This window comes from Pseudoalteromonas sp. AOP31-A2-14 (assembly GCF_052378035.1).
GTDB lineage: Bacteria > Pseudomonadota > Gammaproteobacteria > Enterobacterales > Alteromonadaceae > Pseudoalteromonas.
In genome coordinates, this window is record NZ_JBQSXI010000001.1 from 2,061,604 (window position 1) to 2,119,274 (window position 57,671).

The window sequence follows — 57,671 nt, forward strand, 5'->3', positions numbered from 1 at the left end:
ATTAACTATAGTTAAAAGCTGACAAAATATGCAAATTCAGCGAAGGTTAAACTACACTGCCCCACCATGCAGTTTAGCTCGTTAGCTCGCTTTAAACTTCTTTAAGGAGTATGATATGGATACCACGAAGCACGATATTTCAACTTTATTTTCACAACTAGGATTACCTAGCTCAGAAGGTGAAATTGACGCATTTATAGCCTCTCATCAGTTAGCAGACACCACCTTGCTACAAGATGCGCCTTTTTGGGATGAAGGGCAGCAACATTTTATTGCAGAGTCACTCGCGCAAGACGGCGCATGGAGCGAAGTTATTGACGAGTTAGATGTTCGTCTACGCCAATAACCCCCACATTTTAAACAAATAATTTTTATTATAACCACGCACCATAAATCACTATAAACACTATTTTTACGGTGCGTTTTATCTATTTAAAAGAGCTTATAACCTAATGAATGCAGTTGTATTTGATGCAATAAAAAACCTTCTTCACGAAGGTAAAGTCCCTACCGTAGCCTTAACTAAAAGTAAACTGAGTCAAGCTGTACCTATGCCTGTGATTATCGCAGCAGTTAGCCAATACAAAAACAACCCTGACTCAATAAATAGTTTAGTTAAAAGTGACACACCGCCAACTCAACAACCACAACATAATCAATTAGATCGCATTGAAGAAAAACTAGATAAATTACTAGTTTTACTTGAACAGAAGTAGCATCTCAAAGACAATAGCTAGCTGAATAATAAATAACTTGAGACTCCCCATGTTTGTTGTTGATTTAACGTTTGACTGTTACCAAGACACTACTTTAGATAATGCTGAGCAAGCGATTAACCGCTTAGTGAACGCTCTTAGGTTTAATGGTCAAATCATGGGGGAGGAATTTCCAACTGTGCTCAAGGACGGTTACTTTATCACACGGGTAATGTGCCCAACCGATAATGCAATGCATCCGCTCAATAACAGCCCCTTTGTTAAGCACAGCATTGAAAAACTCCACGACGCAGGCTTATTAGCACCTAAAGTAAAAGTCATCGGCCAAGATATTCATTCCAATGGGGCAGATACCTGTACAGCACCGTCTAGCTATATTTTATATACAACCTACGTGCATACCTGTAGCCCGCTTTATTGTGGTGATGACTTTTTACCAGTACCTCTTTATACCATTCCAGCCATTGCTAATGGGGATTATAAAACACTTATAAAATGGCAAGAGGATTGGCAAGCTTGTGACCAAATTCAAATCAATGGGGCTACTCGCTGTGAATTTCCTGCACTGGATGAAATTGCCAGCCTCGATAGCGACCTATCAAGACGTGGTAAAGATATTGCAAAACGCATCCGTTATCTAACACAAAAGCCGGTTTACTACTACTTATACCGCGTTGGCGGTAAAGACAAAGCCTCTGAACTTGAACGTAAATGTCCAAGTTGTAAAGGTGACTGGAAGCTTGATGAACCTTGGTTTGGTTTATTTGATTTTAAGTGCGAACCGTGTGGACTAGTGTCTAATGTTTCGTGGGATTTTCAATAACATTTAATACTTTTCACTTGGCTTCTTTGCGCCCCTCTGTGTGGTTAGGCCTACATTAAGCATGAAAAGTCTATTCGAGTTATTAAGCACCCAGAAAGCTTAAAGTTACTAATTAAACTTTAAGCTTCTGTAAAAATCCATCTATATCTTCAGCGAGTACATGATGCGGCTTTTTACCTACATACTCTAAGCAAACCTGGCCGGTTTCAAGCAATATAGTGATCAATAAATCATCTTGTTCTGTCAAACCAATAAATACCGTCTCGGCTTGCTTCAGCTTTCGCTTCATTAATATATGGCCGGTTATATTTTGCTGTAATAAATCATAGTCAGCTTCATTCCACACTTGCAGTAATTCTATATGATGGTCATCTAACTGCACTTTAATTGGCCCTGAAAAAAAGCTGCCATAAAACTGACTTAACGCATCAGGAAACACAACCTCAAGGGCATTTGCTAAATCATTTAGATTTGCACTTGGTTGCCTTACTATCGCCTGATACTGAATAAGACCCTGCTCGTTCACAGCGCCATGCTCACACGGGCTCGGCCATTCTGGGTCGTGCTCAATCAGCGGTAGTTTATTTGTGCGTGCTTGTACTTGCTCAGCATAATGTTGATGAAGTTGTTTTAATTGACTGACAATTGACATACTGCGAAACTCATTATCTTTAGGTATAATCCCTCCATTGTAACCAGAAAAGATTCAACATGACAGACTACAGCAACTCTCCTGATTTAAAAGGCAGTGTATTAGGTCAATCAACTGAATATGTTGATACCTATACTCCGAGCCTACTATTCCCTATTGCACGTAAGTTAAACCGTGATAACTTAAATATCGACGAAAGTACATTGCCCTTTAAAGGCCAAGATCTGTGGACCGGCTATGAACTTTCTTGGCTTAACGCCAAAGGGAAGCCGGTGGTCGCCGTTGCGTGTTTTATTTTTACTTGTCAAAGTAGCCACATAATTGAGTCTAAGTCATTTAAATTATATTTAAATAGCTTTAATCAAACACGCTTTGATTCTCTTGAACAAGTACAAACAGCACTCATTACTGATTTATCAAATGCAGTGGGCAAACCCGTAGTAGTAACTTTATACAATAGCGATGATTATAATTGCCTGCCTTATACACCTTTACCTGGTGAATGCATCGATGAGTTAGATATAGAAATTGATAGCTACGATATTGATGCCAATATCTTAACAAGTAGTAATAATGAGATAGTGACTGAAACACTACACAGCCATTTGTTAAAGTCTAATTGCTTAATTACCTCACAACCTGATTGGGCGAGTATTATTATTCGTTATAGTGGCGCACAAATCTGCCGTGAGTCCCTGCTTAAGTATTTGATTTCGTTTCGTACCCACAATGAATTTCATGAACAATGCGTTGAGCGTATTTATTGTGATTTAATGGCCTCGCTTAATATTACTGAGCTTGAAGTCTATGCCCGCTATACGCGCCGCGGCGGATTAGACATCAACCCATACCGTTCAAGCAAATCTGACGAAATACCATTTCAAGTGAAAATAAACCGCCAGTAATTGCTCGCCACAGCTAATTTCGGGGTTAAACTAAAGCTGACTTTTAGCATCGTTGAATCAGCGGCTTTTCAGATAGCTAATATTTTGAGTTATTGATAAGCACGCTGACGATACCTGTGGCTTAACTCGATCAATACAGCCTTTCCTTGGACAAATAACCGCATTACTTTTGATTGACGCTATCAAATTCGATAAAGATTTTTATAGGCAAATGATAGCCAGCTGTGTGCGTCTACTGCTCATAAATAGGCTAACGCAGCATTAAATTCAAACACGTCTTAACTAATCTAACGCTAGTCCCAATCAAATTTATAAAGCACATCAACATTTTGATATAACCCGCTAGTAATTTCTATGTATAACTGAGAAAGCAACTGATACCGCACAGCAACTTCACTAAGCGAATCAAACACACCTACACTATATTTTACTTGTAAGCTTGGTGCTATATAGCCTGATATTTCTACTTTGGTGTTATCACCACTGCCTGAAGAGCTTAAACTTACATCTGATAAACCAAAGGTTTCACCTACTTTTGAAACCACGCCTTCACTTTGGCTAACTCCCTGAGAAAGCAGTAATTGTGTAAGCATTGCATCGCCAGATGAGGTCTCGCCATCTCCTAATGGTTGCCCATTAAGTAAGTAAGCTAGTGCTTGCGCTTGGTCCATCACAGGCTCAGAGAACACTTTTAGTGCTGGCTGTTCAACAGTACCGGTAAGTGTCACTCCTGCGACTACGTCGTTTGCTGTGTTATCAGGGTTACGGATTGCTTTAATATTTAAATACGGCTGCTCAATAGAACCGCTAAAACCTACTTGCCCAGTGCTAATTATTAAGTCTTGCCCAAATGCTAAATAAGTACCATCAATCAAGTTAAGCTCACCAGTGGCTATAATCGGCGCACCTTGGTTCATTTTTATGGCTAAGTCGCCAGCTACTTTTGACTCCAAACCGAACGACTCTACTTTTACATCGTTTTTAACAATCACTTTTAAATCTATATCGTAATCAAACGGGACTTTTTCTGTGGTCTCTGTTTTTTGATCGACGATAATTTCGTCATCACTAACTTGTACCGCGCCTTCTGGGAGCTCTTCAATCATTATACGACCGTAAGGTACGACTACTTCACCAGCTAGTTTGAGCGCATTATTGGCTAAGCCTATTTTTAGATCAGGAGATATCTTAAATGTCACACCTTGCTGCGCGCGTACAAAAAATTGCTCACCTATCACGGTAACATTTACAGCCGGTTGTGCGCCTTGCCAATCAACATCACCCGTTAGGTTTATTTTACCACCCTGATTATCGTTTAAATCACCTTTTATAGTGGCTGTGGTTTTATCAAACACTACATTTATATTTGACTTTTGCAGCGCAACAGGAAGTTGTTCTCCCTCTAAATTTATATCGCTAACGTTAAGTTCACCGTTTAATAAAGGATCTTTTAAGGTTCCTGAAAGCGCTACTTTACCACTAATATCACCCTTTAATTGCTCTAGAGTCTCTAGAAATGGCTGTAAATCTGAAAGCAGTATTTTATCGATATTAACCGTGCCATTAAGCGCCTGTGTATTTTGTATGTCATCAATATTAATTTGTGTATTTATTTTACCCAACACACTTGATTCCAAATTAGCCTCGAGTTGACCTTTTTGGGAGTCTGAATAAGCACTAATACTGAGTGTTTCTATAGGTAGGTTAAATCGGTCTTCTTCTGAGGTTAATATTGCCGTTAGATCTTGAGAGTTTATATTCGTACGCAGTGTTTTAAGCGCACCGCTTTGCCAGTTAAGTGCCATATCACCGGTTATATCACCCCGTGTGTGAATGTTTTTTGGCAAAAAGTGTTTAAGTTCTTCCAGGGCTAAATTATTTAGCTTTGCATTTAACTGACCAAGCTCTTTTGCTTGAGTTAGCGTGTCTATACATAGCTTGCTTTGCTGTGATGCCCAACAATGCGCGCTCACATCAAAATCCCCGCTTTGGGTATTAAACATAATGGCAATATTTTTAGTGTTGTTAAAGCTTAGCTTTTTGTCGCTAAGTGTTACATTGCTAAGCTCGCCGTTCCAAGTCGCGTTATTAATTTTTCCATTAACCTCGAGAGCGACACGGCCTTGCTCTGCATCTACTGATGCTGTTAGTTGATGATCTGTTTTATCGCCAGTGGCATCAATTTTAACGCTATTAATTTGTTGTTCTGCGACTAAGGCCGAGCCAACACTTACCGATAAATTTGTTTGCCAGTCAGCGGCGGTATCTAAATGTCCTTTAACGGTAAGTTTATTTATGTTTATTTCATTAAAAATAAAGCGATCTAGTATAAGTCCTAAGTCTATAGAGGGCGTTAACCTGTCGCCTCTAATTTTTAAATCTGCATTACCGTTGGCAATAAATGGCATATTCGCTTCTTCATCACTTTTAAGTGTTACCTTGCCATCAACCTTCCATGTATCGTCAACCTGTCCACTTAGCACTAACTTATTGGTGCCACTGCTTAAATAAAAGCTATCGATACTTGCTTTTAATTCTTTGTCGAGCTTAAAATTTGACGCAAATTCAAGCGGTACATCGTTTAGTAACCCACTTAACTTTGTGTCGTCCATTTGTAATTGCCACGCATCGGCAGCGGCATTAAATGAGCCTTTAAACTGCCCTGAAATATCACTCGTTGCAGCATCCGTTAAGTACTGCGCCTTTAAGTTAGCAAGCGTGCCATTGAAATTCGCTTTTATACCCTGTTGCCAATCAACATTTGCTTTTATCACAGCGCTGCTGTCGTTAGCTTTTATACTAAGCGCTTCAAGCGTTGCCTTTGTAAGGCTTCCCTTTAGCTGGGTATTTAAATCTACAGCTGGATACGCGCCTAATTGGCTATTTGCTAGTAAGCTAAGCTGGTAGTCATCGGCATTTCCTTTTGCATTAAGGCTTACATCTTTTACCTTCAGCTCATTACTTTGTGCATCAATAAGCCATTGATTGATTTTACCGTTTAACTCAAATGGGTAGTTTTTTTGTTTTAAATTAGCAGTAGCAGTTAACGTTAGCGGGTATTGTCCACTCGTTTCTATGTTTAAATTTAAGTTAGCTAAATCACCATTTAGCTGCAAATTAGCTTGATGCTCATCACTTTGTAAAATCACACTGCCTTTTACAGGTAAATTACCCGCAAGCTCTGCGTCAAGCTGAGTATTGAGCTGCCACTGCTCATAGCTCGCAGAAAGAGACTGCAAATTAATTACTTCATCTTCAACGCTTAATTGCAGCGAGATGTTTTCAATATTATTTTTAGCCTCACCTTGCTCAATCGTTACTTTAGCTATATCAAACGCTTCAATGACTAAATCAAGTGGTGATGTAAATTCAATATTTGGTAATGCGGGTAACTCAGTGAGCGGTGCTTTAGTTACTTTGGTCGTTTGTGTCTTAGCGTCTTGTTCTTTTAAAGCAACGAGTACGCTAGGTATGTTCAAGTTTTTAACCGTCAGTTTAGAGCCTTCTGCCTTTGCTGAAAGCTGAAAACTATTAACGCTTACGTTGGCACTTGAGTGGTTTAAATTAAATTCATTTACCGCTATATTTTTTACAGAAATATTAAAAGGTAAGCTGATTTTTTCAAGTGGCTCCGAGGAAGGCTCTTCCTGTGCTTCTGCGGTTTTTGGCAAAGTTAAATTTATAGATTTAGCACTTAAATTATCGATACAAATACCATCGCAGTGCCACCAAAATAAATCAACTCTTAATTGTTGGGCATTAAAATCCAATCCGTTGCGAGTAAAGCGAACGTTAAAAGCATCGTTATAAACAAAGCGGCCATTTTTAATTTCAATATGTAACCCATCAACTATTTTATTGGCACTGTAGGCAATAAATTGATTACCGGGTGCGGTAAATAACAAACAAAATATTGCAATAACGAGCGTGGCTAAAATAGCACTAACGGAGGCTGTTATTCTTTTAAATACTGACATTAAATTTCTGGCCCTATGGTAATACTCAAACGTGTACTTTTGCTTTCTTTTGTTAACCCCCATGCGTGGTCTATACGTACTGGGCCAACCGGTGTTAAATAACGAAAACCAAAACCTGCACCAACTTCAAAGTCATCCGAAAAATCATTAGTGGCGGTACCACCATCAACAAACAGCGCTGCTCGCCAGTTTTGAGCAAACTGATAGTTGTATTCAATTGTGCTGGTTAGTAAATATTTACCACCAATAAGGTCACCATCATCGTTTTCAGGCGAAATTGATTGATAAGCAAAACCGCGTACACTTTGATCACCACCCGCGTAAAAGCGTAGTGAGTAAGGTACGTTTTCAATATCATCAACGACCATTGCACCTACATTTGCCTTTAAAAAAACTAAATGGCGATCTAGATAGGTGCGTAGCCATGCATGCTGCATTTGTACTCTTACTAAGTTAGTACTTGAGAGCACGTCATCTAAGCCAAATTCAGCTGAAATTAACCACTGCTCCCCCCAAAAGGGAGTAGTACCTCCTTTTGATTTTTTTCGCGCATAACTAATACCAGGCATTAACATTTCTGTACTTTGTTCTGGCTCATCACCAATTCGATAAGTTTCTTGGTCGCGGCGTAAAAACGCGGTGCGCACCCATTTATCTTCAGTTAACCATTGGCGCTGTAATTGACCAGTTAGTATTTCACTGTAAGTATCATTTGTTAGCTCATCTTCTAACTTATAGCCTGCAGATAATCGCCATAAATCATCGTTAGGATCGTCAACAGGTATTGTATAAGCCATTGAAATATCCTGCTGCTTTTGTGCCACGTTTAAATTGGTTTCGAGGTAGTGGCCATCTTCAGTTATCCACGGTTTACTCCATTTAAAGCGTACTTTAGGGCCTAAGTCAGTGCTGTAACCGCCACCAATCTCATAGCTATTAGCGGGCTTAGGCTGCACATCGACTTTAATTGGAACTTGGTTGTTTTTACGCGCTGCAATATCAGCGTAAACCCGCGCGCTTGCAAAATAAGGTGTGCTTGATAAATCAAGATTATAATCAGCAATGTGTGTGGATTTATAAGGTTGCCCTTGAGTAAAAGGCGCTAGAGAGCGTATGTACTTTTCTGCCGGGGTATTACTCGCAATTTCTATATCACCAAACTGATAACGCACACCAGTGTTAATAACAAAAGTAATAACCGCACTATTTTTTTGAACCGATACTTCTAATTTACGCGCTGGCCATTTAGCATCAAAATAACCATGTTCTAACAACATTGACTCTATTTTTTTATGCGTAGAATCATACTTGCCATGACTTAAAATATCACCTTGCTTTAAGTTAATATTTTTAATTAACGCCAGCAATTGCTTATCACTTTTACCTTCACCGTTTAAGGTGATATTAATTGCTTCTATTCGAGTTGCAGGACCTCGCTCAACTTTTACGATTAACTCGTTGTCGTCTTTATCATATTCAATTTCAACTGTAGGATTATAATAGCCAAGCGCTTTTGTACTATTTTGTACTTGCTTTTGTGCATAACGAAGAAGTGTACGAGTTGATTTTTCTCCAATTAATTGCTTAAGATACAGAGCAACATTATTTTCTAAATCTCCGCTTAAGCCTTTAATTTCGTAATCTTCTATGATTTCTTCAGCCGCATAGCTGTTTGCTGAAAGTAAGGCACTTACAACACATATGCAACGTAAAAACTTAATAAACAAGTAAATATCCTTACTTTTAATATCTTATACACAATTAGTTAATTAAGTGCATATTAGCACAGCCATAATGAGCAACACATTAACTTAATTTCGTTCCAACACGGTAAATTATATATTACATAAGAACCAATATAGTTAAAATTAGTACGCGTTAAGACAATAATTTGGTTACAATAGTGCCTACGAATATAAAATTAATTTTAAATGAGTTTTTAATGCAATTTCCTGATGATGATAGCGGCCAACTTTTAGCCGAAATAGCCTCTGCTGGCATTGATTTAAGTAAAATGCACCAAATCGATTTTTTTCTTTTATTTGAACAACAAACTGACGCTGAAAAGTTTGCTAAAGAAGTAGTAACTGATGCATTAGTTCAAAATGCTGAACTAGAAAAATGTAAAGACACTGGCATTTGGGAAGTGATCACTCAAGTAAAAATGGTGCCAGAGCACACTCTATTAAGTCAAGCGGAACAATACATTGAAAGCATTGCTAATAACTTTAATGGCTACGGTGACGGCTGGGGATTGAATGCTGAAGAAGCATAACTTTAATATTATATTATCAGTTAGCCTGATTAGGTTAACTGATTAGCCTTTCTAAAGCTTCCCTTATAGTCAAATAGCTTATCAGCAACTTTCCAGCCATATTGCTTACTTTTGCGAGCAATCACAAAATCGGGTGGCACTAAATCAAACTGTGCTTTAATTACCTGCTCTGCGGTTTTCAAATCAATAGGTGTTTGGCCTTGCCCTACTCGTTTACCAAATTGTTTATTAAATACAAATTGTCCGCCTTTATTTGCCAGATTATAAACTTCATCACAGCTGGCTCCATCTTCATCAAAATAAGTTATTTTAATCAATTCACCTTTTAGTTGAGTAACCGATAAACCACTACAACGAAGTACTAGCGCATCTTTTAAGTTTAGTGCATTGCGTAACTTATCATCAGGGTCGGCCATTACCGCACCGCAATCGTGGCATTTACGTGCGGCTATATCGTTTTGCGCACCACATTCATCACACTCTTTAAAGCGAAAACGATAATCGCACTGCTCTTTATTACCTTCATCATCTTCTAACAAGCCCTTACAGCGCCTACCAAAGTGTTCAATAACCTTTCCTGTAGAGTCAGTTTTACCCCAATAAATATTAGCAAAGCCACAACCCGGACAAAGCACTTGTACCGGCTCGTTATCGCTATCACCTTTTTTATCGCCAACCTCAGGGTGAAACAAATCAAAACCATTTCCGGCATAATCGATCACCAAACAATCTGTTTTTGACTCGGCTAATCTAAGTCCTCTGCCGACAATTTGCTGGTATAAACTCACCGACTCAGTAGGGCGTAAAATAGCAATAAAATCAACATGAGGTGCATCAAAGCCGGTGGTGAGTACCGATATATTAACCAGGTATTTTAATTGCTTGGCTTTAAATTGCTTAATTATTTTATCGCGTTCGCTATTAGGTGTGTCACCTGTAATTAAGGCGCTTTGCTGATGAGGTAAATAGCTTAAAATTTCTTCTGCGTGCATAACCGTAGCGGCAAAAATCATAATACCTTGGCGGTTTTCACTATATTGTATTACTTGTTGTAAAATGGCCTGCGTTGCGCGTGCGCTGTTTTTTAATAACGCATTCATATCCTCATTAGTATAACGGCCAAATGCGTCACTGGTTAACGCCGAAAAGTCGTAATGACTAATCGCCGCATCCACTTCATTGGGTGGCGTTAAATAGTTATGTTTGATCATATAGCGCAGCGGTAATTCAAAAATACAGCTTTTAAATGGGCTGTCTTTATTGCCCCGCACAAAACCATGGTAGTGATGATGATAAATCCACCCCATACCTAACCGATAAGGCGTTGCCGTTAACCCTAATACTTTTAATTGAGGGTTATGCGCTTGCAAGGCATTAATAACTTTACCGTATTGGCTTTTTTTATCGCCATTAACTCTATGGCACTCATCAATAATTAACAATGAATAATGCTCATTAAGCTGATCTAAATTACGCGATAGCGACTGCACACTAGCAAAAGTAACCTGATGATTTAACGATTTTTCTTTTAATCCTGCCGAAAATATACTCGCCTCAAGCCCAAAGCTTTTATATTTTTGTGAGTTTTGCTCTACTAATTCTTTAACATGCGCCAACACCAATATTTTTTGTTTAGCAATACGCGCAAGCTCAGCTATGACTAAACTTTTACCCGCACCTGTAGGCAGCACAATGACAGCAGGATCATTGGTTTTTCTAAAGTGTAAAACGGTGCGTTCAACCGCCTCTTGCTGATAGGGTCTAAGGGTGTAGGTCATAAGGGAGTTATTAGGTTTTGAAATTAAGCAGACTTTAACAAATTATGATAAGTAATACTTAGATTTAATTTAAAAGTAAATACTCATCCTAAAATAAGTAACCGATCATAATATTGACTAATATTTCTTTTGTATAACTTGGTCTAAGGTCAATAGTTTACCCATTTTATACTTACTGAAGCAGGAGGTTTAAATAGCCGAAAAAAAACCCACTGCTAAATCAGTGGGTTTAATTATTTTTAGTTTATAAATTTAAATTAAAAACTTTGTGAATAACGGAAGTACCACTGGCGACCAATATCAAAACCACCATAGTAAGAGTAGGTTGAGCTAGGACCAGAATACATAATTGGACCTTGCTTATCAAAGACGTTGTTCGCGCCTATTGATAATTTTGATTCCCAAGGCGTATTGTAGGTTAACTGTAAATCATTGAACGTTGTAGAACCTACTTTATTTTTCGGTGTTATAGCGCCATTAGTCCAATCACGTTCGAAATCTGGATTACTACATTTATCCTCGAAGTAACAATCTTCGCGCATTGATGAGAAATAGCGGATCCCCCAGTTTGCACTAAAGTCACCATATGACCAATTAAGACCCAAGCTCGAACGAGTTCTGAAAATGTCTCCATGACCAACATCAGATTCTACTTTAGTTTCTGGCTCATTTGTTGATTTTGAATCATATTTAAGTAAATAAGTACTATCCATAGTAGCTCGGAAATCACCAAACTCAGTTTCGAACGCATAAGCTAACGCAAGATCAATACCTGATGTTTCAGTAAAGCCTGCATTACGAGTACCATAAGTTAGGTCATTTACGATAGAGTTACTTGGATCACGCGAGAACATAGCACAACGTGATTCATCACCACCAATATAACAATCTTTTAAGATCTCATTTGGTGAATCAGACACAACCGTATCAGTGATTTTAATGCTCCACCAGTCCAGAATAATATCTAAATTTTCAACATAGCTTGGGTTGTATACAAAACCAATTGTTTTGCTGGTTGACTCTTCTGGCTGTAAAAACTCATTTGAGCCACTATTAAATGGTACTGGTGTTTGTGCAGCAGGACCTGTTGTTGGAACGAAACCCTGTTGTAGCTGACGATAATTTGCTGGAACATCTTGCAAACAACGTGCAGAACCCGCGGCCGTACCATATACAGAATCACAAGGATCTATAAATCCTGTAGTAAAGGTTTGAGAGCTACCACCATATAAGCTACTTATTGTCGGAGCGCGGAAACCTTCAGACCAAGTACCACGAACCAATAAATCATCAACTGGTCGCCATTCAATACCCACTTTGCTATTAGTTGTATCACCAAAAGTACTGTAATCAGAATAACGTGTTGCCAAGTTAACACTTAACGACTTTGCACCAGCTACATCAGATAAAATAGGGATATTTAATTCACCATACGCTTCTGTTACATCGTATTTACCGCCAGTTGCACCAGATGCAAGTGTTGTACTTTCACCTAATTGAGCAAGTGCATCAGGGTTATACTGCCCTGTTTCTTTACGGTATTCACCGCCAAGAGCGAAGGTTAAACCACCTGCAGGTAACTCTGCTATCAAACCACTAATATTAGCAAAATACATGGTTGTTTGTGTTTCACCACGATAATGAAGAGTTGGGTATAGAAAATCTTGTACATTTGGATCAGCTAGAGAATTTTCCACAGGGCCTGCACCAAAGCCAGCTAATGGATTCCAAGCAATACACTCTGCTGAAGAAATAGGGTCAGCTTCTGTACCGCATTGTACTTGCCCAGCTGAATTTAAGAATGAAGGCCCTGTTGCTGCTTTAATAGCTGGCTTATATAAATTGCCATTATCAACTTGAATTGTAGAACTTTTACTATAAACGCCACCTACATCCCAATCAAAATAACGATCAGCTAGTTCAAATGAACCTTCAAGGGCTGCTGTAAAGCGTAATGTATCTTGATTACTTTCAGTTGTACGAGGCACTTCCCAACCACGACGAGTAAATGATACATCTTCACCAACAGGGTTAAAGTGGCTATCTGCACTTAGCACAATCCCATCTGAAGCTGATTGATATGGGTAACCAGCAACTTGGCGTTTTGCCTGACGCTCACTATAGCCAATATCACTGGTAAAGTTAATGTCGTCAGTTAGTGCATAATTTGAACTAATATAGAGTGAACGCGCGCTAAGAGGTGTTTCTAAGTGCATTTGTTCACTAGCATTACTTGAACCATTTTCATAAGTTTGTGGTTCAAAATCGTCAAATGATGATGCATTGCCTGGACGCTTTGCAACGTACCATTGGTCATTGTAGTTAAAACGACCATATTGACCAACTAAAGTGCGGTTATTTGGAATATCGTATCCAGGGTATGAGACTTCAGAAAATGAACGGTCTTTAGCCCAAACATCACCTTCATCACGCCATTCAGCGCCTAAGGTTATAGAGCCTCGGTCACCTGAGATGCCAGTAACCATACTAACATTCTTTTTCTCGCCATCGCCTTCGTCGTACTCTGCACCATAAACAGTGAACTCAAGACCTTCAAAGTTCTTGCGAGTTATAATATTTACCACACCAGCCATAGCATCAGAGCCATACATTGCTGATGCACCATCTTTTAATACATCGATACGTTCAACCATTCCCATAGGAACAGCCGATAAATCTTGATATCCAGAAGTCGTAATCCCCAAACGCTTACCATTTATAAGTACTAAAGTTCTGCCAGTACCTAAATTACGAAGGTTCACATAACTCCCACCAACATTCTCACCAGAAACAAGAGGTTCTGAGCGACTGATTGGTGGCGAACCTGCCGCAGACATATTTTCAAGAAGGTCAATAACTGAAGTAAAACCCTGATTTGCAATATCCTCACGGCTAATTGTTTGGATTGGCTGTGCAGTTTCAAGATCTGTAGAACGAATACGTGAACCCGTAACTTCAATTCGCTCAACACTTTCAGCGCTTTCTTCTGCTGCAGTTGAGCTTGCAGAAAATGCAGCTGTTGATGCTGCACCAAAAGCAATAGCTAAACGAACTGCTTTTGAGACTTTATTATTTAACATTTGATTCTCCCTGGGCCGTCATTTAGACGGTTATTATTTACAACTTATTTTATTGTTAACCACACTTAAAGTGCGATAAGCAAAATAATAAACAAATAACACAAAATATCCACCTTTTTATTTACATTTTTTTAATTTAGATACGTAAATATTTCAAAGTTAATAAAAAAACATAAAAAACGCCTTTAAAAATGTGAATAAAAGTAAATAACCACTCAAATTATGTAACTAAACAAAAACATTGTTAAAAAAGATTTAACTGCGAATCATCTCCTGAGGCAATATCTATGGCTAAATTATAAACAATCATTTCAATAAGGGGTTGGAGTTGCTTTTTGAGGTAGGTGGGATAATCAAAGGAATAGTTTTTAGTAGTATCGAAAATTTCACAGCCTTGTTTGGTGTAAATAAATTCAATGAACTGTCCGCGTTCGGGCTGGTACTCCGGATTTTCTCGCTGGTATTTTTTAGCAGCTTGTACATGGGGAGGAATATTTTTTTGGTATTCAGTTAAGTGCTGGCCCAGTCTTTTTCGGTATATTAATAGCTCATCAAGTTCGCCGGCCAGTAGCTCCCGGGTATAGTTTTTTATTATATTTTCAATATCTTGCTGTTCGAATTCATCATTAAATAGCGCTTCAAACAGTGCAACCTGAAACTGCTGAGCAAGTTTAGTCCAGTCACTACGCACTGTTTCCATGCCTTTAAATATGAGCTTTTTTTGTCCGTTAATATTTGTTTGACCTACATAACGTTTTTTTGATCCCGTACTTTTACCACGGATAGTAGGCATAAAAAAAGTTGTATAATGAGTCTCAAACTCAATCTCTAAATGGCTCGGTAGTGCGTGCTCAATGCTAATGCTTTGTTGCCATTTTAAATTAATCATTTCGGCTAATTCATGACCAACCTTTTGACATTCCGAGTCAGTCATTTTTTCATCTAAACACACAAAGGTTGAGTCGGTGTCGCCATAAATAACTTGATAACCAAGCTCTTCTATCCACTTTTTAGTGGTTTGCATAATATCGTGGCCACGCAAGGTAATAGAACTTGCCAGGCGAGGATCGTAAAACCGACAACCCTTTGAGCCTAAAACTCCATAAAGGCTATTCATAATAATTTTAATAGCTTGTGAAAGCATTGGCTGGTGGGTGTCTTTAGCAGTTTGGCGAGCGCTGGTTAGCTCTTTTATTAAGTTAGGTAAGTGATGTTCTTTACGAGAAAAGCGCCCCCCTTTAAAACCGCTAATAGCATTTTCTTTTCCTGATTCTGCTAAACCACGAATTAGCCCTAATGGGTCGATGCAAAATGTACGCATTATCGATGGGTAGAGGCTTTTAAAATCAAGTACTAACACATTCTTATAAAGCCCCGGGACGGACTCCATAACATAGCCACCAGGGCTTTCAAAGCTTAAACCGTGCTCACCTAAGTTGGGCGCAACATAACCACTTCGGTGTAATAGCGGTAAATACAAGTTAGTAAATGCCGCCACCGAGCCGCCCATACGCTCTAGCTCAAGCCCAGTGAGTTGGCTGCGTACAATAGCAAACTCCGTGAGCTTTAACTTTTCAAATATATTATTAACCAGCACACAATCTTGCCGGTTATAAGCACTGAGTGCTAATTTATCTTCATTAAACTGTCTGACAATTTCATCTAGGCGATTGTCACTTTGTATTAGTTTTTCTTCTCCAAGAACTTTATGAGAAACATTGGCAAGAGAGAAACTATCAAAGTGGTAAGTTGCATTTTTTAACGTATCAATGCCATCAATAACGGTGCGCCCAGGTATTGATAAACGAGTAAAGTGCCCTTCCTTTACTTTTAATGGCTCACCGGCACGACCAATATTTATGTCAATACCCAGTGCTTCGGCGCGGCCGTGAAGTACTGTGAAATCAAATTCAATAACGTTCCAACCAATAATTATATCTGGATCGCTTTGCATGATTTTAACTTGCAGCTTGCTTAATAAATCTATTTCGTCCTCACACCAATAAATCTCTAGCTCTGAAGGCTCTGGCTCGCCAATCATTAATATACAATCAAGGCCTGCGCCGACTAGTGCAACTGAAAACAAAACTCCGTCACCACTACATTCAATATCTAATGAGAGAGATTTAAGATTTGGTGTATAATTGGGGTTTGCTTTTAATTGCGCATTGTCAATTTGTAGGTAATCTTGTTGATGGCTTACATCACCTTTGACCCATACACCACCACGAATAAACCGCTCCATTAAAAAGCGATCACAATGGCGAATATCCGCTTCATAGACTGTTAACTGATTATCAAATGCTGCTTTTGCTTTATAAAAGGCACTTATAGTTGAAAAGTAGCAGCCAATGCACAGCTCGCCATCAAAGTGGTGCATCGTTGTATTTTTAAATTCAACCTGTATATTTTGTGAAATTAAAAGCTGTTGCGCTGCAGCTTTCGCTGATTGACGAATAAAAAATACGGCTTGTTGATTCGCTATAGTTACTTTTATGGGTCCTACATCCGAGCTCAGCCAGTAACACACACTAATAGAGCCACCTTCATGGTAAGGTTTTGCAGTGTATTGCTCTCTTGAAAGGATAAATCCTGGATAGATGGCTTGTGTCAATGTGTGATCCCAATTACTATATGGCACTGTAATTATATACATACTTCAGGTTATTAACCCATGCTTTCTGAACCATTAAAAAAAACAATTCGCAAAATTCATCAGCATGTAGCCAATAACCTAACCGATTACCGCCCCCGCAGCAGCCAGAATTATTTAGTGGCCGAAATAGCTAAAACCTTAGCCGGTGAATACCACAAAAAGCAGCGTATTTGCGTAATAGAAGCAGGCACAGGCACTGGTAAATCACTTGCTTACTGTTTAGGCGCACTCCCTTTGGCGCTGGCACAAAAAAAGAAACTGGTTATTTCAACCGCCACAGTTGCCCTACAAGAGCAGTTAATCAGTAAAGAGTTACCTTTTTTTAAAACGCATTCAGGCCTTGATTTTAAATTTGATTTGGTCAAAGGCCGTCAGCGTTATATTTGTGCCCACAAGCTACATAATGCAGTAAATGGTGATAACCAAACTAAAATGGACTTTATGCCTACTCTGTCATCGCCACTGAGTGATATGGAAGGTAGATGTTTAAAACAACTTTACGATGCATATATAAATAAACAGTGGCAAGGGGATCGTGACAGCTGGGCTGATACTATTCCTGACAAAGTTTGGGGGCTAATAGCCTGCGACAAGCATGCATGCCAGCGCCAAATGAAAGCACATCAAACTTGCCCATTTCAGCTTGCTCGCCAGCGCCTAATGCAAATGGATGTATTAGTTATTAATCATTCTTTATTATTGGCCGATCTTGATTTAGGCGGAGGTAAAATTTTACCCGAACCCGACAATACCATCTACGTTATTGATGAAGCCCATCACTTGGCGCATATTACCCGCGATTTTTCATCTGCTGCTGCCACTATTAAAGGCACTATTGATTGGCTCGATAAGCTCACTAAATTTAGTGGTAAAATGGCTAAAGTATTAGTGGGTCAAAAGGCCATTGGACAAAATTTTAAGCTTGCCGACAGTATTGTTGATGCTAATAAAGACTTAAAAGCCGTGCGCGATATTTTAGATAACGCCGACTTTAAATATTCAAAAGATGATACCTACCGCTTTGAACACGGTGAAATTCCGGCCTCACTACATAATAAAGCCAAAGATATTAGTGATGCAACCTTAGATGCGCTGCGCTGTTTAAATAAAATGCATGATACATTAGTTCAAGATGTTAGCGACGGTGATATTAAGCCGTATGTAGCCGATCCTATACTTGCTGAAAGTGGCCACTATATAAACCGACTCGAACAACTTAATAAACTATGGTTTAGTTACGCTGTAAAAGGTGAAGGTATTCCGCATGCTCGGTGGATCAAGCGCCTAGAGTATAAAAACCATCACGACCACTTACTGAGTGATTGTCCAATCGAAGTCGGTTATTACTTAAAAGACAAATTATGGAATCAATGTGCAGGCGCAGTACTTTGTTCAGCAACGCTTACGGCACTAGGTTCATTTGATCACTTTGCCTACGAAAGCGGTTTAAAAAACGAAGAAGGGGTAAAGTATATTAAAGTACCCTCGCCATTTGATTATCCAAAACAAGCAACGTTACATATTCCTACGTCGCATGTTGAACCCACTAATAAAGATTTTAGTGACCATTTAGCCAAGGTACTGCCTGAGCACCTCAATAAACAGCAAGCAAATTTAGTATTGTTTGCCTCTTATTGGCAGATGGATCATGTTGTTAAAGCACTACGCGATAAAAATATGGCAATACTTGTACAAGGTGAAATGTCTCGCGAAGCATTACTTAAGGCCCACACAAGTAATATTGACAACGGCCAAGGCAGCATTTTATTTGGCACGCAAAGCCTCTCTGAAGGACTTGATTTACCGGGTAAATACCTTGAAAATTTAGTCATCACTAAAATTCCATTTGCAGTACCTACCTCTCCTATAGAAGAAGCACAAGCAGAGTTTGTGCAAAGCAAAGGCGGCAATCCGTTTTTATCAATTACGGTACCCGATGCGGCAAAGAAATTAGTACAAAGCTGTGGTAGACTACTTCGCAAAGAAAGCGATCAAGGGACTATAACCATCTTAGATCGTCGCCTAGTAACTAAGCGCTATGGCAAAGCCATGCTCGATACGCTACCACCCTTTAACAGAAAAATAGACTATTGATGTTTGAATTAGCTCTCGACCCAACAACTTGGGCACTTCTTTGCGCTGTAGCACTTGCTGCAGGTTTTATTGATGCTATTGCTGGTGGTGGTGGTATGTTAACGGTTCCGGCCCTACTCACAGCAGGCTTACCACCACATTTAACACTTGGCACTAATAAACTCGCCGCAAGTTTTGGCTCGCTTACTGCAAGCGTTACTTATTTTCGTAAACAACTTTTCAATCCGCGGTTTTGGGCGGCCTCTATTTTAGCGACTGCTATTGGCGCATTAACCGGAACCTTAATTGTAGATTATTTAAGCATTGATTTTTTAAATAAGTTATTGCCAATTGTGATCATATTAGTGGCCTGTTATAGCTTATTTGGCAACCTCAGTAGTATCGAACACGATAAGCTACCACCACTTAATAAAGCCACTAAAATAAAACAATGGTTACAAGGATTAAGCCTTGGCTTTTTTGATGGATTAGCCGGGCCTGGTACTGGCACTTTTTGGACTGCATCAAATAGCTTGTTGTATAAAATGAGCTTATTACTAAACTGTGGACTTGCTCGTTCAATGAATTTTGTTTCTAACTTTGTATCGCTTATTACCTTTATTGCACTAGGCCATGTTAACTTTTTACTTGGCATTACCATGGGATTATTTTTAATGCTCGGTGCTTGGTTAGGTGCCCATTCAGCAATTCGTTTTGGTAGTAAATTTATTCGCCCTGTGTTTAATACCGTGGTGATCATACTCGCATTAAAACTCATTTATGAGGCGTATTTGTAAATGCAAAATATGGCTTTAGATAAACTATGCCAACAAATTGCCACCTTAAAACATCAAGCAGAGCAATTTGATAAAGCAAAACACTTTGCCAAAAATCGTTATATGCAAAAGCAACCCAGCTTATTTGAGCAGCACGTATTCGCCACTAAAAGCATGAACCTTACTGATTACGTAAATGAGATTCAAGACGAGGTAGAAAGACTACCACCTAGTGAGCATCGCCATACTTATGGTTACGCATTAGATCGTATCACTAGCCAATTTCAAGCCGTGCTGAACGTTATTAAATCAACTCCAATTTGGCAAAAAGAAAATAAAAACCAATTCCGTCCAGCAAAACCCAAGGTTTATCAGCAAGCAGTAAAAAAAATCATGCAGTCGTCTCATGAACTATATGAAGAGCTTAAACAAAACCATGAATTTGAGCGTCGTTTAATATTAATGATTGAAGAACGTAAATTACATATGGCAAATTTAGGCCCCGCTAACGTAAAAAAGGTCAATCAAGAGATACTCGTACTACATGGCCGTTTAGGACGCTGTCGTAAAGCTATCTCAGCTACGGAAGATAAAATTCAAAAAGCTGAAAAACAACAACTAAAATAACCCCAAAGCTACTCTGTCGATTTATCTACCGCTTTAGTATAAACTTACTTAAACGCATAAATATCAACAGCGAAAGAAAACTGATGCGATTACATGACGATATACATAACTTTTATGAAAAATAGTCATAGAATAAATAGTTAAACGCCAGCTTGATAAACGATATTACGATGATCTGAAGGCTGACTTTTGTTGCACTGTATTAAACTAGTTATCTCAATTAGAACGGTTGTATATGGAGAAATCTGTACAGATCGCAATTGATGTAGCAATTACACAGACTGCCAAAAAGAAAGAGAACAAATGAGCGAATTAGAAGATGCACCAACACACGTAAAACTAGCAATTGATTTAATCATGCTTTTGGAGCAGCACGATATTGCACCTGAAGAAGTATTAAAAGCAGTCGAAATTGTAAAAAGTGACTTTAGTCAAAAAAAGCAGCAAGCTGACTCACTGCTCAAATAGCATTTTTTACTCGCTTTTAAAAATCCCCACATATGTTGGCTGAGTATTTGATTTGCTAGCGCGATACATGCCCGAGGTATTAAATGGTAAACTAATATTACCTTTGTTATCCACAATAATAACACCACCAGTGCCACCAATCGGCTTTAACACTCCATTAATAACCTCATCACCTGCTTGTATAATGGTTTTATTTTGATACTTAACCCGTGCGCAAATATCTGCCGCGACATTGTAACGAATAAAATACTCTCCGTGGCCCGTTGCCGACACTGCACATGATTCATTCTCAGCAAACGTTCCCGCACCAATAACCGGTGAATCGCCAATGCGCCCGAACCGCTTTGCAGTCATGCCACCGGTTGATGTACCTGCAGCAAGGTTACCTTTTTTATCAAGGGCTACAGCACCTACCGTACCCATTTTATAGTTTACAGGTAAAGCACGGTGCGCCGCTTGATAGTCTTTGCTGGTTGCCTTGGCTTTATCAAGTTTATCTTTGGCCTTTAACAGCGACTTGTAGCGACTTTCGGTGTCAAATAAGTTGTTTTCAATCAATGGCACGCCCTGCTCTTTTGCAAACTCTTCTGCGCCTTGTCCACTGAGCATCACATGCACTGATTCTTCCATCACTAAACGTGCCAAATTAATTGGGCTTTCAACATGTTTAACTCCAGCAACAGCACCTGCTTGGCGATCACGGCCATCCATTATTGATGCGTCCAACTCATGCGCACCATCATAAGTATATACCGCACCGCGACCCGCATTAAAGTAAGGAGAGTTCTCTAATACATTAATGGCTGCGGTTACAGCATCAAGGCTTTCACCTCCTTTAGCTAATACGTTATAGCCTGTTTCAACTGCTTCAGTAAGCTTTGCGCGATATTGTTTTTCTTGTTCTGGTGTAAAGGCACTTTTTTCAATCGTACCTGCCCCACCGTGAATAGCAATAGCAAAGGGTGCTTCGGCGGCATAGCTGATATTTGCGTAAGAAAATGCACTGCTGGCAATAATCGCAGCGAATAATGATTTAATCATAATGTGTTCTTTTAAAATGTAAGTAAAACTAATGTGAACAAAAAATTACTTTAATTCAAGCCTAACCAGATAAAAGACATAAAAAAAGCGCCCAGCGGCGCTTTTTACTATTCAATATTCTTGGCATTTATATTGCGCCATTATACCAATTGCATTAATAATCGATTATTGCGATAAGTAAATAGCACAGTAATAATTTTAACGCAGTTAGGGAGTTATTTAACTCGCTCTAATGATCATACGTTGGTATTAAGCATGCTGCGCTTTTAAACGCGCTAAACGAGCTACTTGATGTGTAGACGTTAAGAATGAATAGATTGGAGCTAAATAACCGCGTTTACGAAGCTCTAAAAACTCTTCATCGCTTAATTCATTTAGCTTTTTCTCATCAATAAGGTAAATACCGTTGATGTCTTTTTTCTCGCCTTTAATATCAACTGTTAGCGTTTGTGCTACTAAAAGCTCTTTATCAGCTAAAAACTTAGTAAACGCCTCAGTTACATGAGAAAACTCAATAAAAGACACTAGCGCTTCTTTGCGGCGTTTAAGGTAATCTGTTTCTTCACCGTTTTCAAATAATGTATTACCTTCAGCTTCACCAACTAGCGGGCTTGCTTCATCAATAACAATGCCGTATTGATCTTCTTCAGGATGCTTAACAAGACCAAGTGGGTAGCGTGTAGCAGCCATAGGCGCAAATGACGCTGTCCATTTACCGTCTTGGATAAATAAGTTTTCACCTGGCTCAAGGCCAAACATAGCAACCGCTTGGAATTGACCTGTTTCGTTATTTTTAACAAACGACATAGGAAATTCATTTGCCACGCGAGCAAACTCATGCGCAACGACTGGCACTAAGTGCTGCGTTTTTAGAAATTCTACATTAATGCCGTTTTGAATTTTAGTATTGGCATGTTTTTCGTTATGTAAAGGCTGTACTTGTTGCTCCGCCATGTTACTGCTCCATTAATTATTTAATTTATATTTTATTGCTGTTAGTGCCTTAAGGCTATAGGTTTTAACCACAAAAAGGAAGTGAAAATTTTGTGGCAATTTGTAGCAACAAAACAGATAGATTTTTTCCTATAAAACCGTCTATTTTTCATTCAAAAAAACGGTATAGCATATTTAAAATCAAGTTTGATACAATCAATTAAGCCCATAATTTCAAGAAGCATTACGTAATGAAGCGTTTAGAATTAAACCCTGACTACAAAGTCACAAGTATTAAAATTAATGATATTAATGAAGATATATTGATTGTCGATGACTTTATAAAAGATGTAGAGCCGATAATGCATTTTGCAAAACAATACGCTTATTTGCACCCCGTTGGTAGTGACGGTACTTTATATCCAGGAAAACGAGATGATATGCCTGAACCCTACTTTAAAGTATTTATAGAATTAATTAATAACTTACTTGAGAAAAAACTTTTAAATACTGATGATAAAAATATTTATCTTCATAAAGCGAAACTCTCGTTAGTCACATTAAAGCCAGAAGAATTAAATACACTACAGAAAATGCCACATGTAGACTCTACCGATGATAAAACATTTGCCGCAGTTCATTATTTAGTCGGCTCCGAATTTGGTGGCACAGCTATTTATCGCTATGTTCCTTTTAATTTGATAAAAATAACTAAAGATAAAGAACATCTAGTCCATGAGATGATTGAACAAGTTAAAAATAACCCAATACAACATCAGAGTTACTTATCTGATAACACCTGCCTCTTTGAAAAAGTTGTCAACGTGAACGCAAAGTTAAACAGAGTCGTTTTGTATAGAAGTAACCTACTTCACAGCGCAAATTTAAAAGATAAAAAAAATCACCTAGATAATATTAGCTTAGGCAGATTGTCTATCGCTTCATTTTTCAGAGTCTATTAGAGAACGCCGGCCTTAGTGGTTGAAATTTATTCAATTTAAAGAAACCTAAAAGGCTGCGCATGGTTAGTATTTATGTTAAACACCTACTTATTAAAAAAATAAGCATACTAGAGCTGATTTAAGCTCAAAAGAGAAACATGCACTAATAAAGTCTTTATTAAATATATAAGTGATTAAGCTTTATTGCTTTTGTGAACCAAACTTCTTAATTTTATTAATTAACTCTCTGTGATCTAACAGTTCAGATAAAAGCTATTTCACTCTATATTACTGGCGTTTTTTTGCTCAGATACTTTTTTCATTAATCAGGGAGTTGCTTTAATGTATTAGCGCCATACTGTTAAAACATATAAGTAATTATCAAAGCCAAAAAGATCAAATTTACTATCAAAATCCTCTCTGACCAAACTAAACCACTGCCACAGAGCCAAGTTACTTTATAACTTTTCAGATTGTGAATCTGCATTTTTATTCTCAAGCCAATAAGCCGAATCTTTGCGATCAGAAATACAATAATGCATTTTTATAAAATCAAAGGTTTATTTCCAAACGTATCTGACTTGCTTATTATAAGCATCCTTTAACAAAGGAATATCTGCGTGCAACGTAGGGGACTGTTTAGTAAGTAAGTTGGCTGAGACGGCTATAAAGGCTCAATAAAACCCTGCGACAAGCCTATTGCTACACAATTTTTATGTCACAATAGTTTTTTCGTCCTACGTTCATAGGTACTAAACCCGTAAATTGCTCCCCTAAATAGTGATATAACTTACTATGAGCTTGCTCATCATTCACATGCTTTGATGAATAAAAAATCAATCCCCCTTGCGTTAAGACTATATCCCAAAACGTTAGAGCTGTATCTGTAAGCAAAAGGTTAGAACGCTCTAAAATCTACTCCTTTCTTATCGCCAAGGATTGCAGCCCCTCTAAGCAACCGCTGATAAAGTTATTGAAGCTCCTTGCTTTAAGAGTGCTCGATAGCCAGCATTGCTGTGTCGCCGTCTATAATTGCAATGTTTTTTATCATTATTCACCCGAATTAATTATTCATGAAACATGAAAAAGCCCAGCTAAACTGGGCTTTCATCTATTAGTAGCTAATAATTAGAAACGAAGTGTTACGCCAAGCTTGTAACGAGCTTCACCTTCAAAGCTCCATGCAGGATAGCCATCTTTAAGCTCTGGGACGACTTCTGCGTCTGTCGGCGCAATACCGATTTGCACGCTATCTTCTTCAGTTAAGTTAACGGCTTCAAAGGTCAAATCGATATTATCAGTTACGCTATAGTTAGCACTTAAATCAAGTGTTCCATATGATTGGTGTTCACGATTTCCATAAAAACCTGGTAATTCACGGATCATATACTCTGAACGCCAGTTATAAGCTAAGCGAGCTGAGTAAGTATCAGTTTCATAGTAACCAACTAGATTGACTGTATGCTCAGATGAATCTGAAAAAACCGGAATTAAATCAGGATAGTTTTCAGCATTTGAAGGCGCATCAACAAAAGTATAGTTTGCAGAGTAACCAAAACCACTGTCAAAACCATCTTGAATCTGTAGTTCAATACCTTCAATTTCACCGCCGCTAGAATTTAGCTTAGTAGAAAGCGTCCAGTTATCACCCTGAGTATCAGGGTCATATACACCAATTTGTTGGTTTAGTATTTGGCTAGAGGTTACAAACGAAGTAATGTCCTTAAAGAAGTACGTCGCACTGATCATACCATCACCATCAAAGTACCATTCAATACCTAAATCAGCTTGAGTCGCTTTAAATGGGTTTAGACCTACATTACCTTTAGTTAATACTTCATTTCCTGCAATACCATCTGAGTAACCTGCGAATGAAGAAGCAGAAAACATATCAGTGTAATTAGGACGAGCGATTACCTGTGATGCAGAAGTACGTAGAATAACATCATCAACTAAGTCAAAAGCAATATTAACGCTTGGTAAGATATCGTTATAACTTGCTTTATCCGTACTTAGCGTGCTTTCATAAGCGCCATTCGCAAAGCCGTAATAATCAGATTCTGCATCTGTTGAGATATAACGTAAACCAAAGTTACCACGAATAGCGTCAGCTGAGAATTCAGCCATTGCATAAAGTGCTATATTCTCTTCTTCTATTTTACCATAAGCAGAACGGTAAACTTCAGAATTGCTATCAAAGCTCGTAATGGATGCTTTTGCATCTGCTATCATCGCATCAAAATCTGGCTCAGGCAAAGTAAATCCAGCACCAGAGGATATTGTACCTGAATAATATTTTTCACCATCACCAGTAGGTAAAGTATCAATTAATGAGGTTGAAAAAGCTTCCTGTTTTACTTCATGATCGGTCCAACGGAAACCAGTTTTAATTGCAGTGATTGCACCAAAATCTACTGGAAAAGAAAAATCTAACTGGGCGTAAGTTTCTTCATCTGAGTTTGGTTGCTTTTTGAGTGACCAACTAGCAGGTGATAAATCGCCTGCAAAATCAGAAGGCTCAAAATGATTATTGGCTATATCAATCTTAATAACTTCGCCTGTAGCATCATATGTACCCGCATAATCAGCTGGAACACCAATAAAGTTACCGTAGTTAGTCGTTAAATCAGTACCACCTTCAGACTCTGTTGTACCAACACGGCCTGACACTGTAAAGTTTTCAGCGTCATATTTGAAGTTCAAATCTGCAGTATCTGATTTCATACTTGCTACACGAGCCCAAGTTTGAGCCCACCCACCATTTTCATCTGTTCCTACACGGCGATAGAAAGTACATGTGCCAGAAGCGTTAGTTTGTTCACACGCAGCTTCTTTGTCATCTGGGAATATTAGGAAGTTTGAAGTATTCGCATTGTTTGCATCTAACTCAAGGCTAATTAAATTAAGGCCTAGCTCCAAGTTATCTGTAGGGCGATACTGGAAAGTTGCATTTAACGCAGTGCGCTCTCGTTCTTGTTGGAAAGTAGACGGAACAATATCTCCCCAACCAATTAATGACTCAATGCCATTACGTTGGTAGTTAGTTTCAGCGTATGAAACTGAGCCTAAGAAACCAAATGTTTCTTCATCATTCTTCCAGCTAAATAAGCCTGAAATTTGCGGATCTGTTTCTTCAGAAATAGTACCGTAATCTGCTTTAGCACTTAGGAAAGTAGTACCAGCATCAATATCTAACGGCTTACGAGTGTTAACAATAACAGTACCGCCAACACCACCTTCAACAATGTCTGCTTGCGATGATTTATAAACTTCAATTTCGCCTACTAATTCAGGTGGAAGCAATGTGTAGTTAAAGCTACGATCTATTGATTGCTGGTCATACCAACCTGTAGAAGCGACCGTATGGCCATTAAGTAATGTACGAGTTAGCTGACTTGAAGCGCCTCGAATTGAAACTTGCTGACCTTGACCAAACTGGCGGTTTACAGCAACACCAGATATACGACCTAACGCTTCACCTACATCACCATCAGGAAACTTACCAATATCTTCAGCACTTACAGCATCAACTACAGAGTTTGAAAAGCGTTTAGTATTCATTGAAGCTTCGAGTGAGCGACGAATACCACGTACTTCAATCACTTCAACATCTTTTTTTACTTGATTTTCTTCAGCTGCGTATGCAGCACCAGTGAACCCGGCACTCATTACAAGACCGATATTTACTGCTAATAAGCTTTGTTTAAAATTTTTAGCTAACACAGGATTCCCCTTGAGTCATTTTATTGGTTTTATCTATCACTTCTGCCCAGCGAGATGACAACGCTGTCATCTAATAACAAACCATACATTCTTAATTACATTTTTGCTACATATTTTATCGGTTTTTTATAGAAAAATTACGATTAATATTATATGCAATTGAAATATAGAAAGTTTAATTAGGGTCTTTATGCTTTGTTACATATCAACAGTGCAATATAACGCCCTAAGCCTGAGAAAATAAAAATATACTATCCATTCTGAGTAATTAGCGGGATATTAAAAAAGGTGTAAGAATAAGTGCCATAAATACATTACGGTAAATATGCATGGCAATAAACCTAACTTAGAAAGGTATAAATAACGTTAAATGGTATTTAAAACATTTAACTTCTACATAGTGATTAATATGCCAATTTTTTAGGGCAGATAAAAAAGTGCGTGCAAATAATGCCCACCACCAATGATAACGTTACCACCTCCGGATTGAAGGGAGTTCTTCGACTATTGTCTGATGTCTAGTTAGTCTTGGAGTAACTCGTTACTTATCTGCGCTAGAGCTAAGTCTATTTGGTTTTTTAGAAAGGATTTAAAGCAAAAAGCGAGCATTAATGCTCGCCTTTAAGTTTAGCTTCTATCGATATCGGGTTAAGGTGCCCAATAAACCTCAATATTGATTTCTGGGTGATTTAATACCGCGCGAAGTGGCATATCGTTTACATCGCCACCAGCCTTTGCCGCTTTATATACAGCAAGCTTTTCTTCTCCGCTAATTAACAACTTCACCACTTTAGATTGCGCAATAGCATTTAAAGTCAAAGTCATACGTTCAGTTATTGCGCCGGTAACATCACTTTCAATAGCATTGATAGCACAGACAAGACTATCGGTTTTTAAACCGTTATCCAAACCTTGTGCATGTGGAAATAATGAGGCGGTATGCCCATCAGGGCCCATTCCTAAAATTGTAATATCGAAGGGGCGTTTGAGTGACTGATAAGCACTTTCACATGCTTCACTTCCCTGCTCTGCTGTCGATGCATCATTTTTCATGGTGATAAAATTGGCTGTTGCTGCATGATTTTGTAGAAGCGTGTTTTTAATAAACGCTTCATTACTTTTATCATGACTTGCATCAACCCAGCGCTCATCGACCATAGCCACATCTATACTTGCCCAATCAAGCGCAAGATTTGATAAATGTTTATAAGCTGGTGCTGGCGATGAACCACCTGAAACCATTAATACTGCACGGCCATCAGTTTCAATGCCACTAACTAAACGCTCTTCAAGGCTTGATGATAACGCGTGAGTTAGTGCTTCTTTTGAATCGAAAAACTTTTCTACAATTGCCATTATTTATGCCTTATCGCCAGTATTAAACCAAACGTGATTATTTTCAGCTAATAACTCATCTGCATCATCGGGCCCCCAACTACCTGCACGGTATAAAGAAGGTGCACTTTTTTGCTGCCAACGTTCAATGATTGGATCAATCCACTGCCATGCTTGACGGACTTCATCACGATGTATAAATAATGATGGATTATCTGCTGCGGCATCAAGCATTAAGCGCTTATATGCATCTGAGTGAAAGCCATTACTATAAGCTTGTGATAACTCAATATTCATTGTTACTGGCTCAAGTTGCATCTCAAGGTTATCTAGGCGTTTTGACATCAGGGTAAGTTGAATCGACTCTTGCGGCTGTAAACGAATAACCAAACGGTTCGGTTCAATATCACCTACGTTGTCGTTATAAACGTTATGAGATACTTTTTTGTATTCTACGATAATTTCTGCACAGCGCTTTTTCATGCGCTTACCGGTACGTAAGTAAAAAGGTACTCCCGCCCAACGCCAGTTATCAATGTGCGCACGAATGGCTACAAATGTTTCAGTTTTACTTGCGCCTTCGTTTAACTCTTCTAGATAACCGGGTACAATTTTACCGTCTAAATCCCCTGGCACATATTGACCACGAACAATGTTGTTATCTACATCTTCATCAGTTAGTGGGCGTAATGACTCAAGCACTTTTAGTTTTTCGGTACGGATACTACTGGCATTAAGCTTATTTGGTGACTCCATTGCCACAAGGCAAAGCAATTGTAGCAAGTGGTTTTGCACCATATCACGAAGTGCGCCAGCTTTATCGTAAAAGCCAGCTCGAGTTTCAAGGCCCACTGTTTCAGACAAACTAATTTGAATATTATCGATTGATTTAGCATCCCACATGTTTTCAAATATTGAATTTGAAAAACGTAACGCCATTAAATTCTGTACCGTTTCTTTACCTAAGTAATGATCAATACGGAATATTTGATCTTCACTAAAAAACTCTGCAATTTTAGCGTTAATTTCTTCAGCTGAATTACCACAGTAACCAATTGGTTTTTCAACAACCACACGGGAGGTTTTAGTAATGAGGTTTTTATTTGATAAAATTTCACAGCAACTACCGTAAACAGCAGGTGGAAGTGATAGGTAAAATACGCGAGACTTATCTTCTTCATGTTCATCTAAAATAGCTTTTAGCTTATCCCAGTCATCATCAGCTTCGGTAACGTTGGTAACAACCGGCACTAAAAAGGCTGAAAAAGCTTTCCAATCCTTGGCGTTAAATTCACCTTTTGCTAAAAACTCTTTAAGTGCAGCGTGTGCCGCATCAATATATTCTGCACATTTTGTATGATCACGAACAGTTGGTAGGATACGCGAACCTTGAGGTAAATTACCCTCTTGGTATGCACGATACATACCAGGTAATAGCTTGCGTAGAGCAAGATCACCGCCGCCCCCAAAAATGATGATATCAAAAGGATTTAGCATAATTAACTTCCTACGTTGGATATACCCGGTTTTCAGCTACTTTAAAAATAAAGAGCATAGGTATACATACTTGTTATTTAGATGATAGGACCTTGCAGGAAAACTGATATTCAAGCAAAAGCCTTGACTGTTAGTAAATGAGCCTTAGGGGCCCTGCAATTCCTCTCACAAAAGTACAGGCCCTAAGAACTCCAGCGCTACCCGTTCAAAGGTAATTGGTTTTGGCGTATAGCCTACTAAACTTTTACTGTTTGCGATTCGCTTTGTAATGCGCAATTAAACCGTCAGTTGAACAATCGTGAGCGTTTGAAATGTTATCGTCAAAAAGTTCAGCTTCGATTTTTGAAGCCAACCCTTTGCCAAGCTCAACACCCCATTGGTCAAATGAACAAATCTCTAAAATAATGCCTTGGCAAAATATTTTATGCTCATATAAGGCAATTAAGCGCCCGACTGTTTTAGCATCAACCTTATCTAACAACATTGACGTTGTTGGGCGATTGCCTTTATGAATTTTATGTTTTAGTAATTCAGCAATTTCATCTGCCGACTTACCTTTAGCCGTTAAGTCGGCTGTTATTTGCTCTGCATCCACACCCATCATCATTGCTTGTGTTTGTGCAAAGAAATTCGATAATAAAATATCGTGATGCTTACCCACACTCGTTTGCGGTTCAATAGAGGCGATAAAATCAGCTGGAACAATTACATTACCTTGATGCAAACATTGGTAAAAAGCATGCTGGCCGTTAATACCAGTCATACCCCAAATAATAGGCACCGTTGTATAAGGCACTGTTTCGCCATTAAAATTAACATGTTTGCCGTTACTTTCCATCTCACCTTGCTGTAAATAAGCTGGCAACATATGTAATGCTTGATCATATGGTAGAATAGCTTGCGATTCATAGCCTAAAAAGCTGGTATTCCATACACTTAACAGAGCCATTATTAACGGCACATTTTCATCGGCAGGTGCATTTTTAAAGTGCTCATCGATTTCAAAAGCACCTTCAAGTATTTCTTCAAACGCTTCAAAGCCTAAATATAACGCAATAGGTAAGCCTATGGCACTCCATAGTGAAAAGCGACCACCGACCCAATCCCACATAGTGAATACGTTTTCATCAGCGATGCCAAACGCTGCGGTTTTTTCTAAATTAGTGCTCACCGCCACAAAGTGCTTGGCGATATCTTGCTCTGCGGCTGTTTGTAAAAACCATTCAACTGAAGTTTGCGCGTTAGTCATGGTTTCTGAAGTGGTAAATGTCTTTGATGAGATAACAAATAACGTAGTTTCTGCGTCAAGCTTTTCTAATACAGAGGCTATTTGTACGCCGTCTACATTCGATACATAGTGTACGTTTAATGTTTCATCTGCATTCGATGCCAGTGCTTCTGTGGCCATTTGTGGACCGAGATTTGACCCCCCGACACCAATCGCAACTACATCTTTCACTGCTTTGCCCGTATAGCCTTGCCACTGACCAGTGCGCACTTTATTTACAAACTGCTTCATTTTAGCCAGTTCACTATTCACAGCATCAGTTATGTTTTCACCATCGACAATAAGGGGAGTATTTGCACGATTTCGTAATGCGGTATGTAATACAGCTCTGTCTTCGGTGATATTGATTTTTTCACCGCTAAACATTTTTTTGCGCCATGTATCTATGTCGCACTCTGTTGCTAAAGAAATAAGTTGTTTAAACACCGTTTCGTCGACACGTTGTTTTGAAAAATCAAAAAGCAAGCCCGGAATTTGAGTAGAAAACTGCTGAAAACGTGCACTGTTTGCGGCAAATAAATCTTTAAGATGAACGTCCTTCATCTTAGTTGCACTATTTTGCAATGCTTGCCAACTTGCTAACTTTGTACGGCTACTCATAAATATACCCTCTAAAAACTTGCAACAAACTGATTTACAACTATCTTTTAATTTACTTCGCTTTTCGATAGCGTAATAACATACAAAAAAAGTCAACGATAAGTTAAAATAACAACGCTATCAATCATCCGATTTTATATTTTACAATCGAGATAATAACGCACTTTTACGCTTTTGACACCGGTATCATAAAAATTTTCTCAATTATTTTACTGCTAATTTTGCTGAACATTCGATACACTAATAAGTCTTGATGAAAAACGGGGAAATTAGCTAAGTATTTCATAGTTAATTACTTAGTTTCATTAAAGCATACACACTTTGCTTTAAAAATAGATAAAAGCGGCCGGAAAACCATCAAGTACGGTTAACCACACAAGTGCTAGGCCATAAAAATAAATGACAATAAATGACAATAAATAACAACCTATAAGCAACTTTATGAAAGTAACTATTAATGATGTAGCGAAACTCGCTGAGGTTTCCATGAAAACCGTCTCAAGGGTAATTAATAAAGAGCCATCGGTACGTAAAAGGACCTACGACACTGTCATGGAAGCCGTCGCACAACTAAATTATCAGCCAAACTTAGCGGCGCGTAATTTAGCGGGTACTTCATCATTTACTGTAGGTTTAGTTTACGATAACCCAAATGCATACTATGTCATCGACATGCAAAACGGGGTATTGTCACGCTGTAAAGAAGAAGGCTATGAGCTGGTTATTCACCCGTGTAGTTCAACCGATAGCAACATGGAGCATGACTTTAAAACCATGGTTAAACGCTCTCGCTTAGCCGGTTTAGTGCTCACTCCTCCGCTTTCTGAGCAAACCAATATTACCGATATGCTTGATGATCTAGGTATTCATTATGTGCGCGTATTATCAGGGCGTCCAACTGATGACAATCAAGATACCTGCATTTATGTAAATGACTATAAAGCAGCCTATGAAATCACAAGCCACCTATTAAGTTTAGGTCATCTACATATTGGCTTTTTGTGTGGGGATAAAGAACATAAATCGACCACAGAACGCTTTGCAGGTTATAAAGCAGCACTTACTGATCATAATATAACATTTAATCCTGAGTTTATTTATGACGGTAATTATTCGTTTGAGTCAGGCGTTAATGGCGCTAAAACATTATTAGCCAATAATAACAAACTCGCCATCACTGCGTTACTTGGCGGTAATGATGAAATGGCGGCAGGGGCATTATTTGCGGCACGCTTGATGGGCATTGGCATCCCTGAACAACTTTCTATCACAGGGTTTGAGGACTCGCCGTTCTCACGCCAAACGTGGCCAAAGCTCACCACCGCGCATCAGGCCAATGATGTTATTTCACAGCATGCTGCGCGTTTATTATTTACTAAAACCCGTGGAATACGTAACCAAGATAAAGAAATTATTACTTCTTTTACACCATCGCTAGTGGTGCGTGAAAGCTCAGGACCGAAAATACCATAACGCTGCAATAAAAATGATGTTTTGATAACTTCATGTTTTGTATCCGTTATTAACCTATTAATGCTTTTTAAACATTAAACAAAGCTAACCCCCCTCTTAAATTATACACGTTTTCAAAGCCTAACTGAGTCAGGTTAAACGCAGCCTGCTTGGACCGGTTACCACTTCGGCATAACAAAATATAATCGGTGTGTTTTTTAAGTTGCTGTGCAACTAATGCATTCGCCATCCGGCTTAGCGGTATATTAATAACGCGCTCAGCACTCACTCCGAATAGCAGTGGGATATCAGCAACACTGTGCTCATACGGTTCTCGAGTATCAATTATATAGCAGCTTGATTTTTTAAGCATCGCTCTTGCTTGTTTGGGATCTAATTCCTTTGCGTTGATATGCTCTAAACTTTGCGCATAACCACAAAGACTAGCAAATTGATCCATATTAACCTCATCACTGGCCAATTTCTGCTTTGCAAACTCTTCGTCACTCAGATCATTATTTAAAAGTGAATTTAAAAGCGCAGTTTGTTGCTTTTGTACCTGCCAGTTAATTGCAAAGCATTGCTGATAATCATGGCCAGAACAAATCACTGAATCTTCTGATAAACATGCGTTAAGTAACTTTAAAGACTTTGCCATCAATAACGCATTACCGCCTTTAATAGCCGTATTACCGAGCCCCGCAGGCAATAATAAGTCACCACAAAAACAAAATTGTACCTGATTAGTATTATTACAGCGTAGTAAATAGCTCACGCTGTCATCACTGTGCCCTGGAGTCGCTATTGACTCGATAATACATTCAGATAACAAAATCTGAGAAGTGCTGATTGGCCAACCTAAATTATTACTTTCAGTCAAGGTGAGCTTAAGCGCTTCTGTAAGTAGCACTCTCGCTGCGGTACGCTCTTGATGGGCATGTGTGTCAAGAATGGCGACAAGCTGTAAATTTTGCGTTTGCACTATTTTTTCAAGGCGAGGAATAAGCTCAACAATAGGGTCAACAATCACTGCTTGCTTATTATTGCTTACATACAGCCAGCAGCAGGCTCCTTGATGTCTAAATTGAGTGAGCCCTAAAGCGCAAACGTCTTGGAACGGCTCTGTAGAGTCTGATACTACTAAACAGTTAACTGCTAAAATAGTTTTTAATGAACGAATTCGTATACAAGCTTGTTCAATTTCACTTTGCGTTATGCCAGGGCCAAACGATAATCGAATGGCATTTTCACTTTGCCAATCACTCATACCCATGGCATCTAACACAAAACTGCGATTAGCGCCTGAACTACATGCAGAACCGCCACTTACGCGAATACCTGCAGCATCAAACATATCCATGACTTCTTTACTGCTTAAGCCATCAACAGCAAAGTTTAAAGTGGTCGGTACTGAGTGTGAAAAGCTGTGATTAAAAGTTAAAGAACCAAACGTATCGAGTAATGCTTGATGTAGCTGAGTGCGATACTCATACAATATATCCAGTGATTTGAACGTATTGTCATCAGTATCAAGTAATAAGCTAAACAGTTTATTTAAACCTGCAATACCAGGCAGGTTTTCAGTGCCTGAACGCATACCACTTTCTTGCCCACCGCCTGCTATAAACGGGGTATATGCACTGCCCTGTCGAATATACAAAATACCTATGCCTTTGGGTGCATACAGTTTATGGCCAGAAAATGGGGCGTAGTCTATGCTGGTTTCACCTAAAGCCAGCGCCGTTTTACCAAGCGCTTGTACACAGTCTACCATCCAAGCCACATCAGTATTATGACTGCGAATTGCATTTTCTATAGCTGCCAAGTCTTGAAAAACACCGGTTTCGTTGTTCACAGCCATAGTGCAAATCATCAGTGCATTTTTGGCGTGTTTAGCAATAAAGTTACAATCTAATATGCCGTATTCATCTACAGGTATGGCCAAGATTTGTGCATTAATACCTAGTACTTGATTCCAATGCTCTAATGTATTCGGTACGGCTTTATGCTCTGTGGCACCATATAATAATACCGGCGCACGAAGACCGTGATTTTTTGCGGCAATAAGTGTCGATACTACACCAGTTTGAATACCTTCTGTAGCGCCTGAGGTAAAGAGTATATCTCCCGTTGTCGCGCCAATAACCCTACGCGCTTTGCTGCGAGCACTCTCTAATAAACTTTTTGCCTGAATACCCGAGATATGTGATGAAGAAGGGTTACCAAAACAAATTTGCATAGTATGAGATACAACATCGCTAATTGATTTTAACACCGGCGTTGTGGCATTCGCATCAAGATAAATTTGTGAAGTGGGATCATTTTGCAATAAAAATTCAGACATTAAAAGCGCACCATATTACTAAAAAGCATACCTTATAACCCATTCTACATAAATTTAATGGGCTTGGTTATAATCAATTACTTAGTAAGGTGCGCTTTATATATTATTTAATACTATCTATCAGTTTATTATGAGTGATGCTCAATTGCATATTCTTCTTGCTTGGTTGACCAAGCATTAAGTAAAGCCTTAACCAACGACGCAAGCGGTATAGCAAAAAACACACCCCAAAAGCCCCATAAACCACCAAAAAATAGCACCGCAACAATAATAAACACCGGGTTCAAGTCAACCGCTTCAGAGAAAAGTAAAGGCACTAACACGTTGCCGTCCAGCGCTTGAATAATTCCGTAAACAATTAAAATAGTCCAAAACTGGGTTTCTAAACCAAATTGAAATAGTGCTACTGCAGCCACCGGAATAGTGACAAGCGCCGCACCAACAAAAGGAATTAATACAGATAACCCCACTAATACACCGAGTAATACTGCATAACGTAAGTCAAAAATAGTAAAGGCAATAAATGAAGAGGAGCCGATAATTAAAATCTCAAACACTTTGCCACGAATATAATTCATAATTTGCTGATTCATTTCATGCCAAACTTGTAGAATTAAACGTCGCTGTTTAGGTATTAGCTTTTCAGTACTTTTAATCAAATCAAGCTTATCTTTAAGCATAAATAACACTAGTAGTGGTACTAAAATTAAGTAAATAAGCCACGTCACCAGATCTTTTAATGAAGTCAATGATATTGAAAGTAACCGCTGACCAAATTCAATAGCTTTGGTTTCAACACCGGCAACCATCGACTTTACTTGCTCGGCATTAATTAAACTAGGATATTGCTCAGGCAAATGTAGTAAAAATGACTTACCCTGCTCAACCATATACGGCGACTCTTGTACTAAATTAGTAGCTTGCTGCCAGAGTACTGGGCCAATACCAATAATTAAGGTCAACATCAAACCACTAAAAATAAGCATAACGATAATGGTGGCGGTCACGCGGCGTAAACCAAAACGTTCTAAGTGTACAACTGGCCAATCAAGTAGATAAGCAATCACCAATGCAACTAAAACCGGCACGATAAAAGCACCAAAGAAATAAAACATTGCCATTAGAGCAAGTAATAAAAATAACAGAGTTACTGAATGAGGATCTGAAAACTTTCTTTCGTACCATAACTTTACATATTCAAACACGTTTTGGCTCCACAGTAAGCAAATGATGCTGCTGTTTTAATTGATATTGAAAATAGTATTTTTTTAAATACCGCTCAATGTCATGAGTTGATTGACCTGTTGGTAATTGAAACACAATACCTTGCTGGCTTGTTAATGCCTCACGTAACCCTAATTTAAACTGAATAAATAGTTGCGGGCATTTATATTGTTGTAAGTTGTATTCTAACACTAGCAAAATCTCCAACAAATAAAATGAATAATTAATTGCATAACAAAGGTCTTTTTTAAACTGCTCGCTATCAAAAAAAGAACTTTCTCTTAAAACCCGCTCTGCAATAGTTTATCCTTGAGGTATAAACAGCAGTAAGGATACGTTAATACTTAGTACTCATAATAAAACGCAACTACTCAGTAATCCAACATTAAAAGAGGTTACGGGTATAAAAAGCAAATTAACAGAGGTGAACTGCCACCTTTTTATCATACGGTTAATGTCAGGAAGTCTGAGGGGAATTTAAAAGATAGCCTGATGACACAGTAAAGCGATTACTTGATAAACATAATTTGTATCTCGGTTTACTCGCTAAATATGAAGGTGTTTTTTGCGAAATTCATTATTAGCATAAACCGCGTAGCGCTGTGTATAAAAATATTATAGGCCACAGGTTTGAGCATTATGGGTACTGGCCTTTATAAAATATACCAATACAGAACAGGATGTTAAATATAATCGTTTTATGGAGTTTATGGTGTAGAATCTGCTCACTATAAAACTTCAACTGTATAAATTAATTACATAAGTTTATTAGGTTTTACTAATAAACGAGATGGCAAAGCCAATAAAGCGTTGATACTTCAGTATAAACAAAGTTGTTCATTTATTAGTTTTTATAACGTGAATTGAACGTTATTAAGCCTAATGGAGTCACAATAAAAAGCTTTATCAATTATGTGAAAAAATAGCAGAGCCTGTCGTGATGACATAGACATTACGAAACTAATGCTCGGTGAAATTATTAACAAGGAATAAAATGCAGCTAAAATCAGCCTTTATTACACTGTGCAGCGCACTACTTACATTAAGTGTACTGGTGAGTGAGCCATTAAAGGCACAAAATAGTTTTCAGTTGCCTGATTTAGGCACTTCAGCATTACAAGCATTGCCACTTGAAAAGGAACAAGCGATTGGCAAGGTAATGATGATGCAAATCCGTGGCTCGTCACCAGTAGTGAACGATCCTGTTTTAGATGAATACTTAACGACCATTGGCCGAAAACTGATCGCTAATGCTAGTGATGTGCGATTTCCGTTTTCATTTTTTTGGATCAACAACCCCGAAATTAACGCCTTTGCCTTTTATGGCGGACATGTTGGCGTACATACAGGGTTAATTGCGCAATCAGATAACGAAAGCCAATTTGCATCAGTGCTTGGCCACGAAATTGCCCACGTTACCCAGCGTCACCTAGCACGTCGCATTCAGCAACAACAAGATAATAGTGCCTTAACAATTGCCGGCATGATTGCCGGAATACTAGCAACGGTAGTATCCCCTGATGCGGGTATTGCGATAATTTCAGCTAATCAAACCCAGGCTGCATTTAGCCAATTAACTCATAGCCGCTCTGCAGAGCAGGAAGCCGACCGTATCGGTATGCAAACTCTAAATAATGCAGGGTACGACCCTTACGCATCGAGCGAGTTTTTAACCAAACTAGCTGCGCAAATTCGCTATCAATATAAACCACCTGCATTCTTGCTTACTCACCCATTACCTGAAAGCCGAATATCTGATGTACGTTTACGTGCTCAGCAGTATGAAAAGCGCCAATACCCCACAAGTTTAAATTTTCACCTTGCTAAAAACCGAGTTATTGCTCGTTATCATCAAGACTCTGAAGGTGCAGAAAACCAATTTAGAAAACTCATTCGTGAAAACAGTTTTTATAACCTAACAGCGCTTAATTATGGTCTGGGTATTAGCCTATTAGATCAAGAAAAGCTCGATGAAGCCGCGCCTATTTTAAACAAGTTATTGGCTGATGATCCAAAAAATTTATTTTATATCGATACCCATACCGATTTACTCATAGCCCAAGAAAAAGCTGACGAAGCGGTTAAGTTTTTAGCGCCACTGCATGATAATCGTCCTAACAACCAAGTGATCACTTTAAACTATGCTAATGCCGCAATAGAGGCAAAGCAATATAATGTTGCAGAACGAGTACTAAAATCATTTTTGTTAGCAAAACCTAACCATAGCTTAGGCAAGCAATTGATTGCGGATGTATATAAAAAGCAGGAAAAATTAGCCGCCTATCATGAAGCTCACGCAGATGTACTGTCGCAATACGGCGCCTATTTAAAGGCTGCTGATGAAATACAAAAAGCCCTTAACTTTGTTGAGCCAGGGGAGCTTAATAAACAGCAGCGTCTCAAAGCATTGCTAACACAATACAGGAAAATGCAAAAAGAACTCGCGAGACTTTAAGTCTCGTGCTGCATGGCCTAAAATAGCGCTACTTTATTTAATTGGATTGTTACTATGTCAGTTACTATTTATCATAACCCACGCTGTTCTAAATCTCGTGAAACACTTGCTTTATTAGAACAACAATCAATTCAGCCTGAAATTGTTGAATACCTTAAAACACCGTTAAATAATGAGCAAATTACCACTTTAGTGAAACAACTCGGCTTTTCGTCTGTACGCGAGTTAATGCGTACCAAAGAAGATACTTACAAAGCCCTTGATTTACAAAATCAACACGATGAGAATGTACTTATCAATGCGATGGTCGATAACCCTAAATTAATTGAACGCCCTATTGTAGTTAATAACAATAGAGCAGCATTAGGCCGCCCACCTGAAAATGTATTAAGCGTACTTTAATGAACGTTAATATCGTTGTTTTGTACCATTCTAGCCATGGCTCTGTTGCAGCTATGGCCAATGAAATAGCCGATGCTATTGAAAATCAAGGTGGGACAGCATTACTGCGTACCTTTGTTGCAAAAGAGTCTCACGATATCGTGATAACAAAAGATGACTTAATAGCCTGTGATGCACTTGCCTTTGGCACACCGACTCGTTTTGGCATGATGGCCTCACAAGCAAAAGTATTTTGGGAAACCACCAGCGATTTATGGTTAAAAGGGCAACTCATAGATAAGCCAGCATGTGTCTTTTCATCGTCAAGCAGTATGCATGGTGGTAATGAAGCAACGTTACTGAATTTATCATTGCCACTATTACACCATGGAATGATGCTCCTTGGCGTGCCCTACGAAGTCCCTGAGTTATTAACCACACAAACCGGTGGCACCCCCTACGGAGCAAGTCACGTTGCAGGGGCAAAAAATAGTGCACAGCTGAGCAAAGACGAAATAAAAATCTGCCAAAGTGTTGGCCAGCGCCTAGTTAAAATAGCGAGAAAACTACAATGACAACATCGCCTAGCGATTTATCTGTAAAGCAAACACCTAAAAAATCAATTACCTTAAAATTTCAACGCACTGCAATTATTGGTTATGTTGGCTTGTTAATTTTAATGCCGCTGTGGTTATTTTTTATTGCCCCACGAGATGGGCATAGTAATGGTTTTATGTTTGCGGTGTATATCCTGCCTTTATTATTACCATTAAAAGGCATTATTCAAGACAAACCTTACACTTATGCGTGGGCTAACTTTATTGTTATGTTTTATTTTATTCACGGTTTTACCTTACTGTGGGTCGCGACTGATGAGCTGGTATGGGTATTACTTGAGTTGTTATTTGCTAGCATGATGTTTATTGGCTGCACATATTATGCACGCCACCGTGGACAAGAGTTAGGACTTAAAATACGCAAATTAAAAGAAGAGCTAGCGGAAGAAAAAGCCGCTCACGAGCAAGATAAATAATCATTAAAAAACGCGCTATCTAAGCGCGTTTTTTGTGGTATATATTTATGCCGAATGCTATTTACGATGTGTTCATAAATATTCAGCTAAACAAGTTCACTCAAGGTCGCAAGCGCAACAATGCTCGCTAAACCTAACTGCCCTACTAAGCTCACAAATGAAAAAAAGCGCAATACGAATAGCCCAGCTGGGTGCTTTAAATGTGGATATAAGGCGCAGCGTTTTAAACTCATAGCAAAGAAAAAACACACCACCGAGAGCATTGTTAAGCCCAATGTCAACTCGCTTTTTATAGCAAAATCGTCATCAAAAAAGAAGAACAACTGTAACGGTAACAATATAGTGACGATGGCATGTAAGGCATGCACTTTTTTAATACGAGCAAACTGCCCATCTGGAGATAGCTCTTTTATACCAAAATCACGCTCTAAGCATTTAACTAGCTGCGTTGCTTTAATATTTACCGCAAGGCGATAGCAACTGAGCCCATCGTTATTGCGCACTCTAAAATCGTAACCCGCTTTAAGTAGCAGTACCATCAAGGGTTCATTTTTAGCGATAACCGCATAATGTAGTGCGGTGTTACCCAGCTGGTCTTTTTGCTTTTTATTTTGCTTATCTAGTAATGTTTGCACTAAATCAACAAAGCCATTTTCTGCGGCCCACATAAAAGCTGTTTTCTCGTTTTCATCTGTTAAGGTACCCGTAGCACCTTGTTCAATAAAACGCATAGCCATAGTTTGCTTGGCATTAGAACCACTCAAGTGGGCTAACAACGCTTGTTCTAAAAGCACAACAGAGTCGACATCAGGCGACACTTGCCTTAATAAGGTAAAGTAATCTTCACCACCAGCTACTTTTTGTGCTGCTAGTTCGCTAAGCTCTGTGATATCAGCAACAGAATCAGGAATAAATAAACTTAAACGCTCTCTAAAATCAACTTCTTTCCAAAGCGACAAGATATCTTCTGCACTAACTTTACTGCCAGAACTAAGTGCATACTCGATAATCGTAAAATAACGCTTATTAAATAGCTGAGAAATTAACGAAATAGGCGTATCAATCTCAGCTTGCGCACTAATGCTAGCGTATTTTTCTAAGCGTTGGCAAAGCATTAACACTAGGCTTTCAGGGGTATATTCGTTAGCATAAAAGTGTTCTTTTGCCGCTGCAATATAATGCTGAGCAGATTCGTCATACTCGCCAATATGCTGAAAATAACATTCTTCAAAAGGTTCAAGTGGGGTAAGCCAAGTAAGATAATATAAAGGCGGTAATACAGTAGTGCAAACTCCATCATCTTCTTGGGTTGAGCGACAAGCAGGCCACGCTTCTAAGGCGTCCAAGATAAAGGCACCGTTTTGCTCTATTAGCCCTTTTAGCAATAACGGGTATTCTTTTGGCCAAATCAGTACATTTTCCATTAAAGCAACACAACTCCAGTGTATATTGACAGGTGTTTGGATTAGCAGGCAGTTATAGCAAACACAAACTGACACTGCGCTTAACATTGAGATTCTACCACACCCTTCACTCCACGCTAGCGCAAAGTAGGTGATTTTTATAGAAAATGATAAATAACATCAGTTGCTCATAAAACCACTTTGTTGTAGGTTTACAGAGCAACTTTAATCACTTTATTTTGCCACCTAATTTTAAGGCTATCGATATGCAAGCATGGCACATAGTTGTAATTTTTATCATCGTATTTGCCGTCGTTATTGGCAATATCATGTTACTGAAAAAAACAGCCAATATGGAGTTTAAAAAAACATCCACAGATAAAGCTGACCACGATGATGATAACGAAGAGTCATCACAAAAAAACCTTAAGCCTTAACTTTTCGCCAAGGCTTTGCATCACAAGGAGTGCCTATTGAACTTTAGAGCTTGCCTATTTACTTAGCTTTTTGCACAACTTTTTAGCGGCTCTCCCCATATTGTCAAGTGCTTCACGCGGCCCCACAATGACGGGCTTTTAGCCCGCAGCCGGAGTTATCCCTATTGGTGCGCTGCATCGGCCAATTCTAGACAAATCTAAGTTCACGCTTTTACCTATACGACACGCTTTTTTTTCCTACGCGATGAGATTCTAAGCTATGTAATTGTGCCCTGCTACCAACTCCGCTTAACTATTTCAAAGACTAAAACATTGCATTCGCGCGTTCTGTGTTACAAATGCTCGCCCTTCAAATTCAACTTGAGGTATTTTCATGAACATTCATTTTCAAAACATAAAAGATAAAATAATAACGCTGTAAAACTAAGCCATACCGCTAACTTGTAAAGTTTAGGTAAAATAAATACAAACTTTAGACGTCTAGACGTTGAAGCATCTTATTAAACAGCGTAATATATTCAAACGTTGAGTTTAACTCGCTTTTCTTATGAGATTTTTTAAAGATGATTGATATAAAACACCTAAAGACTATTTCTACCCTTAAAGAGACAGGCTCTTTAGTAAATACTGCTCGGGGGCTATTTTTAACTCAATCAGCTTTATCTCATCAAATTAAAGATTTAGAAAATAAACTCGACTGCCAATTATTTGAGCGAAAAACCCAACCTGTGCGCTTTACACCCCAAGGGATGTTGCTGCTTGAACTGGCAAATGAAATACTGCCTCGCGTAGAAGCAACTAAATGTCGATTAAAAGAAAGCTTGAATCAGCCAATTTCACAACTGCGTTTAAGTGTTGAATGCCATGCATGTTTTCACTGGTTATTGCCAACAATTAAAGAATTTAATAATTTTTGGCCTGATATAAAAGTTGATTATGAGCGCGGCTTTAGCTACGACGCTATTCCAGACCTATTGAATGATGAACTTGATTTAGTATTAACTTCTGATATTCGTGAACCTGACAAACTCGAATATGCTCACCTATTTGATTTTAAGCTTAAGCTTATTGTCGCACCCGACCACGAACTGGCTAAAAAAGCCTATGTCACCGCGCTTGATCTAAAAAACGAAACAATTATCTCGTATCCTATTCCTCGTGAACGCCAAGATATATTTAAGCACTTTATTCAAAATGCACGCTTTGACGGCACACTAAAAAATGTTGACCAAGGTTTGTTGATATTTCAATTAGTCAGCGCCGGAATGGGTGTTGCAGCATTACCTGATTGGTTAGTCACACCTTATGAAAGCCAAGGCTTAATAAAGTCAATTCCGCTTGGTGCGCTTGGTTTAACCCGTCCAATGTATTTAGCTATGAAAAAAAATATGAAAGATAATCCCGTTTATCGTCACTTTTTAAATACCTGCAAGCTAAATAACGGTCGATAAAATCCATTTTTCGCAGTAGCATAGTGAAAACTTTTTATATGTGTTGCTGCTATTTTTGAACTTAAAAAAATAATAGGTGCGTTAATAATGCCACTGCCGCTAGTTGGCGTTTTGACCCTGATTTTCTTAATTATGGCACTCAGAGGCAGTAAACTTGCAGGTACGCTAGGCTTATTAAGTATTACTAGTTTGTTAGCCCTATGCACACCCTTTGTAGGGCAATTTATTGTCGCGCCACATAACCAAGTAGCACTGCATTTTGAGGTAAAAAAACATAAATCGGTCGATAAAATAGTGGTACTTGGCTGTGATATAATACCAAATTCCGCCCTTGCGGCTAATAGCCAACTTGGTAACTGTGCCAAAAGCCGATTAATTGAAGGGCTCCGGCTAGCTTATTATTACCCCCAAGCCCAGTTAATTGTATCCGGTGGTGGATACGGTAATGCCACAAACAGCAATTTAATGCGTCAAACCGCTATTAGTTTAGGGATTAACCCAAAGCGTATAAAGCAAAACCCAGCTGCAATGGATACCGCCGATGAAGCCAAGTTTTTAGCCCCTAAATTAGTTGATTTTGATGTTGCATTGGTTACCTCAGCGAGTCACATGCCAAGAGCTAGCGATTTATTTTACACACAAGGCGTCAACGTGATACCCGCAGCCACTGACTTTCATGACTTTAGTCAGTGGCCAGGCTACAAACAGTTTATACCTAATGCTGATGTTTTATTAGCTGTGACCCGCCATTGGCATGAAGTTATCGGTAGTGCTTGGGTTGCTATACGCCGCTGGCTTACCCCAGAAGCACTGTAACTACATGTGTATTAAAGAGTAAGAGTGATTAAACAGGGTTATCTATATCAATAAAAGTAACATCAAAGCCATGCTCTAATGCTAATAACTCTCCAAGAGCTTTAACGCCATAACGTTCAGTTGCGTGATGCCCTGCGGCAAAAAAATCGATGTCCTGTTCTCGAGAGCTATGAATAGTTTGCTCTGAGGCTTCACCAGTTAAATATGCATCTACACCTTGGCTTGCTGCTAAATCGATATAACCTTGACCGCCACCAGTACACAAAGCAATGGTTTCAATTGGTTCATTTCGCACTAAACTAGTTAATGGTTCACGTCTTAACACTTGTGTAATTTTTGCTGCAAATTGCTCACCACTCATCGCCTGCTTTAACCGTCCTTTAACCGCAACGCTATTATTTACAGGCTCCAAACCCGTTTCAAGCTCAATATCAAGCAGCTTTGCCAGCTGTGCATTATTACCAATTTCAGGATGAACATCCAACGGCAAGTGATAAGCAAATAAATTTATATCATTAGCGAGTAATGCTGATATTCGGCGTTTCTTCATGCCGGTAATTGGCTGTGACTCGCCTTTCCAAAAATAACCATGATGAACTAAAATGGTATCAGCGCCTTGCTCAATAGCGGCATCGATAAGTGCTTGACTTGCAGTAACGCCTGTGACAATTTTTTTGATTTTCATGCGCCCTTCAACTTGTAAGCCATTTGGGCAAAAGTCTTTTATCGAATCTGGCTGTAAAATTGTGTTTAATAATTGATGAAATTTTTTACGCTGCATTTTTTACCCCATATTAGTATTAGATTTGTGCAAATTTTGGCGTTTATGAACCTAAAATGAAAGGAAAATCGCAAAAAATTGAAAAGTAAGCTAAAAATAGGTATAAATGCCTATTAATAATCTGTGTTTACAACGTATAGGGTCTCCACTGATGAGCAAGCTAGATAAAACAGAAGTGTTAAACGCCTTTGAAGCCGCTTATGAAGCAGCCAATGGTAAAAAACCTGATATCACCACAAAATCAGGTTGGTACAGCATCGATGGCGGAAAAAACCTGCGCCTTGCCGATATCGCTGAACTAACTGAAGAACTGCCTTCAGGAAAAAGTGCAGGTAAAAAGCCTGCCGCTAAAAAAGCTAAAACAAACACTCCCGCTCCTGCTAAAAAAGCTTCATTTACTGTTGTTAAAAGCAACGATGACGGCTATATCGCTGAAGAGCTATGGATAGTAGCGCTTGCTGAAAAAGATCACGATTGTCGCCTACCGCGTGGTGTTGTGTGATTTAAAGTAATACATTTTAAAGTAAAAACCGCTTTTCAGCGGTTTTTTTAGGTCTAGACTTTCGTAGATAGCTATAAAAAAGCGACAATTAAGTCGCTTTAACTCTACTTTTAACGCTGATAATTACTTTTTTCAAAGTACATTTTTTCGCGTTGTTTTTCGCCTACTTCATTCATCGTGGCAGCATCGAATAATCGACCGTTGATCATAGTGTAATCAACTTTGTCTGTAGCACGGATATTAATCAGTGGGTTGCCATCAATCACTATCAAATCGGCAAGCTTACCGACTTCAAGCGAGCCTATATTTTTATCAAGACCAATATATTTAGCTGGATCAAGCGTCGCTGCTCGAATAGCTTCAAGTGGCGTCATACCGCCTTGTGCAAACATCCAAATCTCCCAGTGAGCTGCTAAGCCTTCGCGTTGACCATGAGCTCCTAAGTTTACTAATACACCTAAATCTTGCAGCTCTTTTGCTACGCGGGCGTTATTAAAGTGATTGTAGTGGTGATCTGGCGCTTTTACTCGGCGCATTGAACGTGGTAGTAATTGGTTTTTTGGTACAAATTTACTCAACCTTGGATGATTCCAAACATCGGTTTTATCGTACCAGTAGTTTTCCCCCCAAATACCTCCATAGGCAACACCTAATGTTGGCGTATAACCGACATCACTTTGTGACCAAAGCTGTTTAATGTCGTCATAAATATTAGCAACTGGAATTGAATGCTCAATACCGGTATGCCCATCCACAACCATCGTTAAGTTATGTTGTAATAGCGAGCCACCTTCTGGCACCACCATCATTTCAAGCTCGCGGCCAGCTTCAATTACTTGTTGGCGCTGCTCACGACGCGGTTGGTTATATGATTTAACACTAAACGCCCCTACCTTCTTTAAGCGCTCAAGATGAAATTTCGCATCATCCAATGAATCAATATGCGAGGTATAGCCTGGCATATTAGCGCCATACAAAATAGTGCCGGTGGAAAATATACGTGGGCCAACAATATCCCCCGCTTTTTGCATTTCACTGGCTACAAAAATTTCAGTGGTATCATTTGAAGGGTCGTGAATTGTGGTCACACCAAGAGACAAGCCGGCAAAGTTTTTCCAGTTTTGCTGTGGGATAATTTCATCGCTACCTTGTGAGCCATGTGCGTGGGCGTCGACAATACCAGGCATAATAGTTTTACCCGATACATCAATCACTTCTGCCTCTTTGGGAATGCTCACGTCAGCAGTACTGCCAACGGCTTTAATATGTTTACCATCAGTGAGTAGCACGCCATCTTCAATAACTTGTTCACCCTGCATGGTGATTATACGTGCACCCGTTAAAGCAATCATACCTTTAGGTTCAGCCACTTTAGTACTAAAACCAATGTTTTCGCCGCTTTTCACTTTAAAGTCGGCGTCTCCGACTTGTTGAATATTAAATACACCGTCTAAGTTAGCATGATAAAGCTCAGGGCCAAGCGTCCAATACAACTTATCGCTAGTCGCACTCCAGCTAATGTTCTCACCGGCACGAACAGATAGTTGTTCAATTGGAAACTGGCTGTCTTTTGGGCCTATATTAATAGTTTTACCGCTTTCAACTAAAGGAGTAATAAATACCTTAAAACGCTCTGCAAACGCTAAGTATTTTCCATCTGGAGAGACTCTAAACTCAGTAGCGTGCTCAGATTCATAAAGTTTAGTTATTTTTTTAGACTCAAGTTCAACCGTACTTAATGTCGGTTTAGGCCACGGACTCATCACAAATATGTGTTCGTTATTAGCGCCGAACTGCGGTTGATAACCACTTTTAATAATAAGCTCAGATTTACCTCCTTTTGCGCTAACACCATAAATACCCGGGTGTAGCGACCAATCTGGATTTAAAATACTGCCACCTGACGCTTTACGATAAACTACGGTTTTACCATCAGGGCTAAAAGTAGGCTCTACATATTTACCCGGTTCTTCGGTAATCGTATCACCGCGACCACTGCGCGCTGATACAACTCGCACTGCACCTTGTTCGTTGTCATCCCAAGTTACATAAACGATTTTTTTACCATCGCGTGAAAACTGTGGAAATAGCTCAAAATGTTCATCTTGTTTCGTTAAACGTTTTATTTTTCCTGATTCTAAATCACGTTTATAAATATGCCCAAGCGCTTCAAAAATGGCCATATCTCCATCAGGAGATACTTGCACGTTACGGAGCATTTTTACGTCAAATTCATCGCTGTCGATATTTTGTGTAAAACGTACTGCTTTTTGAATTTTTTTACTGGTTTGTACTTCAAATGGCACTGTGCCAACATGGCCATTTGTAACGTCAAGCTTATGGATAGTACCACCAGCCCAAAATACCAGCTCCTGGTTATCTGGCGTCCACGCTATAGTTGGGTAAACACCATGAATAGCCCATGTTTCTTGCATATCTCGCTCAAGTTTATCGTAAAGTTTGGTATGCTTTCCTGAGGTTAAATCATATAAATATAAGCTTGTTTGGAAATCATCACGCTTAATATACGCCAGCTTTTTACCATCTGGTGAAGGGGTTGGCCGAATTGCGCCGCCCATCCCGTCAATAATGGTTTCTATTTCACCCGTTTCACGGTCATAGCGTTTAATTTTATAAATACCGGCTACAGAATCTTTTGAGTAATGAAAGGTTTTACCCGGTGTTGCATCATGCGAAAAGTAAACATACCGGCCATCAGGTGAGAACATTGGCTCGCCTAAATCTTTTTGGTCGTCCGCGCGCTTGGTTAACTGTACACCTTTACCACCGGCTTTATGATAAAGCCATACTTCACCGGCACCGAGTGAACGCGTTGCAGTAAAATGCTTACGGGCAACAATATAATCACCATCTGGACTCCAAGCGGGGCTATTTAATAATCGGAAGGTTTCATCAGTGACAGCTGTTTGGTTTTCGCCGTTAATATCCATCAGCCAAATGTTATCGCCCCCCCTTGATCAGAAGTAAACGCAATATGTTTACCATCAGGGCTAAAACGTGGCTGCATTTGCCATGCAATATCAGTGGTTAATAGCGTAGCTTCTCCGCCACTTGCCGGCATTGTGTAAATATCACCGAGTAAATCAAACACAATCGTGTTGCCATCTGGGCTGACATCGACATTCATCCAAGTGCCTTGTGAGACACTAATATTAGCATCAACAAATTGACCTTGTGGTGCATCAACTTGCCATTTTTTATCTTCGCTCGATTCCTGAGCTTGAACTTGCCCTGTGAAGGCAAATGACACAGATACCGCTAACGCAGTTCGGAGCATTGTTTTCATGGTATTCTCGCTTGTTATTACTTATTGTTATTACTTATCCTAATATTGATTGCAACAAAAAGCACAGCAAGATTCCAGTATTACGTGTTAAATACCCCAGTTTAAACGATCAATGCCATTTTATAGGGTCAAATTGATAATAGTTGACCAACAAGCGATATATTTGTGGGTCATATTGGCGCAGTTCACTGGGTTTTTCTAAAAAAGTTTCAGTGAGTACCGCAAAAAACTCAGCCTCGTTAGTCGCACCATAACTATGAATTACATGGGGCATATTATAAGCGACATGACTTTTTAGTTGAGTAAATGCATGACTAAATACTCTTCCCCACTCTTTATAGTCTGCTGAACTCGTTAATAATGGAGTGCCCGTGGTTTTACCTGTTTCTTGGTCAAGCTGATGGGCAAATTCATGAAAGACTAAGTTATGGCCGTCACTTGGCAAGCGGTTACCTTCAAGTACATCATGCCAGCTAAGTACCAAAGTACCACCGGGCCAAGATTCACCTTGTCGCACAGTATTATGATAACTCACAAGCCCAGCACCATCACGAGAGGTTTGAGCTGCATAATAAGCACTCGGATATAGTAAAATTTCTTTTACATTTTGATAAAGTGGCCATGGCTTATTAAGCACCAAAACACAGGCATCTGCTGCAACAATTAATTTCATTGCATCATTAAGTACTAAACCATCACAACCAACAAAAGATTTTTCATTCAAAAACCAAACAATATGACGCTCAAGTTTTTGCCGCTCTGCATCAGTCATTTTTTGGTAAATAGGCATAGAACGTAACAATATTGTTTTTTGGTTTTCATTTAAAAGCGTTGCTTGATACTTTTTTTGCCATAACTGGTTTTGAATACTCGGCCAACGCCAATAAATAACTACAAACGCAAGCAATGTGAGAATTAATAACCCATTTATCATGGTGCGACCTAATTAATTATAATAACTAGTTAATATGTCCGAAATGGGTAAATTTCAATCTATTTAAAAATAAAGCCGTTTTTTAAAAGAAATATACTTCATGCACACAAACCCGCTATTAACAGTTTGCTGTTGTGAAATAAGCTAGAACAAGTAGTCTAGCTTTCTGTAAAGCCGTCGTTTAATAATAGCTTTAAGTTCGCCGGCATTAGAAAAACCAAGCAAAATATAATATCTAAAAAAACAACCTTGCCATCAATTTAGCAGGAATCATTGCAAAAAAGTGTAATCTGCTTGTTTAGTGCAGCAATAAACTGTGCGACATGTAAACCATCCATTAGAGCATGGTGAACATCAATCGATATAGGTATTTCACCGGTTTGATCGTCGTACTGGCCAAATACTATTTTTGGAATAGCAAGGCTTGAACCGTGAGTTACAGCATGTGAAAAGCTGGTAAAATTAAGCCACGGTAATACTGAGATATGAACTAAATCTGGTTGGCCTTCTGTCGCCTCAAATGCATCACAAAAAAGAGCTTGTTCTTTGGCATCGCGACTGGCTTTTTTAGCATGGCTTATAAAATCTTGAACGTTGTCGCAAGTATTAAAGTAACTGAACCGAAAGGTATCATCATCAGCAAGTTCAACAACACTAGCCCTTATTGTATCGAGCTGCCAAGGTGAGTTATTTATTATGCGTTGTCGCATTGGTGCATAGGCATTGCACGCAAGTAATGTCGTATAAATATACCCGTGGAAAAAAGAATACTGCTGCGCTTTACAATAATTATACAGCTCCCTAATAGGCAACTTAATACAAACATTAAAATAAGGCTGGCTAAAGTCTTTAAAAAGCGAAAAATGCTGGCTGCGTGGCCAATTTGCTAAATCTATGGGTGTCATTATTAGCTTAAATAGGGAAGAAATCCAAATTGTAACGCGGTTTGTTAACCAAATAAAGTAAGAGCGTGGAAGTTCACGCCCCTATCGATTTATAATGTAATTTACAGACCGTTAGTAATGATCTCTTGAGCAAGTTCATCAGCAATAATATGCGTCGATTTTTGCTCTTTTTCACTACGAGCAAAAATTTCAGTTAAAGTGTTATAAATCCCTTCGACATGTTTATTTGAAGCCGCTTCGCTGTAACCTTCTGGCGCAGTTTCGTAATACACATTAATAATACCACCGGCGTTAATTACATAATCAGGAGCATATAAAATGCCTTTTTCACGAATAATCTCACCATGGCGCGGTTCTGCTAACTGATTATTTGCACAACCCGCAATAATCGTTGCTTTAATGCGTGGAATAGTTTCATCGTTAATTGTTGCACCTAATGCACACGGTGCATATACGTCAACATCAAGGTCATATATCTCGTCAATACTCACTGCTGTTGCAGTAAAGTCGTTAACAACGCGGTCAATAGCAACTTGATTAATGTCGGTTACAAACAGAGTTGCCCCTGCTTCATGTAAATACTTACATAAACCATAAGCCACAGCGCCTAAACCTTGTACTGCTACTTTAATACCCGTTAGATCTTGATGACCACGTTGATGTTGTAATGCTGCTTTAACACCTAAAAACGTACCATAAGCTGTAAACGGAGATGGGTTGCCGCTTTTACCTTCAAGGCCTAATACATAATTAGTTTCTTTGTTCATTAAGGCAACATCAGCACAGTTGATATTTACGTCTTCAGCTGAGTAGTAACTGCCACCTAAACGTTCAAGCTGGCGACCAAAGGCACGAAATAGCTGCTCTGATTTAATTTCTTTCGCATTACCGATAATCACTGACTTACCACCACCAAACGGTAAACGCGCAACGGCATTTTTATAAGTCATGCCTTTAGATAAACGCAGTGCATCCACAACGGCATCATCATCGCTTGCGTAATCCCACATTCTACATCCACCAACAGCAGGACCTAAATTAGTGTTATGGACGGCAATAATTGCGCGTAAGCCAGATTCTTTATCTGCACAAAAAACCACTTGTTCGTGGTTATCAAAGTCAACTCGATTAAACACAGCCACTTTATATACTCCGAAATTTGTAACCCATGAAAGGGTGTGAGCACTGAAATTGCCGAGACTTTACCACTTCAAATTAGTGCTTACTAGTATATGAGATGATAAAACTAAGCATACTTTCCAAAACAAAATAAAAAATCAAAAAAAACGCAAAAACAGAGAAAACAAACCCAAATAAAAAAGATTAACGGATTTATTATTCAATTTAATTTTAGTGCCTCAATATTTACTTTACGTGACCGTAAACGGCAATCATAGCGTAAACAAAAAAGGACACTTAGAACATAGCTAAGAATACTAAAAATATAGAAGATATAAAAAGGTAACAGCTAAGCCACCGTGTAGGCTAGGCGCTTGTGGAGGAGTCCTCAAAACACAAAAAAGCGGCATTCTCAGGCTTGAGTATGCCGCTTTTATAGTTATCTTTTCAGATGCTATATTTTACTGAAGCTTACCGTCAAGCTCTTCAATTTTAGCTTTCCAAATTGCAGGACCTTGAGTGTGGGCATTCGCGCCTTCACTATCTACAGCAACAGTAACTGGCATATCTTCAACTTCAAACTCGTAAATAGCTTCCATACCTAAGTCTTCAAAGGCAACAACACGGGCCTTTTTAATCGCTTTAGATACTAAATAAGCAGCGCCACCAACAGCCATTAAATACACTGATTTGTTGTTTTTAATAGACTCAACCGTTGCAGGGCCACGCTCAGCTTTACCAATCATGCCAATAATGCCGGTTTTTTCTAACATCATATCAGTGAATTTATCCATACGTGTTGCCGTGGTTGGACCCGCAGGGCCTACCGCTTCGTCGCGTACTGCATCAACGGGACCTACGTAATAAATAAATTTATTATCAAAGTCAACACCGTCAGGTAAGCCTTCACCTGAGTTAATCATATCTTGTAAACGCTTATGAGCTGCATCTCGGCCAGTTAAAATCGTGCCTGAAAGCAACACTGTCTCGCCCATTTTCCACTCATGCGTGTCTTCTTTGGTTAGCGTATTTAAATCAACACGGCGCGTACCTTCACCCACTTCAAAAGTCACTTCCGGCCAATCTTCAAGTTTTGGTGCTTTTAAATCAGCAGGGCCTGAGCCATCTAAGGTAAAGTGTACATGGCGTGTAGCTGCACAATTTGGGATCATAACTACAGGTTTTGAAGCAGCATGAGTAGGTGCTGTTTTAACTTTAATATCAACAACCGTTGTTAAACCGCCTAAACCTTGCGCTCCAATACCCAGTTTATTGGCGCGTTCGAATATATCTAAACGCATTTTTTCTTCGGTTGTTTCTGCGCCGCGTTCCATTAGCTCATGAATATCGACCGGATCCATTAGTGACTCTTTAGCAAGTACGGCTGCTTTTTCAGCTGTACCACCAATACCTATACCTAGCATGCCCGGCGGACACCAGCCTGCACCCATAGTTGGCAATGTTTTTTCAACCCATTCTGCCACATCATCAGATGGGTTTAGCATCACCATTTTAGATTTATTTTCAGAGCCGCCGCCTTTTGCAGCCACCATAACCTCTACTTCACCACCCGCCACTAAATCAATATGCACAACAGAAGGCGTATTATCTTTGGTATTTTTACGTGTGCCAGCAGGGTCTTCAACAATAGAAGCGCGCAGTGGGTTATCAGGATTTAAATAAGCGCGGCGCGTCCCTTCATCAACCATTTGTTGCACAGTAAGATCTGTTTTATCCCACTTAACATCCATACCTACTTTTACAAAGCAGGTAATAATACCGGTATCTTGGCACAATGGACGCTTACCTTCAGCCGACATGCGCGAGTTAATTAAAATTTGTGCAATAGCGTCTTTAGCCGCTTTACTTTGTTCTTTGTTGTAAGCTTTTTCTAGTGCTTGAACAAAATCAAGGGGGTGATAAAACGAAATATATTGTAAAGCATCTTCAATGCTATCAATAAAGTCTTGCTGAAGAATTGTACTCATTGGGGTTCCTTAAATTACCGTTACGTAACAATGCACGTAATTAAGATCAAACCGGTGACGGTGGTTTGCGCAGCGTATTAACTATTACTAAACGCTGCCAAAAAAATTTAACTTATGATAACCTCCCAGCCCGTTTCGAGCCAGTTATTCAGAGTAAAAAGTAGATGATTAATGATGAAAAAACCTGCACTCAATTAAACATAACGCAAAATTGTCTTGAGGTTTTTGCTCATTTTGCAGATCAACCTTATGCAGTGCTACTTGACTCTGCCAACAGCGAACATGTAAATAGTCGTTTTGATATTATTGCAATCAGCCCTAAACATACTCTTGAAGTAATTGATAATAAGTGTTTTTTTGATGAAGTACCAAGCACAGATAATTGCTTTGATATAATAAAGCACACACTGGCAACACTCGATAATAGTAAAGCCCCATTTGATTTACCCTTTAAGGGTGGTTGGCTCGGTTTTTTTGGTTATGACTTAGGCCGAGTAATTGAGAAAATCCCCGAACAGGCTTGCAATGATATTGCCATGCCGCAAATGACTATTGGTTTATATTTAGATGCACTTATTTATGATAAACAACAAAACAACTGGTTTTATGTCGCCCAGCCTAACGTTAATCGTCTCGCAATGTATCTTGAGCCACTTAAGCAACCTGTTTTATCAGCACACTTTGCGCTAACCAGTAACTGGCAATCAAATATGAGCCGCCAGCAATATGGCGAAAAATTCGAAAAAATTCAAGCTTATTTAAAAAGTGGCGACTGTTATCAAATTAATTTGGCGCAGCGTTTTAGTGCAAGTTTTGAAGGCTCACCATGGCAAGCTTATTGTCGTTTGCGCACTGCTAACAAAGCCCCTTTTTCAAGCTATATTAATCATCCGCAAGGGGCTATTTTATCAATTTCGCCAGAGCGCTTTATTGCCATTAACAATGGCAATATCGAAACCAAACCAATTAAAGGCACTTTGCCACGCTGCGAAAATAAAAACCAAGATACTGAACAAGCAATACGCTTACAAACATCAACTAAAGATCGTGCTGAGAATGTTATGATTGTTGATTTACTGCGAAATGACTTAGGTAAAGTAGCAAAGCCTGGCAGTGTGCAAGTCCCCTCACTCTTTGCTATTGAAAGCTTTCCCGCGGTGCATCATTTAGTCAGTACAGTGACCGCAGTGTTAGCTGATGATAAAACCCCCGTTGATCAACTTAACGCAGCCTTCCCTGGTGGCTCGATCACTGGCGCGCCAAAAATCCGCGCGATGGAGATTATTGAAGAGTTAGAACCTCACCGCCGCAGCGTATATTGTGGGTCAATCGGTTATTTGAGTGCCTGCGGGAATATGGATACTAGCATTACTATTCGTACCTTAGTGTGTCATCAAGGACAGATTTACTGCTGGGCCGGTGGCGGTATAGTGGCTGATTCAGAAGTCGATTTGGAATACCAAGAAACTTACGATAAAGTAAATAAAATACTCCCTTTATTAAAGTAATAACGTGAATACTCAGCAGCTTTTAGCGCGTTTTCAACTTAGTGCACCTGTACAACAGCACGATTTAAGAAGTACAAAATTAAGTGCATCAAAACGCGCTAGTGCCGTGATATTACCGCTAATAGATATAGATAATCACGCTCATATTTTATTGTGTAAACGCCCCGCTCATTTAAAGTACCACCCTTCAGAGATATGCTTACCCGGGGGTAAACATGAGCGCAGTGATAAAACGTTGCGCGATACTGCATTACGTGAACTCAAAGAAGAGCTTAATATAGCAAGTGTTGATGTGACTATTCACGGTAAACTTGCTAATTATTCAACCCTCACAGGCTTCACCATTACCCCTTATGTAGGCTTATTAGCTGCAAATACACATTGGCAAGCGGACCAAAATGAAGTCGCGGCAAGCTTTTTACTACCCATCAGTGCCCTTATTGATGTAAACAATTGGCAACCCTTGCTCTTTACCTACCAAGGGAGAACCATTACTTTACAAGGGTTTTCAACACATTACGGGCTACTATGGGGAGCAACTGCAAACATTATAAAAAACTTTACAAAACAGCTCTTATTGCCAGTATAAATCTCTGCTACAACAGGTTACACAATTAGTATTCCACGTTATCATATGCGCCCGTTCAAGGTAGCAGTAAGCTAATTAGTAGAGTTGAGTATAAAAATATGATCAGTGCATTTGATATGTTTAGTATTGGCATTGGCCCATCATCGTCACATACGGTTGGCCCGATGCGCGCGTCTCGTTTATTTGTTAATGATTTACAAGCACAAAATTTATTAGCCAATGTCACAGACGTAAAAGTAGAGCTATACGGTTCACTTGGGCAAACCGGTATTGGTCACGGCTCAGGTAAAGCAGTTATATTAGGCCTTGCAGGTTACGACCCTGAAACCATTGATGCTGATTTAGTCGATGATATTTTAAATAAGATTGAACAAGAACAAACTATTTTCCTAAATCAAACCCATAAAGCTAACTTCCCAAAGCAAGGCGCGATTGTTTTTCATCGTCGTAAAACTCTACCTAAGCATTCTAATGCGATGGAAATAATTGCTAGTAATAATGGCGAAAAAGTTTATAGCCAAGTGTATTACTCAATTGGTGGTGGTTTTATCGTCACTGATGAAGAATTTGAAAAAGAAAAACAATCCGCATTAGATATCCGTGAAGAAAACCCCGCGCCATATCCATTCAATAGCGCAAAAGAGCTACTTGAACAATGTAAAGAAACCGGTTTTAGTGTATCGGCCTTAATGATGCGTAACGAAAAAACACTGCGCAACGAAAAAGATATTAAAGACGAGCTATTTAATATCTGGCAAGTAATGAAAGCGTGTATTGAACGCGGTATGCGCACAGAAGGTATTTTACCTGGTGGTTTAAAAGTAAAGCGCCGTGCACCGAGTCTGCACTTAAAACTTAATATTGAAGTAAACAACGAC

At 39.1% G+C, this 57,671-nt stretch carries 44 protein-coding genes and 2 pseudogenes (1 of these 46 running past the window's edge); 23 read left to right on the plus strand and 23 right to left on the minus strand.

The window, feature by feature from the left end; translation table 11 throughout:
* Positions 1–115 precede the first annotated feature (115 nt).
* The 3 genes from ACT3S9_RS09530 to ACT3S9_RS09540 all read left to right on the plus strand — a co-directional run bounded on the left by ACT3S9_RS09530 (position 116) and on the right by ACT3S9_RS09540 (position 1,539).
* Positions 116–346 carry a DUF2789 domain-containing protein gene (locus ACT3S9_RS09530; RefSeq protein WP_441836268.1) on the plus strand — a complete coding sequence of 77 codons (231 nt, stop codon included), beginning with the start codon at positions 116–118 and terminating at the stop codon, positions 344–346.
* A gap of 106 nt (positions 347–452) precedes the next feature.
* The gene (locus tag ACT3S9_RS09535) at positions 453–716 is read left to right on the plus strand and encodes a hypothetical protein (protein WP_441836267.1); all 264 of its coding nucleotides are present in this window, start codon (positions 453–455) and stop codon (positions 714–716) included.
* 49 nt (positions 717–765) lie between these two features.
* The gene (locus tag ACT3S9_RS09540) at positions 766–1,539 is read left to right on the plus strand and encodes a Zn-ribbon-containing protein (protein ID WP_441836266.1); all 774 of its coding nucleotides are present in this window, start codon (positions 766–768) and stop codon (positions 1,537–1,539) included.
* A gap of 112 nt (positions 1,540–1,651) precedes the next feature.
* Here the strand turns inward: ACT3S9_RS09540 and syd are convergent, their stop codons facing one another.
* On the minus strand, positions 1,652–2,191 hold the full coding sequence (gene syd / locus ACT3S9_RS09545) for a SecY-interacting protein (RefSeq protein WP_444750911.1): 540 nt from the start codon (positions 2,189–2,191) through the stop codon (positions 1,652–1,654).
* A 59-nt stretch (positions 2,192–2,250) separates the two neighbouring features.
* On the opposite strand from syd, the gene queF reads away from it, so the two are divergent.
* A complete protein-coding gene (gene queF, locus ACT3S9_RS09550; protein ID WP_444750912.1) occupies positions 2,251–3,096 on the plus strand; it encodes an NADPH-dependent 7-cyano-7-deazaguanine reductase QueF in 846 nt (281 codons plus the stop codon).
* Between the two features lie 293 nt (positions 3,097–3,389).
* Here the strand turns inward: queF and tamB are convergent, their stop codons facing one another.
* Together tamB and ACT3S9_RS09560 are read right to left on the minus strand one after the other, a co-directional pair.
* Positions 3,390–7,073, minus strand: coding sequence for an autotransporter assembly complex protein TamB (gene tamB, locus ACT3S9_RS09555; RefSeq protein WP_444750913.1), 3,684 nt, complete (start codon positions 7,071–7,073; stop codon positions 3,390–3,392).
* On the minus strand, positions 7,073–8,800 hold the full coding sequence (locus ACT3S9_RS09560; RefSeq protein WP_441994966.1) for an autotransporter assembly complex protein TamA: 1,728 nt from the start codon (positions 8,798–8,800) through the stop codon (positions 7,073–7,075). Before ACT3S9_RS09560 ends, tamB begins: the two co-directional genes overlap by 1 nt.
* 215 nt (positions 8,801–9,015) lie before the next feature.
* On the opposite strand from ACT3S9_RS09560, the gene ACT3S9_RS09565 reads away from it, so the two are divergent.
* Entirely contained in the window at positions 9,016–9,348 is a 333-nt protein-coding gene (locus tag ACT3S9_RS09565) for a ribonuclease E inhibitor RraB (protein WP_441994928.1), read from the plus strand.
* Between the two features lie 29 nt (positions 9,349–9,377).
* On the opposite strand, the gene ACT3S9_RS09570 is transcribed toward ACT3S9_RS09565, so the two are convergent.
* The 3 genes from ACT3S9_RS09570 to ACT3S9_RS09580 form a co-directional block, all read right to left on the minus strand.
* Positions 9,378–11,126: a DEAD/DEAH box helicase gene (locus ACT3S9_RS09570; protein ID WP_444750914.1), complete on the minus strand. Its 1,749-nt coding sequence runs from the start codon at positions 11,124–11,126 to the stop codon at positions 9,378–9,380.
* A 257-nt stretch (positions 11,127–11,383) separates the two neighbouring features.
* Positions 11,384–14,206, minus strand: a complete 2,823-nt coding sequence (locus ACT3S9_RS09575) for a TonB-dependent receptor domain-containing protein (protein ID WP_444750915.1) — start codon at positions 14,204–14,206, stop codon at positions 11,384–11,386.
* A 244-nt stretch (positions 14,207–14,450) separates the two neighbouring features.
* Positions 14,451–16,820: a DNA polymerase II gene (locus tag ACT3S9_RS09580; protein ID WP_444750916.1), complete on the minus strand. Its 2,370-nt coding sequence runs from the start codon at positions 16,818–16,820 to the stop codon at positions 14,451–14,453.
* Between the two features lie 60 nt (positions 16,821–16,880).
* On the opposite strand from ACT3S9_RS09580, the gene dinG reads away from it, so the two are divergent.
* From dinG to ACT3S9_RS09605, 5 genes and pseudogenes are all read left to right on the plus strand, one after another.
* On the plus strand, positions 16,881–18,956 hold the full coding sequence (gene dinG / locus ACT3S9_RS09585; RefSeq protein ID WP_444750917.1) for an ATP-dependent DNA helicase DinG: 2,076 nt from the start codon (positions 16,881–16,883) through the stop codon (positions 18,954–18,956).
* Positions 18,956–19,732 carry a TSUP family transporter gene (locus ACT3S9_RS09590; RefSeq protein WP_441996404.1) on the plus strand — a complete coding sequence of 259 codons (777 nt, stop codon included), beginning with the start codon at positions 18,956–18,958 and terminating at the stop codon, positions 19,730–19,732. The genes dinG and ACT3S9_RS09590 overlap by 1 nt, the downstream gene beginning before the upstream one ends.
* Positions 19,733–20,338 (plus strand): primosomal replication protein, encoded by a 606-nt coding sequence (locus ACT3S9_RS09595; RefSeq protein WP_441996405.1) that lies wholly within the window; start codon positions 19,733–19,735, stop codon positions 20,336–20,338. It abuts the gene before it with no gap.
* 83 nt (positions 20,339–20,421) lie between these two features.
* Positions 20,422–20,645: pseudogene (locus ACT3S9_RS09600) on the plus strand (late competence development ComFB family protein).
* Complete coding sequence (locus ACT3S9_RS09605) at positions 20,642–20,806, plus strand: DUF2496 domain-containing protein (RefSeq protein WP_441834153.1); 165 nt, start codon at positions 20,642–20,644, stop codon at positions 20,804–20,806. Before ACT3S9_RS09600 ends, ACT3S9_RS09605 begins: the two are co-directional and overlap by 4 nt.
* 6 nt (positions 20,807–20,812) lie before the next feature.
* On the opposite strand, the gene ACT3S9_RS09610 is transcribed toward ACT3S9_RS09605, so the two are convergent.
* A complete protein-coding gene (locus ACT3S9_RS09610) occupies positions 20,813–21,847 on the minus strand; it encodes an isoaspartyl peptidase/L-asparaginase family protein (RefSeq protein WP_441992766.1) in 1,035 nt (344 codons plus the stop codon).
* Between the two features lie 249 nt (positions 21,848–22,096).
* Positions 22,097–22,801 (minus strand): SapC family protein, encoded by a 705-nt coding sequence (locus tag ACT3S9_RS09615; RefSeq protein ID WP_441996407.1) that lies wholly within the window; start codon positions 22,799–22,801, stop codon positions 22,097–22,099.
* A 230-nt stretch (positions 22,802–23,031) separates the two neighbouring features.
* Here ACT3S9_RS09615 and ACT3S9_RS09620 point away from each other — a divergent pair, with 230 nt between their 5' ends.
* Positions 23,032–23,742: a DUF6445 family protein gene (locus ACT3S9_RS09620; protein WP_441996409.1), complete on the plus strand. Its 711-nt coding sequence runs from the start codon at positions 23,032–23,034 to the stop codon at positions 23,740–23,742.
* Positions 23,743–24,179: 437 nt separating this feature from the next.
* Here ACT3S9_RS09620 and ACT3S9_RS09625 read toward each other — a convergent pair whose 3' ends face one another.
* From ACT3S9_RS09625 to pgi, 5 genes are all read right to left on the minus strand, one after another.
* Positions 24,180–24,263: a hypothetical protein gene (locus tag ACT3S9_RS09625; protein ID WP_441834186.1), complete on the minus strand. Its 84-nt coding sequence runs from the start codon at positions 24,261–24,263 to the stop codon at positions 24,180–24,182.
* A 586-nt stretch (positions 24,264–24,849) separates the two neighbouring features.
* The gene (locus ACT3S9_RS09630; protein WP_441834157.1) at positions 24,850–27,444 is read right to left on the minus strand and encodes a TonB-dependent receptor; all 2,595 of its coding nucleotides are present in this window, start codon (positions 27,442–27,444) and stop codon (positions 24,850–24,852) included.
* Between the two features lie 648 nt (positions 27,445–28,092).
* Positions 28,093–28,803 (minus strand): 6-phosphogluconolactonase, encoded by a 711-nt coding sequence (gene pgl / locus ACT3S9_RS09635; RefSeq protein WP_441834187.1) that lies wholly within the window; start codon positions 28,801–28,803, stop codon positions 28,093–28,095.
* Positions 28,804–30,276 (minus strand): glucose-6-phosphate dehydrogenase, encoded by a 1,473-nt coding sequence (gene zwf / locus ACT3S9_RS09640; protein ID WP_444750918.1) that lies wholly within the window; start codon positions 30,274–30,276, stop codon positions 28,804–28,806. It abuts the gene before it with no gap.
* Positions 30,277–30,520: 244 nt separating this feature from the next.
* Positions 30,521–32,164, minus strand: coding sequence for a glucose-6-phosphate isomerase (gene pgi, locus ACT3S9_RS09645; protein WP_441834159.1), 1,644 nt, complete (start codon positions 32,162–32,164; stop codon positions 30,521–30,523).
* Between the two features lie 441 nt (positions 32,165–32,605).
* On the opposite strand from pgi, the gene ACT3S9_RS09650 reads away from it, so the two are divergent.
* Positions 32,606–33,637 (plus strand): LacI family DNA-binding transcriptional regulator, encoded by a 1,032-nt coding sequence (locus ACT3S9_RS09650; RefSeq protein ID WP_441834160.1) that lies wholly within the window; start codon positions 32,606–32,608, stop codon positions 33,635–33,637.
* Positions 33,638–33,704: 67 nt separating this feature from the next.
* On the opposite strand, the gene ACT3S9_RS09655 is transcribed toward ACT3S9_RS09650, so the two are convergent.
* The 3 genes from ACT3S9_RS09655 to ACT3S9_RS09665 form a co-directional block, all read right to left on the minus strand.
* Positions 33,705–35,960 (minus strand): aminotransferase class V-fold PLP-dependent enzyme, encoded by a 2,256-nt coding sequence (locus ACT3S9_RS09655; RefSeq protein ID WP_444750919.1) that lies wholly within the window; start codon positions 35,958–35,960, stop codon positions 33,705–33,707.
* Between the two features lie 128 nt (positions 35,961–36,088).
* The gene (locus tag ACT3S9_RS09660) at positions 36,089–37,165 is read right to left on the minus strand and encodes an AI-2E family transporter (RefSeq protein WP_441834162.1); all 1,077 of its coding nucleotides are present in this window, start codon (positions 37,163–37,165) and stop codon (positions 36,089–36,091) included.
* A complete protein-coding gene (locus ACT3S9_RS09665; protein WP_441834163.1) occupies positions 37,158–37,376 on the minus strand; it encodes a hypothetical protein in 219 nt (72 codons plus the stop codon). The genes ACT3S9_RS09660 and ACT3S9_RS09665 overlap by 8 nt, the downstream gene beginning before the upstream one ends.
* Before the next feature lie 802 nt (positions 37,377–38,178).
* Here ACT3S9_RS09665 and ACT3S9_RS09670 point away from each other — a divergent pair.
* The 4 genes from ACT3S9_RS09670 to ACT3S9_RS09685 are packed head-to-tail and all read left to right on the plus strand — an operon-like array spanning position 38,179 to position 41,053.
* Complete coding sequence (locus ACT3S9_RS09670) at positions 38,179–39,639, plus strand: beta-barrel assembly-enhancing protease (RefSeq protein ID WP_441834164.1); 1,461 nt, start codon at positions 38,179–38,181, stop codon at positions 39,637–39,639.
* Positions 39,640–39,693: 54 nt separating this feature from the next.
* Positions 39,694–40,041: an arsenate reductase (glutaredoxin) gene (gene arsC / locus ACT3S9_RS09675; protein ID WP_441834165.1), complete on the plus strand. Its 348-nt coding sequence runs from the start codon at positions 39,694–39,696 to the stop codon at positions 40,039–40,041.
* Positions 40,041–40,595 carry an NAD(P)H:quinone oxidoreductase gene (gene wrbA, locus ACT3S9_RS09680; protein WP_441834166.1) on the plus strand — a complete coding sequence of 185 codons (555 nt, stop codon included), beginning with the start codon at positions 40,041–40,043 and terminating at the stop codon, positions 40,593–40,595. Before arsC ends, wrbA begins: the two co-directional genes overlap by 1 nt.
* On the plus strand, positions 40,592–41,053 hold the full coding sequence (locus ACT3S9_RS09685; RefSeq protein WP_441834167.1) for a DUF2069 domain-containing protein: 462 nt from the start codon (positions 40,592–40,594) through the stop codon (positions 41,051–41,053). Before wrbA ends, ACT3S9_RS09685 begins: the two co-directional genes overlap by 4 nt.
* Positions 41,054–41,139: 86 nt before the next feature.
* On the opposite strand, the gene ACT3S9_RS09690 is transcribed toward ACT3S9_RS09685, so the two are convergent.
* Positions 41,140–42,477, minus strand: a complete 1,338-nt coding sequence (locus tag ACT3S9_RS09690) for an ankyrin repeat domain-containing protein (RefSeq protein WP_441834168.1) — start codon at positions 42,475–42,477, stop codon at positions 41,140–41,142.
* A gap of 245 nt (positions 42,478–42,722) precedes the next feature.
* Between ACT3S9_RS09690 and ACT3S9_RS09695 the strand changes: the two genes are divergently transcribed.
* From ACT3S9_RS09695 to ACT3S9_RS09705, 3 genes are all read left to right on the plus strand, one after another.
* Positions 42,723–42,893: a DUF2897 family protein gene (locus ACT3S9_RS09695; protein ID WP_441996420.1), complete on the plus strand. Its 171-nt coding sequence runs from the start codon at positions 42,723–42,725 to the stop codon at positions 42,891–42,893.
* Positions 42,894–43,456: 563 nt separating this feature from the next.
* Positions 43,457–44,344 (plus strand): LysR substrate-binding domain-containing protein, encoded by an 888-nt coding sequence (locus ACT3S9_RS09700; RefSeq protein WP_441834170.1) that lies wholly within the window; start codon positions 43,457–43,459, stop codon positions 44,342–44,344.
* Between the two features lie 87 nt (positions 44,345–44,431).
* Positions 44,432–45,160, plus strand: coding sequence for a YdcF family protein (locus ACT3S9_RS09705; protein ID WP_444750920.1), 729 nt, complete (start codon positions 44,432–44,434; stop codon positions 45,158–45,160).
* 28 nt (positions 45,161–45,188) lie between these two features.
* Here the strand turns inward: ACT3S9_RS09705 and ACT3S9_RS09710 are convergent, their stop codons facing one another.
* Positions 45,189–45,941, minus strand: a complete 753-nt coding sequence (locus tag ACT3S9_RS09710) for a Nif3-like dinuclear metal center hexameric protein (RefSeq protein ID WP_441996655.1) — start codon at positions 45,939–45,941, stop codon at positions 45,189–45,191.
* Positions 45,942–46,092: 151 nt separating this feature from the next.
* Between ACT3S9_RS09710 and ACT3S9_RS09715 the strand changes: the two genes are divergently transcribed.
* Entirely contained in the window at positions 46,093–46,443 is a 351-nt protein-coding gene (locus ACT3S9_RS09715; protein WP_441996660.1) for a hypothetical protein, read from the plus strand.
* Positions 46,444–46,553: 110 nt separating this feature from the next.
* Here ACT3S9_RS09715 and ACT3S9_RS09720 read toward each other — a convergent pair.
* The 5 genes and pseudogenes from ACT3S9_RS09720 to ACT3S9_RS09740 form a co-directional block, all read right to left on the minus strand.
* A pseudogene (locus ACT3S9_RS09720) lies at positions 46,554–49,750 on the minus strand (amidohydrolase family protein).
* A gap of 109 nt (positions 49,751–49,859) precedes the next feature.
* Entirely contained in the window at positions 49,860–50,684 is an 825-nt protein-coding gene (locus tag ACT3S9_RS09725; RefSeq protein ID WP_441834175.1) for a M90 family metallopeptidase, read from the minus strand.
* A gap of 260 nt (positions 50,685–50,944) precedes the next feature.
* A complete protein-coding gene (locus ACT3S9_RS09730) occupies positions 50,945–51,589 on the minus strand; it encodes a CatA-like O-acetyltransferase (RefSeq protein WP_441834176.1) in 645 nt (214 codons plus the stop codon).
* 101 nt (positions 51,590–51,690) lie between these two features.
* The gene (locus tag ACT3S9_RS09735) at positions 51,691–52,731 is read right to left on the minus strand and encodes a Leu/Phe/Val dehydrogenase (RefSeq protein ID WP_441834177.1); all 1,041 of its coding nucleotides are present in this window, start codon (positions 52,729–52,731) and stop codon (positions 51,691–51,693) included.
* Positions 52,732–53,169: 438 nt separating this feature from the next.
* Positions 53,170–54,696, minus strand: a complete 1,527-nt coding sequence (locus ACT3S9_RS09740; protein ID WP_441834178.1) for a fumarate hydratase — start codon at positions 54,694–54,696, stop codon at positions 53,170–53,172.
* A 164-nt stretch (positions 54,697–54,860) separates the two neighbouring features.
* Here ACT3S9_RS09740 and pabB point away from each other — a divergent pair, with 164 nt between their 5' ends.
* From pabB to ACT3S9_RS09755, 3 genes are all read left to right on the plus strand, one after another.
* A complete protein-coding gene (gene pabB / locus ACT3S9_RS09745) occupies positions 54,861–56,204 on the plus strand; it encodes an aminodeoxychorismate synthase component I (RefSeq protein WP_441834179.1) in 1,344 nt (447 codons plus the stop codon).
* Positions 56,205–56,208: 4 nt separating this feature from the next.
* Positions 56,209–56,793: an NUDIX hydrolase gene (locus ACT3S9_RS09750; protein WP_441992928.1), complete on the plus strand. Its 585-nt coding sequence runs from the start codon at positions 56,209–56,211 to the stop codon at positions 56,791–56,793.
* A gap of 98 nt (positions 56,794–56,891) precedes the next feature.
* Positions 56,892–57,671: the 5' portion of an L-serine ammonia-lyase gene (locus ACT3S9_RS09755; RefSeq protein ID WP_441834181.1), read on the plus strand. Its footprint extends 597 nt past the window's final position; the window shows 780 of its 1,377 coding nt (coding positions 1–780); it begins with the start codon at positions 56,892–56,894; its stop codon lies beyond the right edge, outside the window.

What these genes read in the sequence shown, in the direction of transcription:
- ACT3S9_RS09605 (WP_441834153.1), top strand. Translation starts at nt 20,642, where the DNA reads ATGAGCGAATTAGAAGATGCACCAACACACGTAAAACTAGCAATTGAT.
- ACT3S9_RS09595 (WP_441996405.1), top strand. Translation starts at nt 19,733, where the DNA reads ATGCAAAATATGGCTTTAGATAAACTATGCCAACAAATTGCCACCTTA.
- wrbA (WP_441834166.1), top strand. Translation starts at nt 40,041, where the DNA reads ATGAACGTTAATATCGTTGTTTTGTACCATTCTAGCCATGGCTCTGTT.
- ACT3S9_RS09570 (WP_444750914.1), bottom strand. Translation starts at nt 11,126, where the DNA reads ATGACCTACACCCTTAGACCCTATCAGCAAGAGGCGGTTGAACGCACC.
- ACT3S9_RS09725 (WP_441834175.1), bottom strand. Translation starts at nt 50,684, where the DNA reads ATGATAAATGGGTTATTAATTCTCACATTGCTTGCGTTTGTAGTTATT.
- ACT3S9_RS09685 (WP_441834167.1), top strand. Translation starts at nt 40,592, where the DNA reads ATGACAACATCGCCTAGCGATTTATCTGTAAAGCAAACACCTAAAAAA.
- ACT3S9_RS09655 (WP_444750919.1), bottom strand. Translation starts at nt 35,960, where the DNA reads ATGTCTGAATTTTTATTGCAAAATGATCCCACTTCACAAATTTATCTT.
- ACT3S9_RS09670 (WP_441834164.1), top strand. Translation starts at nt 38,179, where the DNA reads ATGCAGCTAAAATCAGCCTTTATTACACTGTGCAGCGCACTACTTACA.
- ACT3S9_RS09690 (WP_441834168.1), bottom strand. Translation starts at nt 42,477, where the DNA reads ATGGAAAATGTACTGATTTGGCCAAAAGAATACCCGTTATTGCTAAAA.
- ACT3S9_RS09740 (WP_441834178.1), bottom strand. Translation starts at nt 54,696, where the DNA reads ATGAGTACAATTCTTCAGCAAGACTTTATTGATAGCATTGAAGATGCT.
- arsC (WP_441834165.1), top strand. Translation starts at nt 39,694, where the DNA reads ATGTCAGTTACTATTTATCATAACCCACGCTGTTCTAAATCTCGTGAA.
- queF (WP_444750912.1), top strand. Translation starts at nt 2,251, where the DNA reads ATGACAGACTACAGCAACTCTCCTGATTTAAAAGGCAGTGTATTAGGT.
- ACT3S9_RS09620 (WP_441996409.1), top strand. Translation starts at nt 23,032, where the DNA reads ATGAAGCGTTTAGAATTAAACCCTGACTACAAAGTCACAAGTATTAAA.
- ACT3S9_RS09535 (WP_441836267.1), top strand. Translation starts at nt 453, where the DNA reads ATGAATGCAGTTGTATTTGATGCAATAAAAAACCTTCTTCACGAAGGT.
- ACT3S9_RS09590 (WP_441996404.1), top strand. Translation starts at nt 18,956, where the DNA reads ATGTTTGAATTAGCTCTCGACCCAACAACTTGGGCACTTCTTTGCGCT.
- ACT3S9_RS09540 (WP_441836266.1), top strand. Translation starts at nt 766, where the DNA reads ATGTTTGTTGTTGATTTAACGTTTGACTGTTACCAAGACACTACTTTA.
- zwf (WP_444750918.1), bottom strand. Translation starts at nt 30,276, where the DNA reads ATGCTAAATCCTTTTGATATCATCATTTTTGGGGGCGGCGGTGATCTT.
- ACT3S9_RS09625 (WP_441834186.1), bottom strand. Translation starts at nt 24,263, where the DNA reads ATGCATTATTGTATTTCTGATCGCAAAGATTCGGCTTATTGGCTTGAG.
- ACT3S9_RS09530 (WP_441836268.1), top strand. Translation starts at nt 116, where the DNA reads ATGGATACCACGAAGCACGATATTTCAACTTTATTTTCACAACTAGGA.
- ACT3S9_RS09695 (WP_441996420.1), top strand. Translation starts at nt 42,723, where the DNA reads ATGCAAGCATGGCACATAGTTGTAATTTTTATCATCGTATTTGCCGTC.
- ACT3S9_RS09715 (WP_441996660.1), top strand. Translation starts at nt 46,093, where the DNA reads ATGAGCAAGCTAGATAAAACAGAAGTGTTAAACGCCTTTGAAGCCGCT.
- tamB (WP_444750913.1), bottom strand. Translation starts at nt 7,073, where the DNA reads ATGTCAGTATTTAAAAGAATAACAGCCTCCGTTAGTGCTATTTTAGCC.
- ACT3S9_RS09700 (WP_441834170.1), top strand. Translation starts at nt 43,457, where the DNA reads ATGATTGATATAAAACACCTAAAGACTATTTCTACCCTTAAAGAGACA.
- ACT3S9_RS09610 (WP_441992766.1), bottom strand. Translation starts at nt 21,847, where the DNA reads ATGATTAAATCATTATTCGCTGCGATTATTGCCAGCAGTGCATTTTCT.
- pabB (WP_441834179.1), top strand. Translation starts at nt 54,861, where the DNA reads ATGATTAATGATGAAAAAACCTGCACTCAATTAAACATAACGCAAAAT.
- ACT3S9_RS09705 (WP_444750920.1), top strand. Translation starts at nt 44,432, where the DNA reads ATGCCACTGCCGCTAGTTGGCGTTTTGACCCTGATTTTCTTAATTATG.
- ACT3S9_RS09730 (WP_441834176.1), bottom strand. Translation starts at nt 51,589, where the DNA reads ATGACACCCATAGATTTAGCAAATTGGCCACGCAGCCAGCATTTTTCG.
- ACT3S9_RS09650 (WP_441834160.1), top strand. Translation starts at nt 32,606, where the DNA reads ATGAAAGTAACTATTAATGATGTAGCGAAACTCGCTGAGGTTTCCATG.
- ACT3S9_RS09565 (WP_441994928.1), top strand. Translation starts at nt 9,016, where the DNA reads ATGCAATTTCCTGATGATGATAGCGGCCAACTTTTAGCCGAAATAGCC.
- dinG (WP_444750917.1), top strand. Translation starts at nt 16,881, where the DNA reads ATGCTTTCTGAACCATTAAAAAAAACAATTCGCAAAATTCATCAGCAT.
- ACT3S9_RS09575 (WP_444750915.1), bottom strand. Translation starts at nt 14,206, where the DNA reads ATGTTAAATAATAAAGTCTCAAAAGCAGTTCGTTTAGCTATTGCTTTT.
- ACT3S9_RS09615 (WP_441996407.1), bottom strand. Translation starts at nt 22,801, where the DNA reads ATGGCGGAGCAACAAGTACAGCCTTTACATAACGAAAAACATGCCAAT.
- syd (WP_444750911.1), bottom strand. Translation starts at nt 2,191, where the DNA reads ATGTCAATTGTCAGTCAATTAAAACAACTTCATCAACATTATGCTGAG.
- pgi (WP_441834159.1), bottom strand. Translation starts at nt 32,164, where the DNA reads ATGAGTAGCCGTACAAAGTTAGCAAGTTGGCAAGCATTGCAAAATAGT.
- ACT3S9_RS09710 (WP_441996655.1), bottom strand. Translation starts at nt 45,941, where the DNA reads ATGCAGCGTAAAAAATTTCATCAATTATTAAACACAATTTTACAGCCA.